Annotated in this window: 41 protein-coding genes and 1 pseudogene (1 of these 42 running past the window's edge); 20 read left to right on the top strand and 22 right to left on the bottom strand. The window is 64.2% G+C overall.

All coding sequences use genetic code 11. The features are described 5' to 3' along the window. The 6 genes from GC162_16695 to GC162_16670 all read right to left on the bottom strand — a co-directional run. Nucleotides 1–270, bottom strand: the start of a protein-coding gene (locus GC162_16695; GenBank protein MBI1370275.1) for a NirA family protein. It extends 1560 nt beyond the left edge of the window; the window shows 270 of its 1830 coding nt (coding positions 1–270); its start codon is at nt 268–270; the stop codon falls past the left edge of the window. Continuing rightward, nucleotides 260–2458, bottom strand: a complete 2199-nt coding sequence (locus tag GC162_16690) for a molybdopterin-dependent oxidoreductase (protein MBI1370274.1) — start codon at nt 2456–2458, stop codon at nt 260–262. Before GC162_16690 ends, GC162_16695 begins: the two co-directional genes overlap by 11 nt. Beyond that, nucleotides 2455–3360 (bottom strand): ATP-binding cassette domain-containing protein, encoded by a 906-nt coding sequence (locus GC162_16685; protein MBI1370273.1) that lies wholly within the window; start codon nt 3358–3360, stop codon nt 2455–2457. The genes GC162_16690 and GC162_16685 overlap by 4 nt, the downstream gene beginning before the upstream one ends. Before the next feature lie 18 nt (nt 3361–3378). Then, the gene (locus tag GC162_16680; protein ID MBI1370272.1) at nt 3379–4224 is read right to left on the bottom strand and encodes an ATP-binding cassette domain-containing protein; all 846 of its coding nucleotides are present in this window, start codon (nt 4222–4224) and stop codon (nt 3379–3381) included. Nucleotides 4225–4243: 19 nt separating this feature from the next. Further along, on the bottom strand, nt 4244–5803 hold the full coding sequence (locus tag GC162_16675; protein MBI1370271.1) for an ABC transporter permease subunit: 1560 nt from the start codon (nt 5801–5803) through the stop codon (nt 4244–4246). 66 nt (nt 5804–5869) lie between these two features. Further along, nucleotides 5870–7234 (bottom strand): nitrate ABC transporter substrate-binding protein, encoded by a 1365-nt coding sequence (locus GC162_16670; protein ID MBI1370270.1) that lies wholly within the window; start codon nt 7232–7234, stop codon nt 5870–5872. Nucleotides 7235–7687: 453 nt separating this feature from the next. On the opposite strand from GC162_16670, the gene GC162_16665 reads away from it, so the two are divergent. The 10 genes from GC162_16665 to GC162_16620 all read left to right on the top strand — a co-directional run bounded on the left by GC162_16665 (nt 7688) and on the right by GC162_16620 (nt 21693). Next, entirely contained in the window at nt 7688–8401 is a 714-nt protein-coding gene (locus tag GC162_16665) for an ANTAR domain-containing protein (GenBank protein MBI1370269.1), read from the top strand. Continuing rightward, nucleotides 8398–9669 (top strand): nitrate ABC transporter substrate-binding protein, encoded by a 1272-nt coding sequence (locus tag GC162_16660; protein MBI1370268.1) that lies wholly within the window; start codon nt 8398–8400, stop codon nt 9667–9669. The genes GC162_16665 and GC162_16660 overlap by 4 nt, the downstream gene beginning before the upstream one ends. Nucleotides 9670–10016: 347 nt before the next feature. After that, nucleotides 10017–14657 carry a DUF1549 domain-containing protein gene (locus tag GC162_16655; protein MBI1370267.1) on the top strand — a complete coding sequence of 1547 codons (4641 nt, stop codon included), beginning with the start codon at nt 10017–10019 and terminating at the stop codon, nt 14655–14657. A 43-nt stretch (nt 14658–14700) separates the two neighbouring features. Then, nucleotides 14701–16170: a DUF1501 domain-containing protein gene (locus GC162_16650; GenBank protein ID MBI1370266.1), complete on the top strand. Its 1470-nt coding sequence runs from the start codon at nt 14701–14703 to the stop codon at nt 16168–16170. Between the two features lie 132 nt (nt 16171–16302). Beyond that, nucleotides 16303–16827 carry a sigma-70 family RNA polymerase sigma factor gene (locus tag GC162_16645; GenBank protein ID MBI1370265.1) on the top strand — a complete coding sequence of 175 codons (525 nt, stop codon included), beginning with the start codon at nt 16303–16305 and terminating at the stop codon, nt 16825–16827. Beyond that, nucleotides 16820–18130 carry a hypothetical protein gene (locus GC162_16640; protein MBI1370264.1) on the top strand — a complete coding sequence of 437 codons (1311 nt, stop codon included), beginning with the start codon at nt 16820–16822 and terminating at the stop codon, nt 18128–18130. The genes GC162_16645 and GC162_16640 overlap by 8 nt, the downstream gene beginning before the upstream one ends. Continuing rightward, nucleotides 18127–19329 carry a choice-of-anchor D domain-containing protein gene (locus GC162_16635; GenBank protein MBI1370263.1) on the top strand — a complete coding sequence of 401 codons (1203 nt, stop codon included), beginning with the start codon at nt 18127–18129 and terminating at the stop codon, nt 19327–19329. Before GC162_16640 ends, GC162_16635 begins: the two co-directional genes overlap by 4 nt. A gap of 51 nt (nt 19330–19380) precedes the next feature. After that, nucleotides 19381–20175 (top strand): prepilin-type N-terminal cleavage/methylation domain-containing protein, encoded by a 795-nt coding sequence (locus GC162_16630; GenBank protein ID MBI1370262.1) that lies wholly within the window; start codon nt 19381–19383, stop codon nt 20173–20175. 150 nt (nt 20176–20325) lie between these two features. After that, on the top strand, nt 20326–20808 hold the full coding sequence (locus tag GC162_16625) for an SET domain-containing protein-lysine N-methyltransferase (GenBank protein ID MBI1370261.1): 483 nt from the start codon (nt 20326–20328) through the stop codon (nt 20806–20808). 273 nt (nt 20809–21081) lie between these two features. Continuing rightward, nucleotides 21082–21693 (top strand): CHRD domain-containing protein, encoded by a 612-nt coding sequence (locus GC162_16620; GenBank protein ID MBI1370260.1) that lies wholly within the window; start codon nt 21082–21084, stop codon nt 21691–21693. Nucleotides 21694–21723: 30 nt separating this feature from the next. Here the strand turns inward: GC162_16620 and GC162_16615 are convergent, their stop codons facing one another. From GC162_16615 to GC162_16595, 5 genes are all read right to left on the bottom strand, one after another. Next, nucleotides 21724–22905 carry a prepilin-type N-terminal cleavage/methylation domain-containing protein gene (locus tag GC162_16615; protein ID MBI1370259.1) on the bottom strand — a complete coding sequence of 394 codons (1182 nt, stop codon included), beginning with the start codon at nt 22903–22905 and terminating at the stop codon, nt 21724–21726. 844 nt (nt 22906–23749) lie between these two features. Beyond that, a complete protein-coding gene (locus GC162_16610; GenBank protein MBI1370258.1) occupies nt 23750–25213 on the bottom strand; it encodes a hypothetical protein in 1464 nt (487 codons plus the stop codon). Then, on the bottom strand, nt 25125–25667 hold the full coding sequence (locus GC162_16605; protein MBI1370257.1) for a sigma-70 family RNA polymerase sigma factor: 543 nt from the start codon (nt 25665–25667) through the stop codon (nt 25125–25127). Before GC162_16605 ends, GC162_16610 begins: the two co-directional genes overlap by 89 nt. A 134-nt stretch (nt 25668–25801) precedes the next feature. Then, complete coding sequence (locus GC162_16600) at nt 25802–27892, bottom strand: FAD-dependent oxidoreductase (protein ID MBI1370256.1); 2091 nt, start codon at nt 27890–27892, stop codon at nt 25802–25804. 181 nt (nt 27893–28073) lie between these two features. After that, nucleotides 28074–29510, bottom strand: a complete 1437-nt coding sequence (locus tag GC162_16595; GenBank protein ID MBI1370255.1) for an FAD-dependent oxidoreductase — start codon at nt 29508–29510, stop codon at nt 28074–28076. On the opposite strand from GC162_16595, the gene GC162_16590 reads away from it, so the two are divergent. Beyond that, nucleotides 29416–30366 (top strand): glycerophosphodiester phosphodiesterase, encoded by a 951-nt coding sequence (locus tag GC162_16590; protein ID MBI1370254.1) that lies wholly within the window; start codon nt 29416–29418, stop codon nt 30364–30366. The two genes, GC162_16595 and GC162_16590, sit on opposite strands and share 95 nt — an antisense overlap. Here the strand turns inward: GC162_16590 and GC162_16585 are convergent. Next, nucleotides 30345–31016, bottom strand: a complete 672-nt coding sequence (locus GC162_16585) for a LysM peptidoglycan-binding domain-containing protein (GenBank protein ID MBI1370253.1) — start codon at nt 31014–31016, stop codon at nt 30345–30347. The genes GC162_16590 and GC162_16585 overlap by 22 nt on opposite strands. Between GC162_16585 and GC162_16580 the strand changes: the two genes are divergently transcribed. After that, entirely contained in the window at nt 31015–34578 is a 3564-nt protein-coding gene (locus GC162_16580; GenBank protein ID MBI1370252.1) for a helicase SNF2, read from the top strand. The two genes, GC162_16585 and GC162_16580, sit on opposite strands and share 2 nt — an antisense overlap. A gap of 231 nt (nt 34579–34809) precedes the next feature. Continuing rightward, the gene (gene glpK, locus GC162_16575; protein ID MBI1370251.1) at nt 34810–36306 is read left to right on the top strand and encodes a glycerol kinase GlpK; all 1497 of its coding nucleotides are present in this window, start codon (nt 34810–34812) and stop codon (nt 36304–36306) included. 79 nt (nt 36307–36385) lie between these two features. Here the strand turns inward: glpK and GC162_16570 are convergent, their stop codons facing one another. Continuing rightward, nucleotides 36386–37582, bottom strand: a complete 1197-nt coding sequence (locus GC162_16570) for a hypothetical protein (protein MBI1370250.1) — start codon at nt 37580–37582, stop codon at nt 36386–36388. Here GC162_16570 and GC162_16565 point away from each other — a divergent pair. Further along, on the top strand, nt 37555–40875 hold the full coding sequence (locus GC162_16565; protein MBI1370249.1) for a c-type cytochrome: 3321 nt from the start codon (nt 37555–37557) through the stop codon (nt 40873–40875). The two genes, GC162_16570 and GC162_16565, sit on opposite strands and share 28 nt — an antisense overlap. A gap of 8 nt (nt 40876–40883) precedes the next feature. Here the strand turns inward: GC162_16565 and GC162_16560 are convergent, their stop codons facing one another. Next, nucleotides 40884–41585 (bottom strand): hypothetical protein, encoded by a 702-nt coding sequence (locus GC162_16560; GenBank protein MBI1370248.1) that lies wholly within the window; start codon nt 41583–41585, stop codon nt 40884–40886. A gap of 60 nt (nt 41586–41645) precedes the next feature. On the opposite strand from GC162_16560, the gene GC162_16555 reads away from it, so the two are divergent. Next, a complete protein-coding gene (locus GC162_16555) occupies nt 41646–42617 on the top strand; it encodes a site-specific DNA-methyltransferase (protein ID MBI1370247.1) in 972 nt (323 codons plus the stop codon). An 87-nt stretch (nt 42618–42704) separates the two neighbouring features. Here the strand turns inward: GC162_16555 and GC162_16550 are convergent, their stop codons facing one another. Further along, on the bottom strand, nt 42705–43565 hold the full coding sequence (locus GC162_16550) for a ParB/RepB/Spo0J family partition protein (protein MBI1370246.1): 861 nt from the start codon (nt 43563–43565) through the stop codon (nt 42705–42707). 539 nt (nt 43566–44104) lie between these two features. Between GC162_16550 and GC162_16545 the strand changes: the two genes are divergently transcribed. The 3 genes from GC162_16545 (at nt 44105) to GC162_16535 (ending at nt 47898) form a co-directional block, all read left to right on the top strand. Further along, nucleotides 44105–44986 carry a hypothetical protein gene (locus GC162_16545; GenBank protein MBI1370245.1) on the top strand — a complete coding sequence of 294 codons (882 nt, stop codon included), beginning with the start codon at nt 44105–44107 and terminating at the stop codon, nt 44984–44986. Between the two features lie 144 nt (nt 44987–45130). Then, nucleotides 45131–46747: an MFS transporter gene (locus tag GC162_16540; GenBank protein MBI1370244.1), complete on the top strand. Its 1617-nt coding sequence runs from the start codon at nt 45131–45133 to the stop codon at nt 46745–46747. A gap of 200 nt (nt 46748–46947) precedes the next feature. Then, nucleotides 46948–47898: a DUF3500 domain-containing protein gene (locus GC162_16535; protein ID MBI1370243.1), complete on the top strand. Its 951-nt coding sequence runs from the start codon at nt 46948–46950 to the stop codon at nt 47896–47898. On the opposite strand, the gene GC162_16530 is transcribed toward GC162_16535, so the two are convergent. Next, on the bottom strand, nt 47882–49198 hold the full coding sequence (locus GC162_16530; GenBank protein MBI1370242.1) for an aminotransferase class I/II-fold pyridoxal phosphate-dependent enzyme: 1317 nt from the start codon (nt 49196–49198) through the stop codon (nt 47882–47884). The two genes, GC162_16535 and GC162_16530, sit on opposite strands and share 17 nt — an antisense overlap. Here GC162_16530 and GC162_16525 point away from each other — a divergent pair. Next, a complete protein-coding gene (locus GC162_16525; protein ID MBI1370241.1) occupies nt 49190–50230 on the top strand; it encodes a zinc-binding dehydrogenase in 1041 nt (346 codons plus the stop codon). The two genes, GC162_16530 and GC162_16525, sit on opposite strands and share 9 nt — an antisense overlap. Here GC162_16525 and GC162_16520 read toward each other — a convergent pair. From GC162_16520 to GC162_16495, 6 genes are all read right to left on the bottom strand, one after another. Beyond that, nucleotides 50227–50796 (bottom strand): methyltransferase, encoded by a 570-nt coding sequence (locus GC162_16520; protein MBI1370240.1) that lies wholly within the window; start codon nt 50794–50796, stop codon nt 50227–50229. The genes GC162_16525 and GC162_16520 overlap by 4 nt on opposite strands. A gap of 24 nt (nt 50797–50820) precedes the next feature. Next, entirely contained in the window at nt 50821–51126 is a 306-nt protein-coding gene (locus GC162_16515; protein ID MBI1370239.1) for an N-acetyltransferase, read from the bottom strand. Beyond that, the gene (gene purQ / locus GC162_16510) at nt 51123–51893 is read right to left on the bottom strand and encodes a phosphoribosylformylglycinamidine synthase I (protein MBI1370238.1); all 771 of its coding nucleotides are present in this window, start codon (nt 51891–51893) and stop codon (nt 51123–51125) included. The genes GC162_16515 and purQ overlap by 4 nt, the downstream gene beginning before the upstream one ends. A 57-nt stretch (nt 51894–51950) precedes the next feature. Next, nucleotides 51951–54989, bottom strand: coding sequence for a phosphoribosylformylglycinamidine synthase subunit PurL (gene purL, locus GC162_16505; GenBank protein MBI1370237.1), 3039 nt, complete (start codon nt 54987–54989; stop codon nt 51951–51953). Nucleotides 54990–55079: 90 nt separating this feature from the next. After that, nucleotides 55080–55799: an HAD-IA family hydrolase gene (locus GC162_16500; protein ID MBI1370236.1), complete on the bottom strand. Its 720-nt coding sequence runs from the start codon at nt 55797–55799 to the stop codon at nt 55080–55082. 40 nt (nt 55800–55839) lie between these two features. Then, nucleotides 55840–56319, bottom strand: a complete 480-nt coding sequence (locus GC162_16495) for a hypothetical protein (protein MBI1370235.1) — start codon at nt 56317–56319, stop codon at nt 55840–55842. Nucleotides 56320–56897: 578 nt separating this feature from the next. On the opposite strand from GC162_16495, the pseudogene GC162_16490 reads away from it, so the two are divergent. After that, nucleotides 56898–57092, top strand: a pseudogene (locus GC162_16490) (hypothetical protein). The last annotated feature ends 579 nt before the right edge of the window (nt 57093–57671 follow it).

Raw genomic sequence — 57671 nt, 5'->3', positions numbered from 1 at the left:
CAGCGCATTCTTCTCCCGCTTGGCCTTCTCCTCCTTGCAGAGTTTTCCGCCCCCGGCGATGACTTTGTCCTGCGCCTGCCGCGCCATCGCGTCCGGCCCGCTGACCGCGCTGGCCGTCAGCGCGACCGGCGTCTGCGCCGCACCCGCCAGTCCCGCCATCGCCCGACTGAGCGTCGGCAAGCCGCGCAGCGCCCGCGCCGCGTTCGCGCCGGACAGGAGGCCCTCCAGATAATGGCGCTGCTCATCGGAAAATGCCGGGTCATTCGTCATGCATCGCCTCCGCCGAGATCGGTTCCCGTGAATCGCCCCTCGCCGGCGCGGCCGCCTCGACCGCGATCGCCTCGACGCGCACCGCGCAATACTTGAGCTCCGGCTGTTTGGACATCGGGTCGAACGCCGGATTGGTCAGGTCGTTGATGTTCGTGTCGGGCTCGCCGAAGTGGAACGTGGCGAAGACCACGCCCCGCCGAATCGCCCGTGTGAGCCGCGCCCGCGCGATCGCCCTGCCGCGCCGACCGACGAGCCGGGCGACCTGCCCGTCGCGCAGGTCGAGCGTCCTGGCATCATCGGGATGAATCTCCACGAACGCCTCCGCATCCTCGCGCATCAGTTCGGGCACTTTGCCGGTGCGCGTGCGCGTGTGCCACTGACCGGCGATGCGGCCGGTCGTGAGCACCAGGGGATATTCCGCATCGGGCAGTTCATCCGCGCCGGCGGCGGGCGCGGTTACGAAGCGCGCCCGGCCCGACGGCGTCGGAAAGACACCATCCTCATACCGCCGCACCGTTCCCGGATGATCGGCGTCCGGGCACGGCCAGCGCAGCGGACCGGCGGCCAGACGCGCATTGGTCATCCCCGCCTGATCGCACCATGTCCCCGCGGTGAGCTGCCGATATTCGTCCCACACCTGTTCGCTCGTCACAAAATCAAAACCCGCGAAGCCCATCGCGCGACCGATTCGCGCCGCGATCCACCAATCGGGCATCGCGATGCCCGGCGCTTCAAAGAGCTTCTGGCTCCGCGCCACGAGGCGCTCGGAGTTGGTCATCGTCCCCGTCTTCTCGCCCCACTGCGCCGCCGGGAGCAGCACATCCGCGAATCGCCCCGTCTCCGTCGGGTGATAGCAGTCCTGATGAATCACCAGTTCCGCGGTTTCAAGGGCGCGGCGGACCTGCGCCGCATCGGGCATCGACACGACCGGATTCGTGCACGCGGTCCAGATCGCTCTGACCTGGCCCCGCGCGATCGCCTCGAACATCGGCACGGCCGAAAGCCCCGGCTCCGGCGAAATCGAATCGGGCGCGAGCCCCCAGTGCCGCTCCACCGCCGCGCGATGCGACGCATCCGTCACGAACCGATAGCCCGGAAGCTGGTGGCACAAGTAACCGACCTCGCGCCCGCCCATCGCATTGGGCTGCCCCGTCAATGAGAACGGCCCGGCGCCCGGCTTGCCGATCGCGCCGAGCTGCAAATGCAGATTGATCAGCGCCGTGTTCTTGTCCACGCCGCGCACCGACTGATTGAACCCCTGACAATACAGACTCAACAGCCGCTCCGACGCGCCGAGCAGTTCCACGGTCCGCTCGATCAGAGCCGGATCAACATCGCAGGCGTTTATCAACGCCGCCTCATCCAGCGACAAAAGATGCTCGCGATACGCCGTGAACCCTTCGGTATGCGCCTCGATGTAGCGATCATCGGCGCGGCCCAGATCGAGCAGCCGCCGACTGATCAGATGAAGGAAGGCCACATCGCTGCCGGGGGCGAGCGGGAGGTGAATGTCCGCCGCGTCAGCGGTCGGCGTCCTGCGCGGATCGAGGACGATCATGCGGACGTGCGGATGTTTGGCGCGTCGCTTGCGCATCATGTTAAAGAGCACGGGATGATTGACCGCCATGTTCGCACCGGCGACGAGATACACGTCGGCGTGGAACAGGTCGTCGTAGCTCGTCGGCGGGCCGTCGCATCCGAACGACTGAAGGTAGCCCGACACCGCGCTGGACATGCACAGGCGGCTGTTGGTGTCCATGTTGTTCGTGCCCAGCGCGCCTTTGAAAAGCTTGTTGAAGACGTAGGACGCCTCGGTGTCGAGCTGACCGGACCCGTAGAACGCGATGGCGTCGCGCCCGTGTTCGGCTCGGATCGCGCCGAGTCGCGCGGCGATGAAGTCGGCGACCTGGTCCCATGTCGCGCGCCGCATCGGCGCGTCCCGCCGCTCGCGCAGCATCGGATACGAGAGTCGTCCGCCGGCGTCCCAGATGCCGGGGCTTTTGAGCATCGCGCCCTTCTGGCAGAGCATGCCGTAGTTGGGCAGCGCGTGTTTGTCGGCGGTGATGTTGACGATCTGATCGCCGGCGACCTCGGCCGTGATGCGGCATCCCACGCCGCAGTAGGGACACACCGCCGACCGGCGGCGCGTGGCGGGCGTCGAAGTCGAACTGGACGGCGCGGCGATCATGATCCGGCGACGACCTCCGCGGCGGCGGGCTCCTCGGCGACCTCGTCGGCCCGGCTGGCGGCGACGGCGGCGCGGCGCGCCTCGGCGGCGGCGGAACCGTGGTCCTGCTCCTCCAGGAACCGGATCAGCTCGCCGCGCAGGTCGTAGTAGTCGGTATGCTCCAGCACGGCCGTGCGATCGCGCGGGCGATCGAAGGGCAGCGCCAGAATCTTCCCGATGGTCGCGCGCGGCCCGGTGGTCATCATCACGACCCGGTCCGACATGAACATCGCCTCGTCCACATCGTGCGTGATGAGCATCGTCGTGATGCGCTGGCGATCGAGAATGCCCAGGATGACGTCCTGAAGCTCCATGCGCGTCAGCGAATCGAGTCGGCCGAAGGGTTCGTCGAGCAGCAGCAGCTTGGGCTTGAGCGCGATCGCGCGGGCGATGCCCACGCGCTGCTGCATCCCGCCCGACAGTTCGCGCGGGTACTTGTGCATCGCATCGGCGAGACCGACCAGACTCAGGTAATGCTCGACGATCTGTTTGCGCTGGGCGCGCGCGGCGTGCGGATAGACGCGCTTGACGCCGATCATGACATTGCCGAACGCGGTCATCCATGGGAGCAGGCAAGGCGACTGAAACACGACGGCGCGGTCCGGGCCGGGGCCGACCACTTCGCGCTCGCCGATGACGACGTTGCCGTGCGTGACGGCGTTGAGCCCGGCGATCATGGTCAGCACGGTCGACTTGCCGCAGCCGGAGTGGCCGATGACGGAGGCGACTTCGCCGCGGCGCAGGATCAGATTGAACCGATCGACGACGCGGACCGCTTCGCCGTAGGGATTAGGATATTCCTTGACGAGATTGATCAGCTCGACATAGCGGCTGTCATAATTGCTGTTGGGAATGTCGGACATTTGCCACCACCTGTTGCGCTACGCCGCGTCGATATGGATCGGCTCCAGATCGGGCAGCGGGATGTTCGTGTCGGGCCTCAGCGAGCGGGCGCGCTCGTTGAGGGCGACCATGTACTCGGTCACGTCATTGCGGAGGCGCTTGAAGCGCGGATTGAAATTGAGATTCGCCTTGTCGCGCGGGCGGGGAAGATCAACGACGAAGTCGCGCCCGAAGCGCGCGCCCGGCCCGGGCGTCAGGGGCACGATGCGGTCAGCCATGAGAAGCGCTTCGTCGATGTCATTGGTGATCATCACGACGGTGCGCCGGTCTTCCTCCCACAGGCGCGTGATTTCATCCTGCAACACGCCGCGGGTCAGGGCGTCCAGCGCGGACAGCGGTTCATCGAGGAGCAGCACCTTCGGCTGCATGGACAAGGTGCGGGCGAGCGCGAGACGCTGGCGCATCCCGCCGGACAATTCGCGCGGCTTCTTCCATTCGGCCCCGGTGAGATTCACCAGGTCGATGTAGCGCTGAATGTAGGCGGCCCGCTCGCGGGATTTCATCTTGGGGTAGACCTGCCGCACGGCGATGTCGATGTTGCCATGCACGCAAAGCCAGGGAAGCAGCGAGTAATTCTGAAAGACGATGCCGCGATCGGGGCCGGGCTCCGCGGCGACCTTGCCGTCGAGGCGGACGGCGCCGGTGTCGGGCTTGATCAGGCCGGCGAGGGTGGACATGACCGTGCTTTTGCCCGAGCCGGAGAACCCGATGATGGCGACGAACTCGTTTTCCTGAACGGCGAGGTTGACTTCGCGCAGCACGGTCGTGCGGCTCGACGACGGGCCAAACCCGACGCTCACATTGTCCATTTCAAGGTAGGCCATGACGGACGCCTTTCGTGGATCAGATCGCGGTGGGGGCTTCGTCGAAGCTGACGAGGCGCTGGAGGACGATCATGATGCGGTCGAGGAACATGCCGATGGCGCCGACGAAGAAGACGACGACGAACATCTGCGCGAAGGTCTGCGAGGAGCCGTTGTTGAACATGTCCCAGACGAACTTGCCGATGCCTTCGCTGGAGGAGAGGAGTTCGGCGGCGATGAGGACCATCCAGCCGACGCCCAGACTGATGCGCAGCCCCGCGAAGATCAGGGGGAGCGCCGAGGGGATGATGATCTTGAAAAGTCGCGTGAAGAACCCGAGTCGCAGGACGCGGGCGACGTTGAGGTGGTCCTTATCGATGGCGGCGACGCCGAAGGCGGTGTTGGTCAGCGTGGGCCAGAGGGAGCAGAGGGCGACGGTGATCGCGGAGGCGAGGAAGGAGGGCTGAACCCACGCCTGATCCGGGTTGGCGTAGAACCCGCCGACGATGATGAGCACGATCGGGAGCCAGACGATGGGCGACACCGGTTTGAAGAGGGAGATGAGCGGCGTCATGGACGCCATGACGACGGGGCTCAGGCCGCAGAGGATGCCGATGGGGATGGCGATGAATGCGGCGATGGCGAAGCCGAGGAACACGCAGGCGAGGGATCGGGCGATCTGCTCGAAGAACGTCCACGGTCCGGCGGGCTCGGCGGCCTTCGTCTTCTCGATGCGCTGCTCGGTGCGGACAATCGTCTTGCCCATGTTCAGAAGCTCGGGTCCGGTGGCGGTCAGGAACGCGCCCCGCTCCTTGTCCAGTTCCTGCTGCGCTTCAGCAAGGCGGACTTCGCGATTGTCGCTTTCCAGGCGCTGAAGGCGCGTCGTCAGATACATGCGGCGCTCCTCGACGCTGTTGACCCGCTGCTGCGCTTCAAGAAGCTGCGGGGCTTTGGCGGCCATGAGCGTATTGATCGTGCCTTTGAGCGCATCAAGGTCGGCTCGCTCGGCATCGGTCTTCTTTTCGTGGTCGATGATCGAGGCGAGCAGCGCTTCGCGCGCCGGCTTGTCATCGGGCTTGATGCACTGGGCGGCGGACTGGAGGTCGGCTTCACGTTGCTTGCGGGCATCGAACGCGGCGGTCTTCATCACGTCATACTTGTCCTGCAGCGGCTTGAGCTGCGCGGCGAGCGATGCGTCAAGCTGCGCCTTCACTTCGTCAAGCTGCTTGTGGGCGGCCTCGGCTTCGGGGTCGAGGGCGGCCAGGTCTTTGCGGACGGATTCGATGGTGTGCACGCGATCGGGGCCGGCGCGGCTGTAGTCATCCTGCTTGGTGTTTTCGCGGACGTGGAAGGTGTAGACGCCCTTGAAGGCGTCCCAGACGACGGCGGGCGTGGGCACTTCGCCGTATTTGGTTTTGTGACGCGGAGCGACGAGGGCCCAGACGCCCAGGAACACGGCGAAGACGGCGAGGGGGACGACGATGAACTTGGCGATCTTGACAAGCTGCACGCGCGGCTCTTCGCCATAGCAGAGTCGCACGATGGGCTCGAACACTTTGAGCCCGGCGAGGTCGAGGGCTTTGAGGATTTTGTACTTCATTGTTCGCGCCATCCTGAAAAAGGGACGGGGGGACTTAAGTCCCCCCCGCCTCCGAGCGGGTGGGGGTCAGTTCGTGTTGCCGATTTTGAATTTGGCGAGGTATTCGAGGGGTTTGCGCCCGTCGTATGCGACGCCGTCGATGAACGCCGACGTCGCCGGCTTGTAGCCATCGGTTTCCCACGGCACGTCGGCCTTGTCGATCTTGCCTTCGTCGAGGAGCAGCTTGGCGGCCTTGAGGTAGATGTCGGGCTTGTAGACGTCCCTGGCGGTCTGGGCGTACCAGTCGGCGGGCATCGGCTCGGTGATCTGGCCCCAGCGGCGCATCTGCGTCAGGAACCAGATGCCGTCGGAGTACCAGGGGTAGGTGCAGTGGTACTTGAAGAACACATTGAAGTCGGGCATCGCGCGTTTGTCGGTCTTCTGGAAGTAGAAGTAGCCGGTCATCGAGTTTTTGATGACGTTGTAGTCGGCGCCGACGTAGTTGGGCTTGGAGAGAATGCGGGCGGCTTCGTCGCGATTGAGGTAGTTGCCCTCGGCGTCCGTCGCATCGAGCCATTTGCCGGCGCGGATCAGGGCTTTGACGACGGCGATGTGCGTGTTGGGATTTTCGTCGGACCAGGCCTTGGTGACCCCGAAGACTTTCTCGGCCTTGTTGCGGTAGATGTCGTAGTTCGTCGTCACCGGCACGCCGATGTTCTTGACGACGGCCTGCTGGTTCCACGGCTCGCCGACGCAGTAGCCCTGAATGTTCCCCGCTTCCAGGACCGCGGGCATCATCGGCGGCGGGGTCACGGAAAGCTCGACCTGTGCGTCGGTGCGCCCGCCGATGTCGGTCTTCGTGTACATCCCCGGGTGAATCCCGGCGGCGGCGAGCCAGTAGCGGAGCTCGTAGTTGTGCGTCGAGACGGGGAACACCATGCCCATCTGAAGCTTCTTGCCCGAGGCGAGATATTCATCGACGATCGGACGCAGCGACTTGGCGCTGATCGGATGCGCCGGCGCCGGGGTGTCGAGCGTCGGGTCCGCTTCCTGCATGCGGCGCCAGATGGCGTTGGACACCGTGATGCCGTTGCCGTTGAGGTCGAGGGTGTAGGCGGTGATGATGTGGGCCTTGGTGCCGAAGCCGATGGTGGCGGCCAGGGGCTGGCCGCTGAGCATGTGCGCCCCATCCAGGTCGCCGCTGATGACGTTGTCCAGCAGCGTCTTCCAGTTGGGCTGGGCGACGACTTCGACCTGAAGGCCTTCGTCGGCGAAGAATCCCTTTTCCTTGGCGATGACGATCGCGGCGCAGTCGGTGAGCTTGATGAAGCCGAAGCGCAGGTGGTCTTTTTCGAGGTTGAGCTGCTGAGCGCGAGCGGCCGGGGCGAACAAGCTTGTCAGCACGGCGGCGGCGAGGAGAAGCGTGGTGATGAGGCGAGTGCGGCGAGGCATGGTATGGCTCCGGGGAATGGTGTGCATGAAAAAAGCGTCCTCACTGGTGTTGACCATTGAGAGGACGCCGTTGTCCCCAGGCGAAACCCGCTCGGTTTCACCATGTTTGCAGTTGTAGCGCACGCGGCGATGCTGCTCAGCATTGAGTCACCGCCGCGCACGACGGGCTGTATCGCAAAGGTCGTGCCACACGCGGCGGCGCTTCCCCCGTCCCGTCCGAATCGCCCATTGCATCACCACAAGGGCGACAGATTCCGGGCTACGCATCTTCCACGCGGACAATTCGCAACGTCGGCCTGCCTAATTACATGACACTGATGCGACGATTGTTCAGATTTGTCGCAGTCGCCGGTCCGAACATGAACCGGCTTCACGGCTTGTCGCGCCTCCAAGCCGCCGCACCGCCAGGGCCACGCCGCATGTTGATTCGATGCAACATGCCCACCCGCGCGAATGCATCATCCTCACCCCCGGCATCAGGTTTGCACTCCGGTCTTCCCGGCGCGATCGGTGCGCGATCCGCGCGCAACGACCGCCCCGCGATGCCCACCGGAGCGACCCGCCTTGGCTTTATTGAAGATCATGGTCGTCGACGATCACGCCCAGCGCGCCCAGACGCTCGCCCGCGTTCTGACGGAGAGCGGCTACGAAGTCGTCGCCCAGGTCCCCGCCTCCGACTATCTGCCGACGCGCATCAACGAGTGCAAGCCCGATGTGATTCTCATCGACGTCGACGCCCCCGGCCGCGACACCCTCGAACAGGTCAGCGCGATTCACCGCGAAACGCCCCGGCCGATTGTGATGTTCTCGAGCAAGGACGACCGCGAGACCATCACCGCCGCGATCGCCGCCGGCGTGTCGGCCTACATGGCGCACGGACTGAGCATCTCCAAAGTCCAACCCGTGATCGACATGGCCATCGCGCACTTTCAGCGGTTTCAGCAGTTGCAGGACGAACTGGCCAAAGCGCAGACGACGCTGGCGGATCGGAAGATCATCGACCGGGCCAAGGGCGTACTCATGTCGCAGCGGAAGCTCACCGAGCCGCAGGCCTACCGGACGCTTCAGAAGCTGGCGATGGATCGCAAGCGGCGCATCGCGGACGTGGCGCGCGATGTGATCGAAATGGCGGACCTGCTCTCTCACCCGACGGAGTCGACGAAATGATCATGAGTGCCGGTCCCGCCCAACTCGAAACGCGTCAACTGAACGTCGGCTTCATCCCGCTCACCGATTGCGCCGCGCTGGTGGCGGCGCAGGAACTGGGCTTCTTCGAGCGGCAGGGACTGGAAGTGAAGCTCTTCCGCGAGCCGAGCTGGTCGAGCATCCGCGACAAAGTCTCCGTCGGCCTCCTCGACGCGGCGCATATGCTCGCCGGCATGCCCATCGCCGCCACGCTCGGCATCGACGGCATCGCCCAGCCGATGATCACCGCCATGAGTCTGGGGCTCAACGGCAACGCCATCACCGTCTCCAACGCGCTCTACGACCGCATGCTCGACATCGCCCCGCGCCAAGCGACCGATCGCACCGCCTCCGCACTGGCTCTGCGGCGGGTCATCGAAGCTGACCGCCGGGCCGGACGCAAACCGCTGACGTTCGCCACCGTCTTCCCCGTCTCCGGGCACAACTACCAGCTTCGCTATTGGATGGCGTCGGCGGGGATCGATCCCGATCGGGATGTGCGGCTGGTCATCGTGCCCCCGCCGCAGATGTGCGATCGGCTCGCCGCCGGGCTCATCGACGGGTACTGCGTCGGCGAGCCGTGGAACGAGATGGCGGTGCATCATCGCCTCGGGCATGTGCTTGTGACGGGCTACGAACTTTGGAACAACAGCCCCGAGAAAGTGCTGGGCGTCACCGCCGACTGGGCGCAGCGGCATCCGCGCACGCACATCGCCCTCGTCACCGCGCTCATCGAGGCCGCCCGATGGATCGATGAGCCCGAGCATCGACGGGAGGTCGCGCTGATGCTCGCCAAACCCGAATATGTCGGCGCGCCCGGCGAAGTGGTCAGCATGTCGATGACCGGCACGTTCAAGTATCACGCCGACGCGCCCGCCCTGCCCGTGCCCGACTTCAATGTGTTCTTCCGCTACGGCGCGACGTTCCCGTGGCGCTCGCATGCGGTGTGGTTCATGACGCAGATGGCGCGCTGGGGTCAGATTCCGCGCGCGACGCCCTTCGATGAAATCGCCCGCGCCGTGTATCGCCCCGACATCTATCGCGCCGCCGCCGGATCGCTCGGCGTGGCCTGCCCGGGGCGCGACAGCAAACCCGAAGGCGATCACGATCAGCCGTACGCCGATGCGGAGGGGCTCGCGCTCGGGCCCGACCGCTTCATGGACCGACGCCGATTCGACCCCGCGCATCCTCTCGCCTATCTGGACAGCTTCGACATCCGGCACGAGCTTCAGACCTCCGAAAGCTTGTAGCCGTCACCTCCGACGAAACGCGCGTGTTTTTTTTGCTGTGCGGATGTTGCTTGAATATGTAAGACCAGGGCGGTTTCACAAAGCAAATCGCGTCTCCAACGAGCCGCGACCGTGAGGGAGCGGTCGAGGAATGCGATTGCATACGGGCTCGACCGCTTGCTGACGCGCGTCAACCGTCAAATGGGGAAAAATCAGTCACGGCAGATGCGAGGGTCGTGAGCCAACCCTGTATCCGAGGTGCAATATCACGATCTGACCGGGTGGTTCAACGTGCCATCGCGGGGCTATCATCAGGGTGCTGATCTGACGTTGGACATATTGATTCCCGCAGCCGGAGGCCTCTCATCGTGCATTCACGCATTGCCGCCGTTCCGATCGTCGTCGCGCTGCTTGGGTTCCTGGTGTGCGGGATCGCCGCCGGGGCCGACGCCCCCGCCGACCCCAACGCGCCCGTGAGCTTTCATAAGCAGATCCGCCCGATTCTTCAGGCCAATTGCATGGGCTGCCATCAGCCCGCCAAGGCCAAGGGCAAGTACGTCATGACCGCCTTCGATCGCCTGCTGGCCGGCGGCGACTCGGGCGATGCGGCGATCGTGCCGGGCAAGCCGGATGACAGCGCCTTATTGAAGATGATCCGACCCGCGGCCGACGGGAAGATCGAGATGCCCAAGAACGCCGACCCGCTGACGGAAGCGGACCGCAACCTGATCGCAAAATGGATCAAGGAAGGCGCGGTCGATGACACGCCGGCCAATGCGAAGGCGAAGTTCGACATGGATCACCCGCCGATCTATTCGCGCCAGCCGGTCGTGACCTCGATGGACTATTCGCCGGACGGGCAGATGCTCGCCGTCGCGGCGTTTCATGAAGTATTGCTCCTCAAGCCCGACGGCTCGGAGCGCCTCGCCCGACTCGTCGGCCTCTCGCAGCGCATCACCAGCGTCCGCTTCAGCCCCGACGGGTCCAAGCTCGCCGTCGCCGGCGGCCTGCCCGCACGCATGGGCGAACTGCAAATCTGGGACGTCGCCGAGCGCAAACTGCTCGTCTCCGCACCGGCGGGATATGACACGATCTACGGGGCCGCCTGGTCCCCCGATGGTCAGTCCGTCTCCGTCGGCTGCCCCGACCACAGCGTCCGCGCCTTCGACGCCAAGACCGGCAAGCAAATCTTCTTCAACGGCGCCCACGACGACTGGGCCCTGGACACCGTGTTCTCAGTCGATGGGTCGCATCTGATTTCCGTCGGGCGCGACATGACGACAAAGCTCTACCAGTTCTCCGAGCAGCGCTTCATCGACAACATCACCTCGATCACCCCCGGCGCGCTCAAGGGCGGCATCCTGGCCGTGGCGCGTCACCCGCATCGCGATGAGATCGTCATCGGCGGGTCCGACGGCATGCCGAAGGTCTATCGCGTGTTCCGACAGACCAATCGCGTCATCGGCGACGACGCGAACGTGATCCGCGAACTGCCGGAAATGCGCGGGCGCGTGAACACGGTGGCGGTGAGCCGGGACGGTTCGCTCATCGCGGCGGGCAGCTCGCTCGATGGCGCGGGGCAGGTGTTCGTGTATGCCTACAACTTCACGGGGACGCTGCCGGACAACATCAAGGCGATCATGGCCAAGCGCGTCGCCGACCGCAAGCCCGAGGAGAAGAAGGCGGTCGAGGACTACAAGCACGAAGGCGTGCGGACGGTGGCGCAGGTCGAAGTGGGCGACTCGGCGATTTACGCCGTGGCATTCTCGCCCGACGGCAAGACGCTCGCGGCGGCGGGCGGGGACGGGATGATCCGCCTCATCGACCCGACCGGCGGGACGATCCGCGGCAAGTTCGCCCCCGCGCCGGTCGATGCGGCAAGCGTGGCGACCCATTCGCAGGGCGAAAAGCATTACGACTTCATTCTCGACGTGAACCCGATCCTCTCGCGCGCCGGTTGCAATCAGGGGACGTGTCACGGCGCCGCCAAAGGTAAGAACGGGTTCAAGCTCTCGCTGCGCGGTTACGACGCCTTGTTCGACGTGCGGGCGCTGACGGATGATCATGCCGCCCGTCGCATCAATCTCGCCTCGCCCGATGACTCGCTCATGCTGCTCAAGGCGACCGGAGCCGTGCCGCACGAAGGCGGGCAGCGCTTCAAGCCCGATGATCCTTATTACAAGGTGATCCGCGACTGGATCGCCGACGGGGCGAAGCTCCATCTCGACGTGCCGCGCGTCAGGCAGATCGCCCTGACGCCGATCAATCCGACGGTCGACAAGGCGGGCGATGCGCAGGCGATGAAAGTCGTGGCGACGTACAGCGACGGGTCGACGCGCGAGGTGACGCACGAAGCGTTTATCGACTCGGGCAATACCGACGTCGCCAAGACCGACCGCGACGGCGTGGCCACGGCGATCCGGCGGGGTGAAGCGCCGCTGCTGGCGCGCTACGAAGGCGCGTACGCGGCGACGACGCTCACCGTCATGGGCGATCGCAACGGATTCGTCTGGAAAGAGCCGCAGACATGGGGGAAGATCGACGAGCTGGTCGCCGCCAAGTGGCAGCGCATGAAGATCGAGCCCAGCGATCTGTGCAGCGATGCGGAGTTCATCCGCCGCGTGACGCTCGATCTGACGGGTCTGCCGCCGAGTGCGGAGGACGTCGATGCGTTTCTCGCCGACGGGCGCGACATGCGGCTCAAGCGCGATGAGCTGATCGACAAGCTCATCGGCTCCGACGCGTTCATCGAGCATTGGACCAACAAGTGGGCGGACCTTCTGCAGGACAATGGCAAGTTCCTCGGGCGCGAAGGCGCGGCCGCGCTGCGCCAATGGATTCGCAAGGAAGTCGCCGACAACACGCCCTATGACCAGTTCGTCCGCAAGATTCTCACCGCCGACGGGTCCAACAAGGACAACCCGGCGGTGTCGTACTACAAGATTTTGCGCGAGCCGGATGCGATCATGGAGAACACGACGCATCTGTTCCTGGCGGTGCGCTTCAACTGCAACAAGTGCCACGATCACCCGTTCGAGCGATGGACGCAGGACCAGTATTACGAGACCGCGGCGTACTTCGCGCGGGTCGATCTGGAAAAGGACCCCGCCGGGGGCGATCGCAAAATCGGCGGCACGGCCGTCGAAGGCGCCAAACCGCTTTATGAAAAGATCATCGACAAATCCAGCGGCGAGATCACGCACGCGCGCACCGGCGCCGTCGCCGCCCCGCTGTTTCCCTATCCGGCCAAGCATGAAACGAACGACAAGATGACGCGCCGGCAGGAGCTGGCCGCGTGGCTCACCTCGGCGGACAATCGCTATTTCGCGCTCAGCTATGTCAATCGGCTTTGGGGCTACATGTTCGGTGTGGGGATCATCGAGCCGATCGATGACATCCGCGCGTCCAACCCGCCGACCAACCCCTCGCTGCTCGACTACCTGACGCATCGCTTCATCGACTCGGGGTTCAACATGCGGGCGATGCTCGCGGAGATCTGCAAGTCGCGGACGTATCAGCTTTCGTTCCGGTCCAACAAATGGAACGACGACGACACGATCAACTATTCGCACGCCAGGCCCCGGCGGCTCGAAGCGGAAGTGTTGTACGACACGGTGCACGCCGTCACGGGCTCCAAGCCCAACATTCCCGGCGTCCCGGCGGGAACGCGGGCGGCGGCGCTGCCGGATGTCGAATTGGGGCTGCCCGATGGGTTCCTCAATACGTTCGGTCGACCGGCCCGCGAGAGCGCCTGCGAATGCGAGCGGACGAGCGGATTGCAGCTTGGGCCGGTGATGGCGCTCGTCAGCGGGCCGACGGTGGCGGATGCGATCGCGGATTCGAACAATGCGATCGCCAAGCTTGTCGCGGCGGAGCCGGACGATCGGAAGCTGGTGAACGATCTGTTCATGCGCATCCTCAATCGCCCGGCGACGGACGCGGAAGTCGCCGCGACGCTGGGCGAAATCGGCGGGATCAGCGCGGACCATGCGAAGATCGCGGCCGAGCTGGACGCCCTCGAAAAGAAGTTCGCGCCGGACATCGCCAGGCGGGAGGACGAGCGGGCGAAACAGATCGCCGCGGCGAAGGCGGCGCTGGAGGAATATCAGAAGTCGGAATCGGATCGGATCGCCAAGTGGGAATCCGGGCAGGGCGCGACGAAGTGGCAGATCATCGAGCCCGAGTCGGCGAAGGCGGAGAAGGGAACCGTGCTGAGCGTCGAAGGCGACAAGGCGATCTTCGCTTCCGGGCCGAACCAGAAGGATGTGTACGACGTCATCGCGGCGACGGGGCTCAAGGGCATCACGGGCGTGCGGCTTGAAATGCTCACGGACGATCGCCTGCCCAGCAAAGGCCCCGGCCGGGCCCCCGGCAACGGCAACTTCGTGCTGACGGAGTTTGAGGTTTTCGCAGCCCCCGGATCACCCGCCGACGCGGCGGACAAGTTCAAGAAGGTCAAGCTCGAAAACGCCCAGGCGGATTTCAGCCAGGATGGGTACGACATCAAGACGGCGATCGACGGGAACGCCAAGGCGATGGCGAACAACGGATGGGCGACGCATCCGAAGACCGGCGAGAACCGCACGGCGACGTTCGAATTGAAGGACCCGCTCGACGCGGCGAAGCTCAAGTTCCGCCTGATTCAGAATTACCAGGGCAACGATCATCAGGTGGGCAAGTTCCGCCTGTCGGTGACGACGGACGCCAAGCCCTTCCATGCCGGTCCGCCGGAAAAGATCGCGCCGATTCTGGCGATCGAGGCGGGCAAACGCACGCCTGAGCAGGTCAAGCAGCTCGTCGACTTCTATCGCGGGCAGGATGAGCCCTACAAGAAGCTCACCGCGGCGGTCGGCAAGGCGCAGGAGCCGATCAAGCTCGACCCGTCGCTACTCGCCGCGCGGTCGGACTTCAAGTATTCCAAGGAACAGGCGGACCATCAGCGGCTGACGGTCGCGCAGGATCTGGCGTGGGCGTTGATCAACAGCCCGGCGTTCCTTTTCAACCATTGACGCAGCACACGCGCCGACGAGCGCGGCGATTGGAGCATCGACCATGTTCATCATCCCCGGACACAGCGGCAAGGACCTTTGCGATCGTCATCTTCGCCCGACCCGTCGCGACCTCATGCGCATCGGCGGGGCGGGGATGCTCGGCTTCTCGCTCGGGTCGCTGTTTCAGTTTCAGGCATGGGCCAAGGAAGCGAGCCGCGGGGGCGGGCCGGGGTGGGGCCGGGCCAAGAGCATCATTCTCGTGTATTTGCAGGGCGGGCCGTCGCATTTGGATTTGTGGGACCCGAAGAAGGATGTGCCGGACAATGTCCGCTCGGCGTTCGACACGATTCCGACCGCGCTCAAAGGCGTGCATTTCACGGAGATTCTGCCCAATCTCGCCAAGGTCGTCGACAAGACGACGCTGATCCGTTCGATGAGCTACACGCCCAACGGGCTGTTTAATCACACGGCGGCGATCTATCAGATGATGACCGGGTACATGACCGACAAGGTCTCGCCGTCGGGTCAGCTTGAGCCGCCGAGCCCGAAGGACTTTCCGAATTTCGGGTCGAACGTCGTGCGTCTGCGGCCGACGGATCAGCCGATGCTGCCGTTCGTGATGCTGCCGCGCCCGCTGCAGGAATCGAACGTCGTCGGCAAGGGCGGGACGGCGGGTTTCCTCGGCAAGGCGTTCGATCCGTACACCGTCTACCCGGCCGGGGACGACATGGACATGAACAAGATCGACAACATCAAGGTTGACGATCTGAAGCTGCGTCCGGAAGTGTTCGCACAGCGTCTGGAGCGCCGGGCGAAACTGCGCGATGCCTTGACCGCGACGATGCCGGACATTGAGAAGGCGGTGGCGGATCAGAAGATCAATGAGCATTACGATCGGGCGCTGGAGCTGATCATCTCGCAGAAGGCGCGCGAGGCGTTCGAGATCGAGCGCGAGCCGGACGCCGTGCGCGATCTGTATGGTCGCAACACGTTCGGGCAGAGCTGCCTGCTGGCCCGTCGGCTTGTCGAGGCGGGGACGCGCGTCGTCGAGGTGATCTGGCCGAAGGTGGCGAACTCGGACAATCATTCGTGGGACCAGCACACCGCGCTGACGGCGCGGATGAAGAACCAGTCGGGCCCGATGTTCGACAAGGGTTTGTCGGGTCTGCTCATCGACCTCGACCAGCGGGGCCTGTTGAGCGAGACGCTGGTCGTCGCCGTCGGGGAGTTCGGCCGGTCGCCTCAGAAGGGTTTGTCCACGAGCGGGAACAACAACTCCGCCGACGGCCGCGATCACTGGCCGTACTGTTACACCGCGATGATCGCCGGGGCGGGGATCAAGCGGGGGTACGTGCATGGCGAATCCGACGCGACGGGCTCCGCCCCCAAGACCGACCCCGTCCACCCCGCCGAGCTGCTCGCCACGATCTATCACGCCTTCGGCATCGATCCCGACACGATCGTCTACAACCACCTGAACCAGCCCCGCGAACTGGTCAAGGCCCATGCCGTGACGGAACTGTTCGGCTGATGTTCGTGACATCGTTGCTCGTCTCCCCGCGGCCGGACGCACCTCCGGCCGCTTTTTTATTGCCCGAATGCGTCGCCGGCGTTAACCTTCCCGCCGCTGGTACGTCAAGGCATTGTTGGAGAGACGTATCGCATGGCGCTGGATCGCGATCAGACAATTCGCGTGCTGCTGAGTCGGCGTGGGCAACTGCTGGCGCAGCTGTACCTTCAGACGCGCGACATGCACTGTGCCGAGGACATCTACCAGGACCTGATGCTCAAACTCGTCAAGAGCGACGAGGTGTTCGAGGCGGAGGAGAATGTGTACCGGTGGGCCTCGGTGGCGGGACGGCATGCGGCGATCGATGCGCTTCGCCGCCTCGGGCGTCAGGCGATCACGCTGCACAGCGATGTGCTGGACCTGCTCGAGGCCGAGTCGGCCCGGACGCCGGCCGATCACGCGGACGAACTGGAAGCACTGCGCCATTGTCTGAACCAGCTCAATCCGCAGGCGCGTCAGATGCTCGAATGGCGCTACCGCGATCGGATCAGCGGGCTGGACCTGGCGCGGAAGCTCGATCGACCGGCCAAGAGTCTCTACGTCACGATGTCGCGCATCTATCGCAAGCTCGCCGACTGCGTGCGGGCGCGACTGGGAGGCGAGGCGACCGGTGCGTGAGTCCATCCATGACATTCCGCTCGACGAACTGGCGTGCCGCTATCTGGAAGGCGAGGGCGGGGCCGAGGCGGCGGCGGCGCTGAGCGAGCGGTTGCGCGATGATGCGACGGCCCGGGGAAACGTGCTGGCGCTGAGCCGCATGTGCGTCCTGCTGACGGAGATCATGTCCGACGACCGCACCGCGCGGGGGACTTGCTCTTTCGCGCCACCGGCGCCTCGAACTTCGACATTCCGGCGGCAGGCCGCAGCGTGGCTCGCCGTCGCCGCGGTGATTGTCATCGCCGTCGGATTGCATTTGGCGATGCGCGTCGTGCCGGTGCGTGTGACGAACGAAAAGCCCGCGAGGTCGCTGGCGATGTTGACGGATGCGAAGGAGGCGACGTTCGCATCGACGATGGTGGAGCCGGCGCTTGGCGGGGCGATCGGTGCGGGCGATGTGAGTCTGCGGTCGGGGTCGGCGCAGATCATGTTCATGAGCGGCGCGGTGGTCGATCTGACCGGGCCGTGCGAGCTGAACGTCATCGACGTCAATCATGCGGCCCTGTTGCGCGGATCGCTCTCGGCCTTCGTGCGAGCGGAGGCGCGGGGATTCACGGTCGACCTGCCCGGCGGGGTGCGCCTCGTCGATCTGGGCACGCGCTTCGACGCGCAGGTGTCCGAAACCGGCGCGGCGGACGTCATCGTGCGGCAGGGACGCGTGCGCGTCGTCAGCGCCGATGGGTCGATCGAACTGGAAGCGGGCGGGATGGCGCATGTCGCGGCGGGCCGGGTCACTTTCGAACCCTTCGCCGCCCCGCTGCCGAGGACCGACAACAAATCGCGCGTGCTCGATCATCTGCCCGCCCGCATCACGGCTTCAAATCTTGTCGACGATGAGCACATTCTTGTCATTCCCGAACGCGCCGACGTAACGCTGACACGTCCGCTGCCGGTCGATCTGCCGGCGAACGCCAAACTGCCCGCGGGCACGCATGTCCGCAGTTATCTCGTGTACAAGGCGACGACGACGGACGTCGCGCTTGCTTCGACGCTGCATTTCGATGCGCCGATCGTCGGCATTCTTTGTCAGGAGGAAAGTCTGGCGGCGACGGACGCGGTGCTGGGGCTGCCCAGCGTCGAGTATGTCGACGCCAAGAACCGCGGGTGCGAGCTGGACAGCGATCAGGTGAAAATCTCCGCCGATCGCCGCACGTTGACGCTCCGCCTTTTCTCCGTCGCCGCCTCGACGGATCAGCTTCGCGTCCTTGTCGCCGCCGATACCGCTTCGACCCCGACGCCCTCGAATGAGAAGGTCAGACCATGAACTTCGATGCAGACCGACAAAGCCCCCTGTCCACCTTTGCCCTCTTGAAGGAGAGAACGCCCATGCGACGATTCCAACCGATCCGCCCGCAATGTTCCGCCCTGTGCTGCCTGATCGCGGTGCTCCTGCTCGCTCCGACGCTGCACGCCACGATCATCGTCAGCGACAACTTCGACAGCGGCATCAGCGGGTGGACCCTTGCGGGCACCGGCTCCGGCGCGACGATCCTCGCCGAGGCACGCGAATCCGCCTTCACCAATCACGTCAGCGGCCAGTCCGCCAACATCGTCGACGCCTCGACCAGCACCGCGCCCGCGCTTCAGCGCAACTTCACGCTCACCGGCGGCGATCTATCCAAGGTGCTGAGCATCGAGTTCGACTACCTCTACGACGCCACGAACACCAATCCCGCCTTTCAGCTCACCGATGGCGTGACGAACAACGGGATGAAGATGCACCTGACCACCGCCGGCACCAGCTTTGCCCAATGGCGTAGCAGCTCCGGCTTCAACAACCTGTCCGACAGTCCTCTTTCCTCCGGTACGTGGTACCACTTCCGACTGCTGGTGCAACCCGCCTCCAGCAGTCCCGACAAGTGGGCCTTGTTCATCTCCGACACGACGGGCGCACTGAACAACGGGTATGCGAACCTGACGTTTCAGTCCGAGTTGACCACTTTTTCCCGCATTTCGTTTTACAACAACACCGCCGGCTCCGCCACCGGCGGCGACTTCAACATCGACAACGTCCTCGTGCAGACCATCGACGCCGCGGCCCAGATCCTCGTGCGCGGCGGGTCGCCGCTGACTTCGATCGCCGACGGCGACAATTCCGCCTCCCTCACCGACGGCTCCGACTTCGGCACGCTGAATGTCGGGGATGTCATCGCCCATACTTTCAATGTCCGCAACGACGGCGCCGCGAATCTCACGCTCGGCTCCCTCTCCCTGCCGACCGGGTTCACGCTCAACGCCGGCTTCGGCCTGACGACGCTGGCGCCGGGCGAGTCGACGACGTTCATCGTCGGCGTCAACACCGCCGTCGCGGGCATCTACGCCGGGGACGTGTCGTTTACCACCAACGATGCCACCGCGACGACCTACAACTTCGCGCTGCATGCGGTGGTCGTGCCCGCACCCGCCGCGATTGAAGCGGGATTCGCCCTGCTGGGCGTGATGCTGATTCGTCGCCGCCGCTGATTTGCAATGGAACCCGGGGACGTGCGTCCCCGGGCGTTACGGAACCCGATCATGCGCCGCTGTGCATTTACGATCATCGAGCTGCTTGTGGTGATTGCGATCATCGCGGTGCTCGCGGCGATTCTCCTGCCGAGCCTGTGGCGGGCCAGGCATCTGGCGATGCTGACGCAGTGCGGCGCGAACATGCATCAGATTCACGTCGGCCTGGTCTGCTACGCCGGGGACGCGTTCGGGAATTATCCGTATCTGACCGTCGAGATGGACTCGCCCAATCCCAAGCGGACGAAGCTGCGGTACGACTATCCTCCGCTGGGGACATGGGACGACCGTCCGCGGCTTCGACCCTACATCGCGATGAGCCAGTTCCATTGTCCCGGCGCGCCCGGCACGTCCGAGCAGATCGATCGGCTCGACGTGACCAACGCCCGCGATGTGCACGGCAGCTACGAGATGTACTTCGGCTCCCGACTTCTGCGGACCGATCCGACCAGCGCGACCGCCCGGCTCAATGATCCGCCCGCCCGTTACAACGGTCGGCAGTTCAGCGTGCTGCTGGCGGATATGGATTGGGAAGTGTTGAACGTCAGCCGGCGGTACAACCATAACGCCATCGAAGACCCCGACGGCGAGAACTATTCGGATGTGCCGACGCACTACGCCCTCTGGTACGGCACGCCCTACAACAACGACAGCACCCGGGGGCGAATCGACCGCAATTTCCTGCTGACCGACGGGGCGGTGCGGCTTGTGAACGATCTGCAGATGGCGGACGGTCGGCTCGTGAAGATTTATTTCAGCAATTGCCACCCCGAATGGACGGAATACGGGTATCTCCTGCCGCGTTGAGCCGGTTGATGCCGCACGAGTACGGGCGGGGCGTTTGTCTGGAGGCGGGATCGAGCGATAGACTACACCGCAGCACGGGTCGCCGGCGCGGCCGGGGCTTGTGAGGTGATGGGCGCTCGCTGACACGACGCTGCGGAAGGTCTATCGATCATGGCACAAACGGATGCGACGTTCGAGGTGGTCATCGGTCATTCGCCCGTGCACGGCCGGGGCGCCTACGTCCGCGGGTTCGTCCCCGCCGGCACGCCCGTCATCACCTGCGGCGGCATCGAAACGCACCGCGAGGCGCTCGATCCCGACGCCCGCGCGCTACAAGTCGGCCCCGACACGTTTCTCGTTGAAAACGTCGACAAGCCCACCGCCGACGACTACATGAATCACTGCTGCGAACCCAACGTCGGGTTCGTCAATGGTTCACTGACGCTCATCGCCCTCCGCGACATTCACGACGGCGAAGAACTCTTCTTCGACTACAGCACGACGATCAACGAGCCCGGCTGGACCATTCCTTGCACCTGCGGGGCGGCCAATTGCCGGGGCGTCATCAAGAGCTTCCGCGATCTGGAACCCGCCCAGCGCCGCCGCCTGCGCGGCATCGCTTTAAGCTACCTGCGCGATGCGCATCACGATTGATCCATTCCGGCAGTCGTTCACCCACCGCCGAATCCGGCGGGGCGCCATTTAAGCACATCATGCATGCGTTCCGTCTGCCGGGACGACATCGGTGGATAATTCGCCATCCATCCCGCCCTGCGACAGTTGCGTCGCATCCGAAGCGATCCGCTTACCGGCCGGCCGCCTCGCGGCATATGAATTGCACCCATGTCCAGCCAGATTGCGCCGTCGTTCGGCGCAGTCCCTCGGCGCGCAAGGTGCGCGGGTCGGTTGTGACATTTTCGGAAGGAGATGTGTATGTCGCGATTCCATTCGGCGGCGGCGCTGGCATTGCTTGCGCTGCTTGGGTGCGTCAGTCCGTCGGCGTCGGCGGCGATGTTCACGTATCAGGCCTTTCTCGACGGTCCCTCCGAATTCCCGCCCAATGCCTCCCCCGGCACCGGCTTCGCCATCGTGACCTACGACGATGTCGCCGTGACGCTCCGCGTGCAAATGAATTTCAGCGATCTGATCGGCACGACGACCGCCGCGCATATTCATGGTCCGACCGCCAACGCCAGCACCGGCACCGCCGGCGTCATCACCACCACGCCGACGTTCACCGGGTTCCCCCTCGGCGTCACCAGCGGCAACTACGACCACACTTTCGACTTGACGATGACAAGTTCGTTCAACCCCTCGTTCGTCACCGACAACGGCAATACCGCCGTCGGCGCCACCGCCGCGCTTCTCGCCAGTCTCAACGCGGGCACCGCCTACATTGATCTGCACACGACGGTCATCCCCGGCGGCGAAATCCGCGGATTCCTCGCGTTGATTCCCGAACCGGCGACGGCGGGCGTCATGAGCGCCTTGATCGTCATGGCAGCGACGCGGCGCACGCGACATCGGCTTCATCGCTGATGCGCGTCCGTGCGTCGGACCCGCTTCGCCTCACCAGGTCTTGTAGTGCGCCCAGAGCCACTGCCAGTCTTCGTTGGACGCGGGGACCACGTCGCCGAGTTTGCCCAGCGAGGCGCTGCCGGGGTTGAGCATCATCTGGTAGCCGGCGTGACCGTCGGCGAAGGAGAGCGTGTACGCATCGTCGTGCCATCGCGCGAACCAGTCGGCGTTGACGTAACACGTATACGGGGCCTGCAAACAGACCCACGCCCCCGCCGATCCGTCGCCGCGCGGGTCGTATTCTTCGATGCTCACAAGCGTATCCGCCGCTCGGGCGATCTCCCCCAGCGTTTTGCGGATGGTGACCCCGCCGTAGCTCGCCGCGTTGTAGCCCAGCGCGACGGAGATCGAATAGCTGGGTGTGAGGTATCCGCTTCGGTCGGCGGGGCAGTGATAGACGCCGAGCGTCTGAATGTATCCGATCCGGTAAAACGCCCCGGCCCGGATGCCCGCCTCCACGTCGCCGCCGTGATTGGACGGGCGATCGATCCAGTGTTCGCTGGTGTTGTTGGACGGCTGAACGAGCAGGCCGTGGTGATCCATCGCGTACATCAGCCACGCCGCCGCCAGTTGCCGCTCGTTGGAGGTACACACGACCAGCCGGGCGCGGTCGCGCGCCTTGTTGAGCGACGGCAACAGTATGGCGATCAGAACCGCGATGATCGAAATGACCACCATCAGTTCGATCAACGTGAACCCGTGTCGCGCCCACGGCGCGGCGGGGTGACTTAAGTCACCCCGCCTCAAGTTCACGAGCGCACCGCGCGGGGCCAGCCCCGCCGCAAAACGCGCTGCGCAATGGACCTGTTCCGTCTTCATTTGCGTCGCAACCCCATGACAAGTCCGAGCATCGCGAGCCCGGCGGGCAGCGCCATCGGCGCCGGCACCGAGGCGACGCCGATCACATCGAATTCGCGGAACACGGTGCCTGTCCCCGCGTTGCCGTTGTTGACCTGCACGAAGCGGATCGCATCGATGTGCGAGAGGAACGCGGTGCCGTCGAGATTGTGCGTCCGCGTCAGGAGCGAGCCGTTGGACACCAGTTCGCTCACCGCGCCGAGTTTGATGAACGATGCGGAAAAGATCGTCGAGTACCAGATTTCGTAGCTCTGCCCCGCGCGGGAGTCGGTCCAGCCGGAAAAGACATTGATGTCGGTGATGTCGTAACCCCATAGGTTCGTCGAAACGTCGAGGTTGTAGGTCGTCGTCGTCTGTCCCCACACGATGGCGGGATTGACGCCGGCGGTGTTCTCGGCACTGGTGCCGGTGGTGCCGTTGCGCACGAGCGACGCGGCGTTTTCGCCCGTCACCGATGCGAGACTCGTCTGAAGCAGGTCATTGCTCACGGCGACGATCGGCGAAGGCGCGACGTTGCCGGCGTTGAACTGCGCCTGGCCGACCTGAAGGTTCGACGCGATGACGTCGAACTCGCGATACACGTCGGCGAGCGCGTCGGCGCTGGTGATGTTGGCGAAGCGGACGCCGTTGACGCCAATCGCGACGGGAGCGCCGGTGGTGTCGTAGGTGCTGGTGCGCGAGGCGGAGTTGCCGCCGGTGACGTCGGGCGTGCTGACGGTGCCGATCGTCGTCCAGGTCGAGCCGCCATTGGTGGTGACCTGGAGCGTGTAGCCCTGCTCGGCGCGCGAGGCGTCCCACTGCGTGTAGGCGTTGATCTGCCCGATGCTCCACTTGCTGTTGAGCAGGTATGTCACGGTCGAGCCGAGCGCCCATTGCGTGGCGGGGTTGGCGGCGGAGGCCTCCATGATGCTGACATTGGCGGGGAAGTTGCCGTTGCGTGCCCCGGCGTCGGCTTCGCCGCTCGCGCTGGACAGGTTTGTCTGAAGGAGGTCCGTGTTCGAGACGGCGAAGGTTCCGCTGGTGATGTTCGTGTAGTCGCCCACGACGAGCGACGCATGCGCCGCCGTCGCGCCCAGCGTTCCGATCAGTCCCGCCATCATCCATTGCTTAAATCGATTCTTCATCGCAATCGCTCCTTGTGACGCACGCAGCGTCGGTCTCATGGCTCCTCGGACACGCGCCCGGCCGTCGCCAGGTCTTTGATCTCGTCCTCCGACAAAACCCGTGAAAGCACGGCAAATTCGTCCATCGCCCCCATCAACGGGCGCGCCCCGCCGGACCAGTCGCCCACGCGCACCGTCCCGAGCACGGTCGTCCGATCCTTGGGGCACGCGCCGACGCCGATCCGAATCCCGTCGGCGTAAATCCGCCGCGAGCCGGTCATGTGATCGTCCACCACGGCGAGCCAGACCCATCGCCCGATCATCGCATTGACGATGTGGTCATCGGTCCGGGCGCCCTGTGCATCGATGTAATTGGCCGTGCTGATCTGCCAGTGGAACCCCGCATCGGGGCCGAAGCGATCGGCATCCATGATCGCGCGGATCGGATGATCGGCCGAGCCGACCGCGTCGAGTTTCACCAGCGCCAGCACGGTGCACTGGCGCATCGGCTCGGGCAGGTCCAGCGTGATCGAGTCGCGGGCCCCGTCGAAGCGCTTCGCGCCGTCGTATTCGAATCGCCCCGCCGCCGGGTCGTCCGCGTCGTTGAAGTCGAGCCAGCGCACCATCGCCGCGTCGGCCCGCAGTCGATGGCGCACGAGCCAGAAGCTCGCATAACGATCCGTCGACGCGTCATGCACCAGTTTGCCGTCGACGAAACGCAATCCCTGCCCGGCGGTCAGTTCCGACTGAGCCGCCGCCGCATCGACGCCGCGGACGCGGCCCTGCGTGACGCAGACGAAGGTGCGATCGTGCTTGTCGACCTCGGCGAAAAAGCGCGTGCCCAGGTCGACGATGCGCGACCCGCCGGGCACATGAATGGTGAACCCGTGCGCGGGCTGCGGCACGAATGCTTCAAGCTGGCCGCGCCGCAGCGACCCGATCTCCGGCGAGAGTGCATCAAACATGCATGGTCCCGCCAGATCGACCACGGCGCCGGATTTGAACGCCACCTGGGCCGTGCCTCGCGTCAACATCACCGGCCCGGCGATCAGCTCATCACACAAGGCCCACTCGCCCTGCGCGAACGCCGCATCGGCGGACTTGTCGGAAAGCAGCGCGACGGCTGCGGAGGATGACGGGGGATTGTCGCGGTCGGATTTCGGGGTGAATGTCAGGTACGTCAGCACGCCGATCGTCAGCGCGATCAACGCCGCGGCGGCAAGCCCATACCGACGCCGCGCCCGCATCACGATCGGCCGGGCGTCGGCGAAGTCGTCGACCTTGCATGTTTCGAGCATCTGCCGGTGCATCAGCGAACGCTGCGTGAACGCATCGCGCGCCGCCGCATCGCTCGCCACAAGCGCCTCGAGCTGCGCCATGTCCGCATCGTCGATCAGTTCGTCGAAGTAGGCATCGATGAGGCGCATTGCGTCATCCATGGCGCGCCTCGCTTTGGAGTTTCGCCCGGATGCACTGCGCCAGCGCCTGACGAATGCGATGCAGCCCGATCGCCACCGCATTGGCGCTCATCCCCCGCCGCTCGCCGATCTGCGCCATCGACTGATCGTCGCGATAACGCTGCATCAGCATGGCGTGCTGCCGGCGGGGAATCGACTTGAGGCACTGCGCCAGCGCCTGCCGGTGCGACTCGGCCAGCGGTTCGGCCGCCTGATGCGACGCGGCGAGCAGGTCGAGCGTGTGTTCGCAAAAGACATGGCGATCGCGCTTGTGATTGCGGTGATGATTGAGCACGCGGTAGCGCGCGATGCCCAGCGCCCAGCCGGTGAACGAAGCGGCCGGGTCATACTTGTCGAAATCCTCCAGCGCCGCCTCGGCGACGGTCTGAAGCACGTCCTCCGCGTCCGCCCGCTGACGCACCGCCGCGAACACGTACGCCGCCACGACCGGCTGGGCCCCGACCCAGAGTCGGGTGAACTGCCGGGCGCGCAGATGATCAGGCGATGGCGTGTCCATGATGGGCGGTCCTCAACCGATCAAGCGGGCGGTCATCCCTATGAACTGAACCGGTCGGGGTCCATCATTTCACGCGAACCCCGCGATGGTGATATAAAGCGTTAATTTAAAGAGGTTTGCGATAATGATAAATCTCATTCGACCGGCAGAAGCTGCACCGCATCGACCGCGACGTAGCCGTCCGTATGGTCATTGCGGATGGTGATGATCGCCGGCTTGCCGGGTGCGAAATGGAACCGGCCGAGCGACACGGCCGCGCCATCGATCGGCGGCTTCTCGCGCTCGTTGATCTTCACCATCTTCGTGCCGTCCGCCGATTCGATCGTGATCGGCACATTCGTCGCCCGGTTCGGGTACGGCACATACACGAAGCGCGCCTCGTATTCGCCCGCCCGGTCGATGGCGAACGTGTATGTCGCGGACAGATGTCCCTTGCTCGCGTCGCGGTCGTGCAGGTATCCGCCCTGGTACCCGCGGGCGAAGGAACTGCCCTGCCAGTCGCCGACGAGCGCCGCATCGCCGTCGTCGACGATGAGCCCGCCGCTCAGCGGGATGAGCAGCGCCGCCGCCCCCGGCGCGTCGGCAAGCGTGACGATCTGTTTCTGCGCCCGCAGCTTCGCCTGTAACGCCGCGATGTCGATGTCCTGCGCAGCGGTGTCGCGCGCGATCGCCTGCGAAGCGGCGAGCCCCGCCGCGTGACCCATGATCATGTACTGCGGCTCCATCCGAATCGATCCGTACGCCACATACGACGCCGACATGCACACCGACACCAGCAGATTGTCGCACTCCCCCTTCCGGGGCGTCAGAGAGCGATACGCAATTTCGTACGGCCGCGTCGGCACATCGAAGTTGCCTTCGTCGATGACGTACCCGTCGGGATGAATAAGCCGCTGAACCGCATGCGAGTCGCAGATGAACGAGCCCATGCCGATCGCATCGCTCTTCGTGAGCTGCTTCTGCACATCCGTCTGCGTCATGACATAGTCGCCGATCATGCGGCGGGCCACGCGGATGTACAGGGCGTAGGGCCAGTGATCGTTGTCGATGAACTCGTCCTTGCACAGGCCCCACTGATTGGCCTCGTCGCGCAGGTCGGCGGGCAGACGCTCATCATGCGCGAGGAACCAGAAAACCCCCTGCACGTAGTCGACATGCGCCTGCCAGATCCGATCGCGCATCGCCCAGTCGCCGTCGGGATAGCCGTAGTTTTCGCCGATGAGATTCGTGCCGACGATCATGCCGATGTTGTTGGCGTCGAATTTCCCGTTGGGGATCGGCGCCAGATGCACGAGCTTGGAGAAACGGATGCCCGGATACGCCGCGATGACCCGCCGCAGAAGTTCGTATTGCTTCACATCGTAATGCGCCGGTTTGGGCCAGGGCAGACGATTGCCCGGCGCGCGCGTCACGATCACGCGGAAGTTGTAGCCCATGATCTTCCGATCCGCCGATCCGATCGCCGGCCATGCCCCGCCGTTGATCCCCGGCAGCAGTTTCCCATCTTCGTCATACGGCGAAATCTTCGTCGGCGTGCCGTGCACGTAATGCATCGCCTTGACCGTCGCATCCGACGCGACGTCCGGATCGTCGAGCGCCATTTCCTCGACGGTCCGCGGGCGCAGCTCCGCCGGGTGAAACCCCGCCAGCGGTTCGCCGTATTGCTCGCTCGATTCCCGGCCGACGATATAGGACACGTTCGCCTTCGCCATCAGGTCGCCTTCGTAGCTCGCGTCGATGAACATACGCGCCGCATGTTCGGAGCCATCGAGCATCATTACGGCGGTGAGGCGGTGGTCGTGCATGGTCGCGCGGTCGAGTCGCTGATGCGTGCGCACTTCGACATGCGCTTCATCGAGCATGTCCTTGAACGCCGCCATCGCGACATGCGGCTCGGAGTAGAAGATCGCGCGACCTTTGAGGCGCTCAGGGTCGTGATAGCTTGCCGCCGCGCGTTGGAAGAATTCATGGGCGAGCCCGCCGATGACGATCGGGTTGCCGATGTCGGTGCTGGACAGTCCGCCGGTCGTCATGCCGCCGATGTGATCGGTGGGTTCAAGGACGAGGACGGAGCGCCCGTCGCGCGCGGCGGCGACGGCGGCGATGATCCCGCTGGGCGTGGCGCCGTAGATGACGATGTCGTGCTGCGTAGGTTCGGCGCGGGCCATCGAGGTCAGGGGCAAAGCAGCGAGAATGAACGCATAAATGCGGCGAAATGTCGGCATTTCAGCGGGCCTCCGTCCGCATTGTAGACATATCAGTTGATGAGCAAAATGCGTATAAAGAAGACGGAAGTGAACCGCCGAGACACCGAGAGCGCCGAGGAAACCCGTCGAAGGGATTTGTGGTTCGATGTTCTTCTCGGTGCTCTTGGCGTCTCGGCGGTTCAATCTGTCTCAACTCAACTCACACGCCTTCGGCCGCCGCCGCCAGGTAGCGCGCGACTTCGGCGCTTCGCCGGCGGGCATCCCACGACAGCGCCTGCGCCATCCAGTCGGCCGCCTGCCGGGCGATCGAAGCGTGATCCGCGTGATAGTGACGCCAACCGGTTCGCCGCGTCATCACGTCATCGAGGTTCACCGCCCACTCGCGCTCGACCGCATGCTCCACCACCGCGCGCTGGACCGCCGGCGGAACAACGCCGCTGACGCCTTCGACTTCGCCCGTTTCCAGCAGCGGCTCCGCGGCCGTGCGACAGATGCGCAGCTTCCGACCCATGCGCCGGGCGATCAGGTCGACCGTCTGCTCGGCCATGAGTCGATACGTCGTGAGCTTGCCGCCGGTCACGTCGATCCAGCCCGGCTCGCTCATCTTGATTTCATGCGAGCGCGACAGCTCCGACGGCCGGCCCTTCCTGTTCCACACCAGCGGCCGCAGACCCGCCCATGTACTGATCACATCCTCCGCCCCGATGCGCGCTTCGGGAAAGTGCGTGTTGACCACGTCAAGAATGTACGCCCGATCCGCCTCATCGCAGACCGGCGCTTCGGGCGGGCCTTCGTAGTCGGTGTCGGTCGTGCCGAGGATCACGCGCTGGCCCCACGGTATCGCGAACAAAATGCGCGACGCCTGCGTCATGACGACCGCATCGGGAATCGGCAGGCGTTCGCGATCGATCACCAGATGCGCGCCTTTGGTGAGGCGCAGGCGCGTGTGCGAATGCGGGAGCCGGTCGGACCACGGCCCGGCCGCATTGACGATGCAGCGGGCCTTGACGTCGAGGCGATCGCCGGCGATGCGGTCTTCGAGCGTGCATCGCCAGAGGTCCTCTTCGCGCTGCGCATCGACAAGCTTGATGTAGTTAGTGACGATCCCGCCGTGTTTGGCGGCGGATCGGAGCGAATCGATGACGAGTCGCGCATCGTGCGTCTGCGCATCGAAGTATCGCACGGAACCGGTCAGATTGCGCGTGTCGAGCCCGGGGAGCAGGTCGAGCGTGGCGCTGACATCAAGGGCGCGCGACTTTTCAAAGTTGCGCCCGCCGAGCCAGTCGTACACTTTCACGCCGAGCCAGAGCTTGGACTTTCGCCACGGCGTCCCGCGCCGCGTCGGAAAGATGAACGCCAGCGGAGGCGCCAGGTGCGGGGCGATATGGTGGACGATCCGCTTCTCGCGCGCCGCTTCGCGCACGAGTCCGATGCGCCCCTGCGCCAGATAGCGCAGCCCGCCGTGCAGCAGCCGACTCGATCGGCTCGACGTGCCGGAGGCGAAGTCGTACTGCTCGACAAGTCCGACGGATAACCCGCGCATGGCGGCGTCGCGCACGACGCCCGCACCGACGATGCCCCCGCCGATGATCAGCACATCGAGCGGAGCGGCGGTAAGTGAGCGAACGTCGCGCATGCGTGTCTTGCCTCGTGCGATGCAATACAATGCCGCGTCGACCGGAAGTCCGCCGCGGCGGGTCACCATTGTACCCCCCTCGCCGCGGCAGGTTGAGCATGAGGCGGCAATGGTCAAACCACGCATCATCGCCCACCGCGGCGCGTCCCACGACGCCCCGCAGAACACCTTTGCCGCATTCACCCTCGCCTTTTCAATGGGCGCCGACGGCATCGAAGGCGACTTCCACCTGACGCGCGACGGACGCCTCGTCTGCATCCACGATTTCGACACCGCCGCCGTGTCCGACCGGCATCGCATCATCGCCGACACGGACCTGGCGGAGCTTCGCCGCATCGACGTCGGCTCGCGCTTCGCGCCCGGCTGTGCGCCGCAGAGCATTCCGACGCTTGAGGAGGTCATCGCCCTGCTCCCGCCGGGCAAGCATCTTGTGGCGGAATTGAAAATCGGCCCGCACATTGTTGATCCGCTGGTGCATGTGCTGATGCGCCGGGCCATGTCGCTCGACCGCCTGACGATCATCAGCTTCAACGACGACACGCTCACCGAAGTCCGCCGCCGTCTGCCCGCCGCCCGAACCCATCTATTGCGCGGCTACAGGAATGGCGCACCGACCGCCGACCAGGTCGCCGACGACATCGCGCGCGTCGGCGCGACCGGCTTCGGCTCCGCGGCACAGACGCATCATTTCAATGACGCATTCGTTGCTTTACTGCGCGAGCGCGGCGTGCATGAATTTCACGTTTGGGTCGCCAACGACATCGCCACGGCCGACTACTACCGGCGGCTGGGCGCATGGGGCATCACGACGGATCGGCCGGATGTGCTGGCGGCTCACTGGGCGGCGGGAACCTGAGCGGGGACGCGCAGCGTGGTGCGGACGGACAGGTGATCGGGATCATCGAGTCGATCGCGGTTGAGTTCGAAAAGTTCGCGCCAGCGGTCTTTGGAGCCATAGAACCGGCCGGCGATGGACGAGAGCGTGTCGCCGGTCTGAACCTGATAGAGCTTGGTTTGCGGCACGGCGATGTTGGGCGAGGCGGGCGCGCTCGCTTCGGTCACGATCGGCGCCGACTCGACCCGCGGCGCCGGTTCAACCGGCGCGGACTTGATCACGGGTGCGGTGACAATGGGTTTCGACACGGGCGTCGGCACAGCGACCGGCGCGGCGGCTACGGAACGCGCGGGCGTCGGCAAGGTCACCGCCGGCACGGGGGCGAGCATCTTGAGCGGCGAAGTCGGCTCGCCCATTTCGACGACCGGCGAGACGGCGGGCAGGCGCTCGGCGGCGAGGGTCTTTTTCGGTCCGATCATGTCCGTCGACATCGCCACGACCGCCAGCACGACCGCCGCTCCCACGCCGACGATCGCCAGCACGGCGAACAGCGGCGCCGTCCGGCGATTGACGCGCGGCTGGGCGGCGGGCGAAGGCATCGACATCGAAACCGGCGGGCACTTGCGGGCCTGCTCCCGCGCACGATGAAGCGCATCATTGACCAGACTCATGGCGACTCTCCAAAACAAAGCGGTCAGCGGTCAGGTTTCAGGCGTCAGCACGCGACATGCTGACACCGTCATGCTCGGTCAGTATCGGCCCGATTCCGCGGTGAATTTACGTCAATCGCGCGCTTCGCAGTACGGATATGGCAATTTTCTTGCGAATGCGGTAAGCTGGCGGGTTCGGTTCGCACTTTCGGAGCTGTCGATGTCGCTGACGAGTCGGTGGAAGAGTTTTTTCAGGACGGATGTCCGTCACAGGGGGCGCGCCTATCAGCGTGAGGGGCGCGTCGAGCTGCTGGAGCCGCGCCGCGGAGAGGCCGTGCGCGCTCAGGTGCGCGGCTCCGAACTCTACACCGTCGTGATCGGCGACGGGGGCGACTTCGCCACCGCCCGATGCACCTGCGAGCACTTCGCCAGCGGGCACTACTGCAAACATCTCTGGGCGGTCCTGCTGGAAGTCAGTCAGCGGGAGATGCTTGACGATCACGACACGACCGCGCTGGACCAAGCGGGCGCGCCGCGCCTGCCCAAAGCCCGCAAGCGCGACGGCGTGCGGACGCGCCATGAGCGCGGCGGGCCCGAATGGCTCGACCGGCTGACCCTCTTGCGGCAGTCCATGGCCGAGCCCGCCGAGGCGACCGCCGGCGTCACCGTGCTGCCGTCGATGGTGTACTACCTTCTGAGCGCCACGCTCAGCCAGCGGGCCGGCCGGCCCGTCGTCGTGCTGCGCCAGCGCCAACCCACGCGGCAGGGCCTCGGCACGCTCAAGCCGCTGCGACTTTCATCGACGACGGTGATGCACCTTGCTTCGCCGGCGGATCGCGAGATCGTCAGTCTGCTCATGGGCGCGACGCCGGTGCTCGATGAGTACCTTGACGAGCCGCGGGGCGAGACGCTTCAGCACGAGGCGTTCACCCTGCCGCGCGGCGCCGCGCGCTCGATGCTCAAGCGCATGATCGACACGGGGCGCTGTCATCTGCACGCGCGCAATCCGCTGGGGACGCGGGCCGGCGACGAGTCGCCGCAGGTGCTGCGATGGGGCGGCGGAGAGCCGTGGGTGTTGTGGCTCGTCGGCGTGCTTGATGATGCCGGCGACCTGACGATCACCGCCGAGCTGCGCCGCGGTTCCGACACGCTCGCCATCGACAAGCCCGCGCTCGTGCTTGGCGGGGACGACGGCGTGATCATCATCGACGACCGCGTGGACCTGCTCGACGATCAGGGCGCGGGCGTGTGGATGGATCATCTGCGCGACGGGACATGGGGCGCGGGCAGCGCGGGGAAAATCGTCATTCCCGCCGGGGAAATCGAGACGTTTCTCGATCGCCTGTATCGCCTGCCGCAGCTTCCGCCGATGCAGTTTCCGCCGGGCGTCGGGCGATGGGAGCGGCCGGGCGTGCTCACGCCGTCGCTCGATCTGGTGCTCGGGGCCGGCGGCGGCGCCAATGGCGCGGCCGCATCGCTGGGCGCGCTTTTGTGGTTCAACTACGAAGAGCGGCGCGTCGATGTCGATGCGCCCGGCCGATTCGTCAACGGCACGGGCGAAGCGGACAGGAAGAAGAACGGCACCGATGAATCGCATGACACGACGCTGATGCGGCGCGATCGCATCGGTGAACAGCAGGCGATCGATGCGCTGTACGAGATGGGCTTCAAGCCCGAGCCGTCGCAGGGTGCGGGGGCGTGGTCGCTTTGGGCCAGGCGGATGCCGGAGGTGGTGACGGGACTCTTGCGACGGGGTTGGCAGATTCGCGCGGATCAGCAGATTCTTTCCGCACCGTCGACGGCGGCGCTCTCGATCACCAGCGGCATGGACTGGTTCGAGCTGCACGGCGGGGTGCGCTACACAAGGCGCGACGGCGGCGAACAGGTCGTGACGCTGCCGCAGATTCTTCAGGCGGTCCGCGCCGGCCGGAACATGGTCGCGCTCGACGACGGCTCGCAGGGCATGTTGCCCGAACAGTGGCTTGCCCAGCACGGTCTGTTGGCTGCATTGGGGCGGATCGATGGCGATCATCTGCGCTTCTCGCCCGCGCAGGCCGCCATGCTCGACCGTCTCATCGAACCCGACGAACTGATCAACATCGACGCCCGCTTCGCCGAGGTGCGCGAGCGGCTGCACAGCTTCGACGGCATCGAACCCGCCGCCCCCGCCGATTCGTTCAAGGGCGAACTGCGCCCGTATCAGCGCGAAGGCGTCGGCTGGCTGCGGTTTCTGGCGTGGCTCGGTGCCGGCGGGATTCTCGCCGACGACATGGGTCTGGGCAAAACCGTGCAGGTGCTGGCCCATGTCGAACGCCGCGCGATGGAGCGCGATGCGAAGGAGCCCAAACGCCCGACGATCGTCGTCGCCCCCAAGTCCGTCGTCTACAACTGGATCGACGAGGCGCACCGCTTCACGCCTTCGCTTTCCGTCCTCAACTACTCCGGTGCCGACCGCGACGCCCTGCTGCCGCGACTCGCCGAGACGGACCTGATCGTGACAAGCTACGGTTTGCTCCGCCGCGACCTGACCGCGCTGCGCAAGATCGAATTCGACTATGTCATTCTCGATGAGGCACAGGCGATCAAGAACCCCTTGTCCAAGTCCGCCAAGGCGGCGCGGTCCGTCAATGCGCGTCATCGCCTCGCGCTGACCGGCACGCCCGTCGAAAATCATCTGGGCGATCTGTGGTCGATCTTCGAGTTTCTCAATCCCGGCATGCTCGGATCGGGCACGAAGTTCGCCGAGGTCTTGCGCGGCAGCGCCAACGATCCGACAAAGCTCGAAGCGGCGCAGCAGGCGGGTCGCGCCCTGCGCCCGTTCATTCTGCGCCGCACCAAGTCGCAGGTGCTCACGGATCTGCCGGAGAAGACGGAGCAGACGATCGTCTGCGAGATGGAGCCGGCCCAGCGCAAGGTGTACAACGAACTGCGCGACTACTACCGGGCCGCCCTGCTGGGCAAGGCGGGCGCGGGGCTCAACGGCGGGCAGACGATGGTCGTGCTCGAAGCATTGCTCCGCCTGCGTCAAGCGGCCTGTCACCCCGCGCTGATCGACGAGAAGCGCCGCGATGAACCGAGCGCCAAGCTCGATGCGCTCATCGAGCAGCTCGCCGAGCTGATCGATGAGGGACACAAGGCGCTGGTGTTCAGTCAGTTCACGTCGATGCTCGCCCTCGTCCGCCGCCGGCTCGACGAGCTGAACGTCACGTACGAATACCTCGACGGCCAGACCGTCGATCGCAAACGCCGCGTCGATCGATTTCAACATGACCCGGCCTGCCCGCTGTTTTTGATCAGCTTGAAGGCCGGCGGATTGGGCCTGAATCTCACCGCGGCCCAGTACGTGTTCATCCTCGATCCGTGGTGGAACCCCGCCGTCGAGGCACAGGCCATCGACCGTGCCCACCGCATCGGGCAGACCCGCGCGGTGACGGCCTATCGCCTCGTCTGCTCCGACACCGTCGAGCAGCGCATCATCGAACTGCAGGACCGCAAGCGCCAGCTCGCCGACGCCATCGTCGGCGGCCAGGAAAACATCCTCCGTGACCTGACCCGCGAGGATCTTGAGCAGCTTTTGAGTTGATGCGCTGCTTTGACACAAAGACACGAAGGCGCGGAGACACGAAGAAGACCGCACAGAGATGCGGGGGCGGGGAAAGTCAAACAAATCGCGCGTGTCGCACAATCAAGCTGCTGCACAGCCGCCCTCAACCGTGCCTGCTTATGATTCTGCATTGAACCTACTTCGTACTCTGCCTTTCTTTGTGTCTCCGCGCCTTCGTGTCTTCGTGTCGAAAAATGTATCATTACACCCATGACCGACCTCCTCGCCGCGATCGATCAGGGCACGACCAGCACGCGCTGCATGGTGTTCGATCAACGCGGCAAAGTCGTGGCGATCGAACAGGCGGAGCATCGACAATATTTTCCGCAACCGGGTTGGGTGGAGCATGATGCGAAGGAGATTTGGGAGACGACGCGTCGCGTGACCGGGGCCGCGATTGACAAGGCTGGGGGCGCGGGAAAAATCGCCGCCATCGGCATCACCAATCAGCGCGAGACGACCGTGATCTGGGACCCGCGCACCGGCGAACCGCGCGGCCGGGCCATCGTCTGGCAGGACACGCGCACGCGCGAACTTTGCGACCAACTCGCCAAGGGCGAAGGCCCGCAGCGCTACGCGCCAATCACCGGCCTGCCGCTCGCCACGTATTTCTCCGGCCCGAAAATTCGATGGCGACTCGACCGTGATCCCGACCTGAAGCGCGACGCCGAGGCGGGCCAGCTTTGCGCCGGGACCATCGATAGCTGGCTCATCTGGAACCTGACCGGCGGCGCGGCCGGGGGGAACTTCGCCACCGATATCACCAACGCCTCGCGCACGAGTCTGATGAACCTGCGCACGCTCGAATGGGACGACGCCCTGCTCGGCGCGATCGGCGTCCCGCGCGGGATCCTGCCGACGATTCATCCCTCCGCACACGCCGACGCCTTCGGCGTGACGAAACTCTTCGGCGATCCGATCCCGATCACCGGCGTCCTCGGCGACCAGCACGCCGCCCTGCTCGGGCAGGGTTGCACCCAACCCGGCGATGCCAAAAACACCTACGGCACCGGCTGCTTCCTGCTCATCAACACCGGCGAAAGTCCGATATTCTCGTCCCGCGGACTGCTCACCACGCCCGCATGGCAAATCCGCGATGAAAAACCCGTCTACGCCCTCGAGGGCTCCATCGCCGTCACCGGTTCGCTCATTCAATGGCTCCGCGACAACCTCGGCTTGATCGCCTCCGCCGCCGACGTCGAATCGCTCGCACGCCAGGTCGAGGACACCGGCGACGTCTACATCGTCCCCGCGTTCAGCGGCCTGTTCGCTCCGCGATGGCGTGCTGACGCCCGCGGCGTGATCGTCGGTCTGACCCGCGCCACCACCAAAGCCCACCTCGCCCGGGCCGCCCTCGAAGCCACGGCTTACCAGACGCGCGAAGTCATCGACGCCATGACCGCCGATGGACACATCGAACTGCGCCATCTGAAAGTCGACGGCGGCATGACCGCCAACACCCTGCTCATGCAGTTCCAGGCCGACGTCCTCCGCACGCCCGTCACGCGCCCGCAGGTGACGGAGACCACCTGCCTCGGCGCCGCCTACGCCGCCGGACTCGGTGCCGGCGTCTTCGCCGATCTCGCCGAGCTGCGCGAACACTGGCGAGCGGATCAGACGTGGGAACCGCAGATGAACGAAACGGAAAGCGAGCGGCGATACCAGCGGTACCTCCAGGCCGTCGAACGCAGCTACGAGTGGGCATGACTCGACTCCCTCTCCCGCCGGGAGAGGGCCGGGGTGAGGGTGGCCCCGAATGAAGGCGCGCTCCGCAACGGGTTCCGCGTCAATACCCGAACGCTTCAAACACAAAGCCCCACTTTTCGCGCAGCTCCTGGCGCATCGCATCATCGAGGTCGTAATCGCTCTTGCGATAATCCGCCTGTTCGTCGAGATAGCTCTGCAGATGCGGCCGGGCGGCGTCGAAGTCGGCGTAGTTGAACTTCGCGTAAATCTGGCGGGCCGAACCGATCGGGTCCGCCTCGAAATCTTCAAAACGCAATTCGATCAGATTTGCCGCCGGAATCATCGCGCGCGTGTCGAGATAGCGTCGCATGACCAGGGCGTACTGCTCGATGACCTGTCGGCGAAGATCCGCCCGCGAGGCGTACTGAAGCGAAAGGTGCGACAGGACGCGCGTGCGCATCTGAAGCGTGGAGGCGTAGACCGTGTACGGATCGCGCATCAGATGCACGAACTTCGCACCCGGAAACATCTGTAAAATCCAGGGGATTCGCGCGGTGTGCGCCGGGTCTTTGAGCACCAGCGGCCGGCCCTGCTGATCGCGCGAGACCGCCTGCACAAACTCGTAGTACGCGCGCGTCATCGCCGCTCGCTCGCCGTCGTTCAGCCCGTCCATCATCACGGCCCGGCGAAACACGTCGTCGGCGCTGCGGGGAAAATGAAAGCAGTGATAATTGGAATATGCGCTGAGCGTCGCCATCGCGCTGCCTTCTTCAAAGGGGCGATCGAAGCCCAAGCTCATGTTGTCCATCGGCCGCGTCTCGGGAATCAGCCGTGCAAACAGCCGGCGGCGCCACGGGGCGAAGTCGAACGTCGTCGGCGACAGGGCGTGCCACATCGACACGAAGGCGAAGCGCGGATCGCGCGCGATCAGTTCGTGCATGAACGTCGTGCCGCTGCGCCAATGGCCCAGAATGATCAGCGGCGGATGCGCGATCGGCGTCGCCCGCACGCGCCGCCGGCGGCGGAGCCGGTAGTCGATCTGCCCCGGAAGATTCAAGAGCGACATGAGCGTGATCATCATCGCCGTCGGCAGCGCCGCCGGGGCGATCGGACCCAGCGCGCGGACAAGCTCAAACCACAGCGCCGGCGTCGCCGCGCCCAGAGGAACGATCCATCGGCGCGTCGGGGCGAGGACATCGGGTTCGTCCGAACGATTCATCGCTGCTGAGCGTATCAGGCGGGGGGACTTAAGTCCCCCCGCCCCGTATAATGCCCCTTCAAATTCCCTCGTTTTCATCGAACCCGCCACGGAGTCAACCGATGCCCGGAAAATGGATCGCCCTGTGTTTGTCGCTCTGCCTCTCGGCCGCCGCGCCGGCGGTGCTCACCGATCAGAAGACCGACGACAAAGCGGTCGGCGATGCGCAGTCGGCGATGAAGGCCTTCGATCTTCAGCCGGGGATTGTCTGCAATGTCTGGGCCGCCGAACCGCTGCTCAAGAACCCCGTGACGTTCTGCATCGACGAACACGGCCTGCTGTTCGTGGGCGAAACCGAACGCTTCGAGCACGGCGTCACGGACAATCGTCATGAGGGCTACTGGCTCAACGATGACCTGGCGACGCATACCGTCGAGGAACGCCTGGCGTATCAACAGAAGTGGGCGGACAAGCATCACCCGATGAGTTGGTACACCGAAGCGGACGACCGCATCCGCCTCGTGATCGACACCGATCACGACGGCAAGGCGGACACGTCGACGATCTTCGCGGACAAATTCAACGGCCCGATCGAAGGCATCGGCGCCGGCCTGCTGGCCCATGACGGCGATATCTACTACGCGGATATCCCCAATCTCTGGCTCCTCCGCGATTCGACCGGCGACAACAAGGCGGACGTCCGCCAATCGCTGCATCAGGGCTTCGGCGTCCGCACGTCGTTCCTCGGTCACGACATGCACGGCCTGGCGATGGGCCCGGACGGCAAAATCTACTTCTCCATCGGCGACCGTGGATACAACGTCCCGCTGCCCAATGGCAAGCGGCTCTACGACACGATGGACATCGGCCGGGGTGCGGTTTTCCGCTGTAATTTCGATGGTTCGGCCCTCGAAGTCGTCTACACCGGCCTGCGCAATCCGCAGGAACTGGCTTTCGATCAGTACGGCGATCTGTTCACGGGCGACAACAACTCCGATGCCGGCGACAAGTCGCGCATCGTCTACATCGCCGAGGGCGGCGACAGCGGTTGGATGATGAGCTTTCAGTACATGGGCGGCAAATACAACCGCGGCCCGTGGCACGAGGAGAAGATCTGGCACCTGCGCAATGACGATCAGCCGGCGTGGGTGCTGCCGCCGATCGCACATGTCGCGGACGGGCCGAGCGGCTTTGTGTATTACCCGGGCGTGGGGCTGAGCGATCGATACAACGAACACTTTTTCCTGGCTGACTTCCGCGGGTCGCCGGGTCCGTCGGGCATCCGCAGCTTCAAGCTCGACCGCGACGGAGCCGGGTTCAAGATCGAGGATCAACATCAGTTCGCATGGCACATTCTCGCCACCGATGTCGACTTCGGCTACGACGGACGCATGTACATCTCCGACTGGATCAATGGATGGTCCGGCACCGGCAAGGGCCGCATCTACACGCTGCATGACGAGAAGGCGATCCAGAATCCGATCATTCAGCAGACCGTCAAGCTCTTTGACGAGGGCTTCGCCAAGCAGTCGAGCGACGCGCTGGTCAAGCTGCTCGAATACCCCGACATGCGCGTCCGTCTCCGCGCTCAGTTCACGCTCGCCGACCGCAACGCGGCGGACCTTTTCGTGAATGTGGCGACGACTTGCAAGAACGAGCTGGCGCGGCTGCATGGCATCTGGGGCCTGGGGCAGATCGGTCAGGCGGAGCGCATCGCGTCGCTGCTTGGCGATCCCGATGCGGAAGTGCGGGCGCAGGCGGCGAAGGTCATGGGCGAGAATCATGTCGATTCCGCCGGGCCGGCGCTGGTGAAAATGCTCGAGGACGAAAGTCTGCGGGTGCGCTATTTTGCGGCTCTTTCGCTGGGAAAACTGCGATTTAAGCCGGCCCTGGAGCCGGTCGTGAAGATGATCCGCGACAATGACAACAAGGACCTGTTCCTCCGCCACGCGGGGATCATGGCCCTTGTCTGGATCGGCGACAGCGAAGTGATCGGTAAGTACGCCTCGGACGAATCGGCGGCGGTGCGGATGGCGATGCTGCTGGCGATGCGCCGCTTCGATGATCCGCGGCTCGCCATGTTCCTGCACGATCACGATGAGGCGATCGTCACGGAAGCGGCGCGGGCGATTTACGATCGCGGGGTCGCGGCGGCGATGCCGGCCCTGGCGAAGATCATCGATCAGTCCTGCGACAAGAAGAACAATCCGCTCATGCGGCGCACGATCGCCGCCAACCGCTGGCTCGGCAAGGCGGAGAACGCGGAGGCGGTGGCGAAGTTCGCCGCCGATGAAAATCGCCCGGACGTGATGCGCGAATTGGCGATCGCCACGCTGGCGGAATGGTCCAAGCCGGCGCCGAACGATCCGGTGCTCAATACGTATCGCCCGATCGAGGAGCGCGACGCGGCGATCGTCACGGGCGCGGCGCGGACCGCCCTGCCGTCGATGCTCGCGCATGCCAAAGGCGATCTGCAGGCGAGCGTGACGAAGCTGGCGGCGGCACTCAACATTCCGATGGATGACGACACGCTGCTCAAGGCCGTCGCCGATGCGACGCAGCCCCCGGCGGTGCGCGTCGAGTCGATCAAGCTGCTGGCCCAGCGCAAGAGCGCCAAGCTGCCCGACGCCCTGCCGGCGGCACTGAAGGATGACAATGCGAAGGTGCGCACCACGGCCCGGGTGGCCCTGTTCGCCTACGACGCCGGGGCGGCGATCAACGACTTCAAGAAAGCGCTCAATGGCGACAATTCCTCGGAAAAACAGATGACTTTCGCGGCTCTCGCCACACTCGACTCCCCCGCCGCCGACGATCTGATCCTCGGCGGGCTCGACGATTATCTGGCCGGAAAACTCGACCCCGCCGCCAAGCTCGACGTCGTCGAAGCCGCCCGAGCGCGTCACACGGATGCGATGAACAAGAAGCTCGACGCGCTATCGCCGAAGCTGGCGATGATGGACTTCGCGCTCGAAGGCGGCGACCCGGCGGCGGGACGCGAGGTGTTTGCCGCGCATCCCGTGGCCGAGTGCATGCGATGTCACAAGATCGACAACGAAGGCGGCGAGGCGGGGCCGGACCTGTCGCATGTGGCCAGCCGCGGCGACCGCGCCTACTTCCTCGAATCGCTGATGAACCCCAGCGCGAAGATCGCGCAGGGTTTCGAGACGGTCATCATCACGACGACCGACGACGCCACGATCGCCGGCACGCTCCGCGGCGAGGATGCGCAGAGTGTGTCGATCGCTCAGGCCGACGGCAAGATCGTCAAGATCGAAAAGACGAAGATCAAGACGCGATCGGCCGCCCCGGTGTCCGCGATGCCGCCGCTGGCGATGGTGCTCAAGCCGGAGGAACTGCGTGATGTGATCGCGTATCTGGCGAGCCGCAAATGACCCTTGTGTTATTCCACTCGCACGATTTTGCGTTCTTCTGATTGCAACCATTTTATCGCGTCGGCAAGTGAGTCGGTCCAATCATCGTTTGCTGTCAATGAAACAGGCTGGAGCGTAGCAATCAACTCAGGATTGTCCGGACGAGGGATCAGCCAATTCGCGACGGTAAAACGAAACTGCGACCAGTCAGCGGTTGACGGTTCCATGGACACAGCAAGAATGTCAAATTCGCCGAATCGGTAAGGCCGTGTGTCCTCACCGGACTTTGAATCGGTCCCTCCGCGCGTCTTCTGTGTTTCAACGACATAAAGTGTCGTCGTCTTGCCTCCCCTCCCGGATTGGCGATAGTTCAACGGCTTCCCTGCTTGCTTGCGTTGAAGCTTGACCTGTATGGTGACATATTCTTGTCCGTGTCGAATCGCAAAATCGAACGGATGCGTTCCCAATGGCGTGACATCCTGCCACTCAATCATGTTATCGACAATCTCAACCTTAAACGCCGCCTCGGCGAGAATGCCCTTGAACATTCGTTGGGTCAACTCACTTGATCGGGCGAGCGCTTCGAGAACAATCTCGGCTGATGTGTTCCATGCCTGCTCGATTCGATGAGCCCGATATTCCGTCCTCAACATTCGAATGATGGAGTGGCGTTGGTCGGGAGTACACGCATCAAGAATGCGGCGAATCTGTTTGAGGGGCTCATCCTGCAAGGTGTTTCCTCAGGACAATGTTTGGTATACTTAAAGGTATACCATTGACGTACGGATCATATGGCAAGCCAAACCAAATTCCAATTCCATGACTGCAACGTAGACGAGGTTCGGTCGTTGATCCGAGTCGAGCCGTATTACAGCACGAGTTCAGGCATTGCGCTGCATGGTGATTCATTGGAACTGATGCGTCAGATACCGGATGAATCAGTATCGCTGGTATTAACGTCCCCCCCCTACGCGCTCCATTTTAAAAAAGAATATGGAAACAAGGACAAACACGAATACATTGATTGGATACTCCCATTCGCTCGGGAGATTCGGCGAATTCTGAAGCCGGACGGCAGTTTCGTGCTGAATATTGGCGGTAGCTACAATAAAGGAGTTCCCACTCGATCTATTTATCATTTCAAGTTGCTGGTTGCGCTTGTGGAGGAAATCGGATTCCATCTCGCGCAGGAGTGTTTCTGGTATAATCCGGCAAAAATGCCGATGCCCGCGGAATGGGTGACAGTGCGGCGCGTGCGGGTCAAGGACTCAGTTGAGTATGTGTGGTGGCTTAGCAAGACGCCGCATCCAAAAGCCGACAACTCAAAGGTGCTTCGCGCATACTCAAAGGACATGATGCGTTTGAGTCAACGTGGACAGCGTAAGACAACACGCCCGGGCGGACACCTTATCAAAGGCAGTTTTGCAGAAACGAAGAACGGCGGTTCGATTCCTCCGAACGTGATTGAGGAAGATACTCCGGCTGATTTACTTCGATTCGGCAACAACGCCGCAAATGATCGGTACACAATTAAATGTAAAGAAGCAGGCATTAAAATTCATCCCGCAAGATTCCCGGCGGCTCTGCCGGAGTTTTTCATTCGTCTCTTGACGGATGCGGATGATATTCTGCTCGATCCTTTTGCGGGCTCAAATACGTTAGGAATGGTCGCGGAACGGCTCGGGCGACGATGGATTGCAGTCGAACAAGAGGAAGAGTACCTACAAGCAAGTAAGTTTAGGTTTGAAGACCTTGATGAGTAACTTTGCAATTATCACAATCTCTGTGTGAATCGTTGATCACCGAACTGGAGCTACGATGCACAGCATGACGTTCTAGGTGTGCGAGCATCAGCTCAGATTCACACCCATGCGCGTGAGCAACTGATCGAAATGATCGAGGTCGTAGTACTCGATTATCAGCGTGCCCGTGCCTTTCTTGCGGCCGGGGGTGATTTTGACCTTCGACCCCAACTGCTCGCCGACCTGCTGCTCGACATCGCGGACATGCGGGGAACGCGTATCCGTTTTGCTCTTGACCCGCCCGGCATCGGGTGCGACCCTCTGGCGCACCGCCATCTCCAGCGTCCGCACCGACCACTGCCCATCAATCGCCCGCTTGGCCAGATCCACCTGGGCCAACCCATCCGGCAAGCTCAGAAGCGCCCGCGCATGACCGGCCGATAACGAAGCTAGACGCACAAGCTCCTGCACATCAGAATGTAAGTCTAGTAATCGCAATGTGTTAGAAATATTCACACGACTGACGCCCACGCGGTCGGCGACGTCTTCGTGGCGGAGGGAGAATTGTTCGATGAGGCGGGCGAAGGCTTGGGCGCGTTCGATGGGGTTCAGATCCTCGCGCTGGAGGTTCTCGATCAGGGCCCACTCGGCCATCTGCCGATCATCCAGTTCGCGCACCACGGCCGGGAGGGTCGCCAGCTCCGCCCGCTGGGCGGCCCGCCAGCGGCGCTCGCCCGCGACGATCTCATACTCTGCGGAAGTGCCCTGCTCGTTTTTCCTGGGACGGACCACGATCGGCTGCATGACGCCATCCTGCCGGATCGACGCGGCGAGCTGTTCCAATGCCGTCTCATCAAAATGCCGTCGCGGTTGGTATGGATTGGCCACGATCGACGTCACGGGCAACCATTTGAGCCCACCGCCAGACCCATCTATCGCAGGCGACTCGGCGGGCATGGCGTCGGCCATGTCCGCAGCGGGTGTGACCGGCGATGGGTTTTCAACTTCCGAGGGCGGCTCAACGGAAACCATCGAGCCCATCAGACTGCTCAAACCACGACCCAGACGCTTGGCGGATTTGGACATGGCGACCTCCTTGCGCGTGGCGCATCCGTGCGGAAAGGACGGCGGGTGGCCCGCCGATGACCGCAGTGTATGACGATCCGAGCGACAACGCAAGAGATGTTTCACGTGGAACAATCGAGGCATGTTGCGGGCATGCCGGTGTTCCACGTGAAACATTTTCTACAGCAGGGCAGAGGAGGAGGACTGACAGGATCACAGGATGAGACAGGATCAGGATGGGCCTGCGTGTCACGATCCCGTCGATCCTGTTCATTCTGTCAACTTCCCTCCTTATCAATGCGGTTGATCAGAATTCATAAGTCAATTTATATAAGTATTTTATATTGATTTATCGGTTTGTCAATAAGGTTATAAGACCTCGTCAAATTGGTAGGGGTGATAGTAAGGTCGCAGGGGTTAGGGTTTAAGGGGCGGTTGGTCGTATGCCGATACAGGGGGTAGGCCCCGAGAACCAGGGAAGGGAACGGGCGGATATGGCGTTGCCGACGGACAAGTTGGAGCAGGCGGAGCTCTTGTTGGGCGAGCTGGAGCGGGTCGAGGTGCAGTTGCGCCAGCTTCAGGAAGGTCTGACGCGTTCGCATCGGCTGGCGACGCTGGGGACGATGGCGTCGATCATCGCTCACGAGTTCAACAACATTCTCACGCCGATGATCAGCTATTGTCAGATGGCCGAGCAGGTGCCGGAGGATATTCCGATGCTGCGCAAGGCCGTGGCCAAGGCGTTGGCCGGGGCCCAGAAGGCCGCATCGATCAGCAGTTCGATGCTCGGCTTCGCCCGCGAGTCGGATGAAGCGGCCTTGTCGAACATCGTTCAGGTCATCGATGAAGTCTTCAACTGCATGGCCCGCCCGCCGCAGCGCGACGGCATCCGTCTGACCATCGACGTCGATGCCGATCTGCATGTCGCCATCAGCCCCGTCAATCTACAGCAGGTGCTGCTGAACATCGTTCTCAACGCCCGGCAGGCCATGCGGCGGCAGGGGGGTTCGCTCGCGCTCTCGGCAGGGCGTGAAGGCGAAACGGTGTTCATCGAAGTGGCGGACACCGGGCCGGGCATTCCCACCGACATTCTCCCGCGGGTGTTCGAGCCGTTTGTGACGCGGCGGGAAGGCGTCGGGGCGGGTCAGGCCCCGGGCACCGGGCTGGGGCTTGCCATCTGTCGCGACCTGATCCGCCGGGCAGGCGGGCAGATCGCCATCACCAAATCCGACCCGACCGGAACGACGTTCAGGATTGTTCTTCCGCACGCCGAGGCGCCGACCCCGGCGGACACGTCGTCAAAGGCGTCGCATTCGGCGGCGTGATCACTCATTCACAAGATGTGCTCCTGCATGACGCGGCTGTCGATTGCCTTGACAGCATTTGCGCAATGGCATAGCTTCTGCAATTCAACTGTAGTTTTACGCGTTTGTTGGATGGGCCACACACGCTAAAGGAGCTTCGCGTCTATGGGTAATTCCAAAGATAAGGTGTTGTTTTGGGGCTGTTTCATCGCGCTGATCACGACAGCGTTCGGATTTATCGCCCGCATGTTTTTGATCGGTACATGGGCGAAAGAGTTTGGTCTTGACCCGGCGGAAGCGGGGCGGCTCGCGGGTATCGGCATCTGGCCTTTCGCGGTGTCGATCATCGGATTCAGTCTCATCATCGACCGCATCGGCTACAAGACCGCGATGTTCTTCGCGTTCTTGGGCCACATGATCTGGGCGGTCATGGGCGTCAGCGCCTACTTCATGTCGCAGGGCGGCAACAAGGAAAGCGCTTACCAGATGCTCTATTGGGGCTCGCTGATTCTGGGCCTGGCGAACGGAACGGTCGAAGCATTCATCAATCCCGTCGTCGCCACCATGTTCAACAAGGAAAAGACCAAGTGGCTCAACATGCTTCATGCGGGCTGGCCCGGCGGGCTGGTTGTCGCTGGCATCTTTACGATCTTCATTGACAATGTCCCCTGGTGGATCAAGGTTGGCATCCTCGCAGTCCCGGCGCTGATCTACTTTTTCATGCTGCTGCCGCTCAAGTTCCCCGTGCAGGAGCGCGAGGCGGCGGGCGTTTCCTATCGTCAGATGCTCGCGGAATTCGGCATTCTGGGCGCGGCGGTCGTCGGCTTCCTTGTGACGCTTCAGCTCATTGACTTCTTCGGCGATGCCAACCGCATTCTGTTCATCGGCATCGGCATCGCGATCGTCGTGGCATTTGGCGCGTACACGCGCAGTCTGGGACGCCCCTTCCTGTTTTTCATGATCTTGATCATGATGCCGTTGGCCACCACGGAAATCGGCACGGATGGATGGATCACCGGCATTATGGAGGGCGTCTCCAAAGGCCACTTCCATCCCGGCTGGATCCTCGTCTACACCTCGGTCATCATGATGATCCTGCGCTTCTGTGCCGGCCCGATCGTGCACAGTCTTTCACCGTTGGGCCTGCTCGCGATGTCGGCGGCTCTGGCGATCGGTGGATTGTTCATGCTCTCCGGCGCGGCGGGCGTGATGATCTTCGTCGCCGCGACGCTCTATGCCTTCGGCAAGACCTTCTTCTGGCCCACGATGCTCGGCGTCGTGTCCGAGCAGACGCCCAAGGGCGGGGCGATGACCCTCAACGGCTTGGGCGGCATCGGCATGCTCGCCGTCGGCGTACTCGGCTTCCCTTACATCGGGACGCTTCAGGCCGACAAAAACATTGAAGCCGTCACCGCCGCACCGATCGCACAGACCGTCCCCGGCCTCTTGCAGGGTGGTCAGCTTTCGGTACTCGATGAGAAGAGCATCTACGAAATCATCAAGTACAAGACCATCGACGATGCGAAGCTTGATGCCCTGATCGCAGCGATGCCCGAAGCTGAGCAGGCCAAAGTCAAGGATGAAATCGGGGCGGTCCGTGCCAAGAGCACGCAGGGCGCTCTGGCGAACATGGCGATGTTCCCGATGATCATGCTCGGTGGCTACATCATTTTGATCGTGTACTTCAAGAGCAAGGGCGGCTACCACGCGCAGGTCCTCACCGGTCACGCCGCCAACGACGGCGAATTCACCGGCGGCGTCGAAGGCCCCGCCGACGCGTGAAAGGATCGCTGATCCGAATGATTTCCAAAACCCCGGCCGATCGCCGGGGTTTTTTCATGGGCGGGTCCGGCGGCAGGGCGATGGCGATGCGCCGATCGTGACATGCGCCCGCGTGGTCTATACTGATGCATCCCAAAAGGAGGCCCGCCATGTCTGAGCGTCCCGCGCCTGCGTCGTGTCCGGATTGTTCCGCGCTGCCGATGACGCGTCGCCGGTTCGTGCAGGCGGCGGCGATCTCGCTGGCGGTGCCGCCGATGCTGCGGGCCGCGGAGCCGGCGGCGAAGCCGACGGGCGAAACGCTCGTGCAGCAACTCTACGGCAGTCTCAATGAAGCGCAGCGCCAGTCGATCTGTTTCCCCTTCGATCACAAGCTGCGCTTCGAAGTCGACAACAACTGGCACATCGTCGACGGCCGCATCGCCAGCGTGTTCAACCCCGATCAGCAGGATCTTGTGAAGCAGATTTTCAACGCGCTGCACAGCGAGCAGTACGCGGCGTCGGTGATGCAGCAGGTTGAACATGACAACGGCAAGCCGGGCTTCGGGGGTTGTTCGGTGGCGATCTTCGGCGAGCCGGGCACGGGCAAGTTCGAGTTCGTGCTCACGGGCCGTCACGTCACGCGCCGCTGCGACGGCGACAGCGTCGAAGGCGCGGCCTTCGGCGGGCCGATCTTTTATGGCCACGCCGCCCGCAGCTTCAACGAAAGCCCCCAGCACGAGGACAACATCTACTGGTATCAGGCCAAGCGCGCCAACGAAGTCCTCGCATCGCTCGACGGCAAACAGCGCGCGATGGCGCTCCGTACCGACGCCCGCGATGAGAACGGGCTGGCGACCGTCAACGTCACCGGCAAGCGCGAGGGACTGGCCGGCATTCCGTGCAGCGAGCTTTCGCCCGATCAGAAGCAGCTTGTGCGGAACGTCATGGCCGACCTGCTCGCGCCGTTCCGCAAGGTCGACGCCGACGAATCGATGAAGCTCATCGAAGCCGGCGGGGGCATCGATGCGCTGGCCATGTCGTTCTACTCGAACATGGACATCGGCAACGACGGCGTCATGGACGTCTGGCAGCTTGAAGGGCCCAACATGGTCTGGTACTTCCGCGGCAAGCCGCACGTGCACACGTGGGTCAACATCAAGTCGCCCGCCTGATCGCCGCGGCCAGTCGCCGCACGCCTTCGTGTATCTGCTCGATCGTCGCCGTGCCGAAGCTCAAACGCATCGCATGCGTCGGCGTCGCGCGCGTCGCATCGCCCGGATAGCAGAACGCCCCCGGCACGTAAATCACGCCTTCCGCCATCGCCGCCTTGAACAGCGGCCCCGCCATGCCCGTGTCAAACCGCTCCGGCAGCGTCAGCCAGACGTACAGCCCGCCGCGCGGATGCGTCCAATGCGTCCCCCCGGAAGCCCCGGAAGCCCCGGAAGCGCCGGGCTCGAAATCACCCAGGTGTTCCTCCAGCGCCTTGAGCATCGCATCGCGCTTGTGCGCGTAATGCCCGCACAGGCGCGATACCTGTGCCGCATACGCCCCGCTGCGCATCGCCGCCGCCAGAAGATGCTGCACCAGATTCACCGACCCGAAATCGTGCGACCCCTTCTGCAAAAGCACCGGCTCCACCAGATCGCGCGGCAGCAGCGCATATCCCGTCTTGAGTCCGGGGGCGAAGGGCTTACTGAACGTCTGCGTCAGCGCGACGAATTCATTGCGCGGGTCATGCCGCTTGATCGACGGCGGAGCGTCGCCTTCGTACGTCAATTCCCGGTACGCCGCGTCTTCGAGCAGCAGAATGCGATGTTTCTTCGAGTATTTCCGCACAATCTCCGCAATGCGCGGACGACGGTCGGCGGACAAGGTGATGCCCGTCGGGTTCTGATGATAGTCGCAGGTGTAGACGATCTTGACGCGCGGAAGCTGACCTTCCGATTCGATCTGTTGAAATAACGCTTCGAGCGCTTCGGGAATGATGCCTTCCTCATCCATATCCACGCAGCGCACCTGCGCACCCATCGTCGCCAGCGCCCCGGTGTAGACGAAATAGCTGGGCCACTCCGCGATGACGATGTCGCCGGGATTGACGAGGATGTCGGTCAGCACGAAGAGGATCTGCTGCGAGCCGGTCGTGACGATCACGTCGTCGGCCGTCGCGGAAAAGTCAGCGGGCGTCAGTCCGTCGAGGTGCGCCATGTGTTCGAGCAGTCGGACGCGCAAGGCGGCGAAGCCCTCGGTCGTGCCGTACTGAAGCGCGAGCCGGGCTTTGACTTCGTCGGACAAAAGTTCGTGCAAAACCTGTTCCACCGCCTGCGTCGGCAGCGTCGGGTAATCGACGAGTCCCGCCGCCAGCGAGATGAGATTCGGATTGCTCACCGCCTGCGCCATCAGATAACCGATGGGCTGCTCGACGGTGCGTGCAGCCCGCTCGGACAAGGCGAACGATGGGAGCGAATGAGTCATGGTCGGGCTATTGTACAATGCCTCGACTTTCGAACAGGGAGCGACCCCATGCGCGCGATGACCATCACTCAATTCGGCGGCCCCGACGTTCTCAAACTCGCCGACATGCCCAAGCCGACGCCCGCAAGCGGCGAAGTCCTCGTCGAAGTCCACGCCGCGGCCCTCAACCCCGTCGACACGAAAATCCGCAAGGGACTGCACGGGCCCAAAACGTTTCCGTTGATACCGGGGTATGACGTCTCAGGCGTCATCGCCGCGATCGGGCCCAACGTCGCGCACTTCAAAGTCGGCGACGAAGTGTACGCCTCGCCTTCGCTTTTCAAGCATGGCGCGCACGCGGAGTATGTGCTCGTCGATGCGCGCGTGCTGGCGATCAAGCCCAAAAGCATCGATCACGTCACCGCCGCGGCTTTTCCCCTGGTGACGCTCACGGCATGGGAGGCCCTGCACGAGCGTGTCGGGATGCATCGCGGCGAGACGGTCTTGATTCACGCCGGGGCCGGGGGCGTCGGGCATATCGCGCTTCAACTCGCTCATCATCACGGCTGCCGCGTGTTCACCACCGCGAGCACCGATGACTCCGTCGCCCTGTGCAAAAAACTCGGCGCCGACGTCGTCATCAACTACAAGTCTGAAAACATCATCGAGCGCGTCAAGGAGGAAACCGGCGGGAAACTCTGCCCCGTCGTGTTCGACACGGTGGGGGGGCCGGTCTTCGATCAGTCCCTCGACTGCGTCGCGCCGCTGGGGCGCATGGTGACGATCGTGCTCAATGACAACGGCCGCATCGTCCCCGCGCTTTTCCGCAAGAACGCCACGCTGCACATGGAGTTCATGGGCGCCAAGCAATTGCACAACATGAACGTCGAGTCGCAGGGCGAAATGCTCGCCACCGCCGCCGAGTTGATCGACGCGGGGAAATTGAAAACGTGTCTGCACAAGGTGATCGCGCTGGACGATCTGCCCGCCGCGCACGCCGAGCAGGAGACGGGCACGGTGCACGGCAAGATCGTCATCAAAATGCGCGGTTAACGATCGAGAATCGTCAGCTCAAACCCGTTGCCCACATCGACCGGACAACTGGTCGCCCCCGGCAGCGAGCGCAGATGTTTGACGAAGCCCGACAGCTCATCGGGATGCGTCGAAATGTTGTCCGTGGTCAAAATCGCCCGCGCCCCGAGATGCGGCATCAGCGCTTCCAGATACTCAAAACTCTGATCCTTCCACGCATCGATGAACGCAAAATCGAACGGCTTCGCCGGCTTCATCGTCTTGAGCACGTCCTGCGCCTTGCCCGTGTGCAGCGTCACCGCATCGAGCAGCCCCGCGCGTTTGAGATACTCCGTCGCCGCCTTCGTCTTGCGCGGCTCGGCGTCGATCGTGTGCACGTACCCGCCGCTCCCCCGCGCCGCCGCCGCCAGATGCAGCGTCGAAAACCCGTAACTCGTCCCGATCTCGCACACGCTCACACACCGCGCCGCTTTGACAAGCTGATAAAGCAACATGCCCTCATCCGCCGGAATCTGCCAGTGATCATCCACCTGCTCGCGCAGGGCGTCGACTTCGCGAATGATGTTCTTGATTGCATCAGTAAGCATGCTCAAAGCATAGCACGCCAGCGTTCAGATTCCGCGAAAGGGAAACGGCTGTGCGTCGAAGTCGACGATGTCGTGATACTGCGGAAAACGCGGGAGGAAATCGTTGCGGATGAAGGGGCAGGTGGGGATGACTTTGAGAGTTTCGGCCCGGGCGAAGTCGAAGGCGGCGGCGAGGAGGTAGCCGGCGAGGCCGCGGTTGCGACAGGGGTCCGGCACGTAGATGTGATAGAGGTCGATGACGCGGTCGCGCCGGGCGTACATGAGGACGGCTTCGTATTCGCCGCAGCGCTGATAAAAGCAGTGACGCGCCGTGTCGTGTTCGATGCTCATGATGCGGCGGCAGCGGTCTGGGTCACGTGCGCCACGGCATTGGTGAACATCTTCAGGCCCGCCGGGGACGTGATCGTCTTGCGGGTCCAATGGGGGTGATTGGTTTTATGCGTGAAGCGTTCGGGGTGGGGCATGAGGCCGAAGACGAGCCCGGTCGGGTCGCACACGCCGGCGATGTCGCGCCTGGACCCGTTGGGATTGTCGGTGTATCGCAGCGCGACCTGCTTCTGCGCTTCGAGCCGATCGAGCACCGCATCGTCGGCGAGGAATCGCCCTTCGCCATGCGCGATGGGCAACTCGAAGCGATCGAGCCCCTGCGTCCAGATGCAGACGGTTTCGGGTTCGACGCGGACGCCGACCCATTGGTCGATGAAGCGCATGTTGGCATTGTCCGTCAGCGTCACGATCTGCGGCGGCGCGCCGTCCTCGGGCAGCTCGAAGCCGGGCAGAAGCCCCGCCTTGACCATGAGCTGGAACCCGTTGCAGATGCCGATCACGGGTTTGCCCGCCGCGATGAAACTGCGCAGCGCGGGATAGAGCGCGTGACGAAGGCGATTGGCGAAGATGCGGCCGGCGGCGATGTCGTCGCCGTAGCTGAACCCGCCGGCGAGGGCCAGCATGTCAAAAGCATCCAACTGCTCGGGCCGGGCGATCAGATCATTGAGATGCACGCGCTGCACGTCCGCCCCGGCGAGCTCGAAGGCGTGCGCCAGTTCGAGATCGCAGTTGGTCCCGGCGGTGCGGATGATGAGGGTGTTGGGTTTCATGTCCATGATAGTTTAGCCGCGCCGCGAGGGAGCGTTCCGGGGGAGCGTTCCGGGGGTTTACCAGTCCAGCGGTTTGAGCCAGGTGTCGAGCATTTCGTCGTTCGTCCATTCCGCTGCGATCTTCGACTGGTCATCCCGCACGACGAGACGGTTACCGTCGTTGAACGTGCCGACGTGCCCGAAGGGGATGTTCGCGGCGCGGAGCTTGCGGGCGAGGGCGTCGAAGCGGTCGGGCTCGATTTCCAAAAGCACGCGCGTCGGCGTCTCGGCAAAGCATGCGGCGAAGTCGGAAAGGTCGCCATTGCGGGGGCGGGGGACGCCGGCGAGGTTCAGGTCCAAGCCGAGGCGGCCGGCGAAAGCCATCTCCGTGGCGGCGACAAGCAGACCGCCTTCGGAACAGTCGTGCGCGCTGCGGACGAAACCCGCCCCGATCAGGTCGGCGACGGCGGCGAGAACTTTCGGCGCGGTCGTGAGATCGACGCGCGGGATGTCGGAAGTTGCCAAGCCGCAAGCGGCGGAGGCGCCCATCTGCGGCGTCGTCACGCCGACGAGGATCAGCATGTTCCCCGGCGTTTTCGCGTCCATTGTCACGCAGTTGTTCACATCATCAACGATGCCGATCGCGCTGATGAGCAGCGTCGGCGGGATCGCGATGGTCTTGCCTTCGTCCGTGGTGAACTGATTATTGAGCGAGTCCTTGCCCGAGATGAACGGCGTGCGGTAGGCGAGCGCTCCGTCGTAGCACGCCTCGGCCGCCCGGACGAGCGAGCCGAGGTTGGCGGGCTTGGAGCAGTCGGCCCAGCAGAAGTTGTCGAGAATCGCCACGCGATCCGGCCGGGCGCCGACGCACACCGCATTGCGCACCGCTTCATCAATCGCCGCCAGCGTCATCCAGTACGGGTCCACATCGCCCAGCGCCGATTGCAGACCGCATGACAGGGCGATGCCGCGCTGCGAAGTGAGCTTGGGACGCAGCACCGCCGCGTCGCTGGGACCGTCCATCTGCGGACCGGTCAGCGGTTTGACCACCGACCCCGCCTGCACTTCGTGATCGTACTGGCGAATGACCCAGTGCTTGGAGGCGATGTTGGGATTGGCGAGAAGCGAAATAAGCGTCTTGCGGAGTGCGGAGTGTGGAGTGTGGAGTGTGGAGTGAGAAGGCGCGGAGGTTTTCACTCCGCACTCCGAACGCCCAACTCCGCACTCCCATGCCGCTTCGCGCACCGGCTGGGGGATGCCTTCGTGCAGGAGGTGCATGGCGAGGCGGCCGACTTCGGTTCCGCGATAGGTCAGCACCAGCTCGGCGTTGTCCGTGCCGAATTCGCCCAGATCGCAGATCTCGACGTCCTCCGCTTCGCACAGCGCGGCGAGCGTCGCCACCTTGTCCGGCGACACCGCCATGACCATGCGTTCCTGCGCTTCGCTGATCCAGATTTCAGTGTACGAAAGCCCGTCATATTTGAGCGGGGCTTTTTCAAGCTGCACATGCGCCCCGAGCTTTTCGCCCATCTCGCCCACCGCCGAGCTGAATCCCCCGGCCCCGCAGTCGGTGATGGCGTTGTACAAACAGCCGCCGGCGTGATCGCGCGCCTGGAGAATCACGTCGAGCGTTTTCTTTTCCGTGATGGCGTTGCCGATCTGCACAGCGTGGGAGAATTCGTCGGCGTGCGTGTCGGTCAGTTCGGCGGAACTGAACGTCGCGCCGTGAATCCCGTCGCGCCCGGTGCGCCCGCCGAGCACGATGATGCGGTCGCCCGCCTTGGCGGAGCCGAAGCATTTGTCATTGGGGATCAGCCCCACCGACCCCGCGAACACGAGCGGATTGCCGAGGTAGCGGTCATCGAAGGCGACCGCGCCGTTGACCGTCGGAATGCCCATCCGGTTGCCGTAGTCCCGCACGCCGGCGACGACCTGCTTGAGCACGCGCCTTGGGTGCAACACACCCTTGGGCAAACTTTCCGGGGGCGTGTTCGGATCGGCGACGGCGAAGATGTCGGTGTTGGCGATGGGTTTGGCGGCCAGTCCCGTGCCCATCGTGTCGCGGATGCACCCGCCGATGCCCGTCGCCGCGCCGCCGTAGGGTTCGATCGCGCTGGGGTGGTTGTGCGTCTCGACCTTGAACGTCACCGCATGTTCATCGTCGAAGCGGATGATCCCCGCGTTGTCGACGAACACGCTGATGCACCAGTTGAGCCCGTCGGCGATGAGCTTGTTCGTCGCGGCGGCGATGGTGCTTTTCAAGAGATTGTCGATGATCAGCGCCCCGTCCGCGTCGATCGTATGCCCCGGGCGATTCGTCCACGCTGAACGCCCGGGCATCGCCATGTCTGAGCTTTCCACGTATCGAATCCGCGACTTGAGCGTCTTGTGAACGCAATGCTCGCTCCACGTCTGCGCGAGCGTTTCAAGCTCCACATCCGTCGGCTCCCGCCCGGCGTCACGGTAATACTGACGAATCGCCTGCATCTCCGTGAGCGACAAAAACAGATGCGCCTCGCGCGACATTTTGACGAGCGCCGCGTCGTCCAAGTCGCGGATCGGCACATGCGTGAGCGTCATCTCGTACGGCCGGCCCTCGATGAAATGCTCCGGACACTGCGGCTCGAAACTCACCGATTGAATCACCGCATTGGCGAGCAGGCGGCTCGCGATCGTCTGAGCCGTCGCGCCGTCGATGCCGCTCAGGTCGTAGCGGAAGCCCGTGCGCACTTGGCATTTTCCCCCGCCGGTCATTTCGGCGATGGCGTCCTGGGCCGACAGGGCGACGGGGTCCATCACGCCCGGCAGGTAATGCACTTCGATGAGCGAAGCGCCGTCGGTCGCCGGCGTCGCGCCCAGCGTGTAGCGCTGATCGATCGGGTCGGTGAGCAGTTCGGAGGCGATGCGGCGGATCGTCGCCTCGTCGAACGGCCCCTGAATCAGATAGACGCGCGCACTGGTGACTTTCGTCAGCGACGGCGCGAGATGCAGGTCGGCGACTTCGTGCGCGAGACTGGCCGCACGCGGATCATCGGTTTCGTGAAGCGGATGAACCTCGACGCGCCAGACACGCTGCGGAGCGATCTCGGCCGCGGGATGTGTTTGAAGGGTGGTCATAGGTGGATTGTAAACGCGAATCCCCAAACTCGAAACCCGAACCCCCGGAGCCCCCGCAACAAGAAACCAGAAACTGGAAACCAGAAACTCCTAATCCATCACGCCGTAGCGCTTGAGGTATTTTTCGATTTGCGAAGCGGTGTCCCCGGCGGGGTCGATGCGCTGGGTGTGCCAGTGTTGCCAGACGGCTCCGGTGATGTTCTCCTCCAGGTCATCGAAGAAGAGGATCGATTCGGGATCGACGCCCAGCGCGGTTTCGACATGCTGATACGCCGGGCCGTCGGGTTTGCGGGCGCCGATGAGGTGGCTGGCGAAACGGTGGGGGATGCGGTCGACGATTTTGTAGCGGTCCTCGTGCTCGATGAACGACCAGTGCAGCGCGTTGGTGTTGGAAAGCAGGGCGATGCGGACATTGGCGGCGAGGAGTCGGTCGAGGAGGGCATCGACGCCGTCGTAGACGCCGATGATCCACGCGCTGAGGACGGCCTGAACCTGATCGCGCGTGTAGGGGCTCAATTCGGTGATGCGGTCGATGAACTGATCGGGGGTGATGCGGCCGACTTCCATGGCGTGCGACGCCCGCAGGAACGGGTCGCGATTGGCGGGGTCGGCGATGGCGTCGAGCATCGGCACGCCGGCGATTTGGCAGGCGTGCGCCCATCCGCTCACGCAGCGCAAGAGGACGCCGCCGAGGTCGAAGCAGACAAGTTCGATAGCGGGACGGGGCATTGTTCGGGGATCGGGGGTTGGGGATCGGGGATCAGGGGGCGGAGGCAGGGGGCGATCCGGGGCTTGCGGGGGGAGGGTCATGATAGGCGGAGCGGGGCGGCGGGGGAAGGGCGATGGCGAATCAGGGTTTGGCGGTCGGCGTCAAGGTGGATTGGACGGTGCCTTGTCCGTCGAAGTGGGCGGTGGGCATGGGGATGCCCAATTCGTAGATGAGCTGGCGGATCTGGCCGGGCGGATTGAGCGTGATGGTTCCCTCGGCCGTGAAATTCTGACCGGCGGCGGCGGGGCCCTCGAGCACCGCCGGGACGGTGAACTGAATCTGCGACAGGGCGGGCAGCGTCGTATTCGGAATCGCGCTGCCTTCGTAGGTCCGCTCGCCGACGGTCAAGCTGTACGTGGCGAAGGTCATCGGCAACTCGAAGTTGTTGGGGTTCACGAGCGTGATCGTGATGTCATACTTGCCCGCCTTCTCCGACGCGTCGACGAGATTGACCGAAGCGATGTCCGTCGTCGGGTCCTGCACCGGCACGGGCATGCGCGGCATCTTGATCGGGCCGCAGCCCGTGAGCGTCATCGCCGCCAGCACGGCGATCAGCATCATGCTCTGTGTTGCCCGCGACATTCGGTGAATCGCTCCCATGCGTTAAAAGGCAGATGTTACCGGTCGCGTCGCCCCATGTCGAGCGGGCGCTTCCGGGACCGCCGCGACACGGACCGGCGGGGCGTGTAACGTATGCCCATGCTTTCCGTCGACACCGTCCCAGCCCTGCTCACCGCGGCGGCGGTCCTTCTGGCCGCCGGGTCGCTGGGGGCGATGCTCGCCCTGCGCCTCGGTTCGACACGCCTCGTCGGCGCGCTGATCGCCGGGATTCTCATCGGCCCGACCGTGCTCGGCCGGGCCGCGCCGCAACTGCATCGCCAGCTTCTGGCCGGCGCCGTCGACGAGTCGCATCAACTGGAGCAGGCCCGCCGCGACGCCGCACAGGCCATCGCCGCCGCCCAATCCACCGGCGTCAGTCACGACTACATCGACCGACTCCGCACCTTAAGCGCCCAGCGACTTGCCGACCTGGCCCTCGCCCGTGACAAGGCCCTTGTGCAGCGCCGGCTGCTGACGTTCATGAGTCTGGGCCTCCCCGCCGTGCTCGTCGCGCTCTATATCACCGGCGCCCGCATGTTGGCGCAGACCCGGCCGACGCACGTCCTGCTCGCCAGCGCCGTGCTCACCAGCGCCCTGGCCGCCGCGATCGTCGGCGGACTCTACGTGCGCTTCGCCCCCGACCTGGCGCCGAACCGCGTCTGGGGCATCGCCTTCGTCCTCGCCTGCGCGATGCCGACCCTGCCGCGCCCCCGGCCGGTCAAGGGCGTCGATGATCAACCGCTCTGGTGTTTCGTGTTTCTGCCGCTGCTGGGCGCGCTGGCCGGGTCGCAGGTCGATCTGATCGGCCCGATGAACGGGCTGCTCGTGCTGGTCACGCTCATCGTCTTCTGCGATGCCAAAACGCTCGGGCCGATCGTGCTCATGCGCCGCGGCCGATTGACATGGAACGCCACGCTGACTTCCGCCGCCCGCATGGTCATCGGTCATCCATTGGCGCTGGCGCTCGCGCTGACGTTCTACAACCTGGACCTGATCAACGCGCCGACCTTCACCGCGCTGGTGATCGCCAATGGCGCATCGCTGCTGCTGCTGCCGCCGGTGCTGCGGCTCATCGACCGAGCGGCATCGGCCTAGCCGGTCATCGGGGACGGCGAAAAATATCGGGAGGTGCGCGGCGGCGATTGGGTCATCTTTCGCACCGGTGCGTCGCAAAACGCGCATGGGGATGTCACATTCGCCTCGGGCGTGCGCACGGGTTTTTGTAAGTCCTTGATTGATCGCGCACCGGCGCGACGGGGTTGCCTTCGCGGTGCGCATGGGCGCGCCCATGCGCGCGGCAGGTGCGGATTGGG

The organism is Planctomycetota bacterium (assembly GCA_016125255.1).
GTDB lineage: Bacteria > Planctomycetota > Phycisphaerae > Phycisphaerales > Zrk34 > RI-421.
Note: the sequence above shows the minus strand (reverse complement) of the source record. Positions and strands in the feature narration are given on the sequence as shown.

Bases quoted from the DNA above. Each gene is read 5' to 3' on its own strand.
- GC162_16690 (MBI1370274.1), bottom strand. From the start codon at position 2,458: ATGATCGCCGCGCCGTCCAGTTCGACTTCGACGCCCGCCACGCGCCGC.
- GC162_16685 (MBI1370273.1), bottom strand. From the start codon at position 3,360: ATGTCCGACATTCCCAACAGCAATTATGACAGCCGCTATGTCGAGCTG.
- GC162_16680 (MBI1370272.1), bottom strand. From the start codon at position 4,224: ATGGCCTACCTTGAAATGGACAATGTGAGCGTCGGGTTTGGCCCGTCG.
- GC162_16675 (MBI1370271.1), bottom strand. From the start codon at position 5,803: ATGAAGTACAAAATCCTCAAAGCCCTCGACCTCGCCGGGCTCAAAGTG.
- GC162_16670 (MBI1370270.1), bottom strand. From the start codon at position 7,234: ATGCCTCGCCGCACTCGCCTCATCACCACGCTTCTCCTCGCCGCCGCC.
- GC162_16665 (MBI1370269.1), top strand. From the start codon at position 7,688: ATGCATCATCCTCACCCCCGGCATCAGGTTTGCACTCCGGTCTTCCCG.
- GC162_16660 (MBI1370268.1), top strand. From the start codon at position 8,398: ATGATCATGAGTGCCGGTCCCGCCCAACTCGAAACGCGTCAACTGAAC.
- GC162_16650 (MBI1370266.1), top strand. From the start codon at position 14,701: ATGTTCATCATCCCCGGACACAGCGGCAAGGACCTTTGCGATCGTCAT.
- GC162_16645 (MBI1370265.1), top strand. From the start codon at position 16,303: ATGGCGCTGGATCGCGATCAGACAATTCGCGTGCTGCTGAGTCGGCGT.
- GC162_16635 (MBI1370263.1), top strand. From the start codon at position 18,127: ATGAACTTCGATGCAGACCGACAAAGCCCCCTGTCCACCTTTGCCCTC.
- GC162_16630 (MBI1370262.1), top strand. From the start codon at position 19,381: ATGCGCCGCTGTGCATTTACGATCATCGAGCTGCTTGTGGTGATTGCG.
- GC162_16625 (MBI1370261.1), top strand. From the start codon at position 20,326: ATGGCACAAACGGATGCGACGTTCGAGGTGGTCATCGGTCATTCGCCC.
- GC162_16620 (MBI1370260.1), top strand. From the start codon at position 21,082: ATGTGTATGTCGCGATTCCATTCGGCGGCGGCGCTGGCATTGCTTGCG.
- GC162_16615 (MBI1370259.1), bottom strand. From the start codon at position 22,905: ATGGGGTTACGACATCACCGACATCAATGTCTTTTCCGGCTGGACCGA.
- GC162_16610 (MBI1370258.1), bottom strand. From the start codon at position 25,213: ATGCGGTGGCGATCGGGCTGCATCGCATTCGTCAGGCGCTGGCGCAGT.
- GC162_16605 (MBI1370257.1), bottom strand. From the start codon at position 25,667: ATGGACACGCCATCGCCTGATCATCTGCGCGCCCGGCAGTTCACCCGA.
- GC162_16600 (MBI1370256.1), bottom strand. From the start codon at position 27,892: ATGCCGACATTTCGCCGCATTTATGCGTTCATTCTCGCTGCTTTGCCC.
- GC162_16590 (MBI1370254.1), top strand. From the start codon at position 29,416: ATGGCGGCGTCGCGCACGACGCCCGCACCGACGATGCCCCCGCCGATG.
- GC162_16595 (MBI1370255.1), bottom strand. From the start codon at position 29,510: ATGCGCGACGTTCGCTCACTTACCGCCGCTCCGCTCGATGTGCTGATC.
- GC162_16580 (MBI1370252.1), top strand. From the start codon at position 31,015: ATGGCGACTCTCCAAAACAAAGCGGTCAGCGGTCAGGTTTCAGGCGTC.
- GC162_16585 (MBI1370253.1), bottom strand. From the start codon at position 31,016: ATGAGTCTGGTCAATGATGCGCTTCATCGTGCGCGGGAGCAGGCCCGC.
- glpK (MBI1370251.1), top strand. From the start codon at position 34,810: ATGACCGACCTCCTCGCCGCGATCGATCAGGGCACGACCAGCACGCGC.
- GC162_16565 (MBI1370249.1), top strand. From the start codon at position 37,555: ATGCCCCTTCAAATTCCCTCGTTTTCATCGAACCCGCCACGGAGTCAA.
- GC162_16570 (MBI1370250.1), bottom strand. From the start codon at position 37,582: ATGAAAACGAGGGAATTTGAAGGGGCATTATACGGGGCGGGGGGACTT.
- GC162_16555 (MBI1370247.1), top strand. From the start codon at position 41,646: ATGGCAAGCCAAACCAAATTCCAATTCCATGACTGCAACGTAGACGAG.
- GC162_16550 (MBI1370246.1), bottom strand. From the start codon at position 43,565: ATGGCCGACGCCATGCCCGCCGAGTCGCCTGCGATAGATGGGTCTGGC.
- GC162_16545 (MBI1370245.1), top strand. From the start codon at position 44,105: ATGCCGATACAGGGGGTAGGCCCCGAGAACCAGGGAAGGGAACGGGCG.
- GC162_16540 (MBI1370244.1), top strand. From the start codon at position 45,131: ATGGGTAATTCCAAAGATAAGGTGTTGTTTTGGGGCTGTTTCATCGCG.
- GC162_16535 (MBI1370243.1), top strand. From the start codon at position 46,948: ATGACGCGTCGCCGGTTCGTGCAGGCGGCGGCGATCTCGCTGGCGGTG.
- GC162_16525 (MBI1370241.1), top strand. From the start codon at position 49,190: ATGAGTCATGGTCGGGCTATTGTACAATGCCTCGACTTTCGAACAGGG.
- GC162_16530 (MBI1370242.1), bottom strand. From the start codon at position 49,198: ATGACTCATTCGCTCCCATCGTTCGCCTTGTCCGAGCGGGCTGCACGC.
- GC162_16520 (MBI1370240.1), bottom strand. From the start codon at position 50,796: ATGCTTACTGATGCAATCAAGAACATCATTCGCGAAGTCGACGCCCTG.
- GC162_16515 (MBI1370239.1), bottom strand. From the start codon at position 51,126: ATGAGCATCGAACACGACACGGCGCGTCACTGCTTTTATCAGCGCTGC.
- purQ (MBI1370238.1), bottom strand. From the start codon at position 51,893: ATGAAACCCAACACCCTCATCATCCGCACCGCCGGGACCAACTGCGAT.
- purL (MBI1370237.1), bottom strand. From the start codon at position 54,989: ATGACCACCCTTCAAACACATCCCGCGGCCGAGATCGCTCCGCAGCGT.
- GC162_16500 (MBI1370236.1), bottom strand. From the start codon at position 55,799: ATGACCCTCCCCCCGCAAGCCCCGGATCGCCCCCTGCCTCCGCCCCCT.
- GC162_16495 (MBI1370235.1), bottom strand. From the start codon at position 56,319: ATGATGCTGATCGCCGTGCTGGCGGCGATGACGCTCACGGGCTGCGGC.